At 43.5% G+C, this 54,614-nt stretch carries 74 protein-coding genes and 2 pseudogenes (1 of these 76 running past the window's edge); 66 read left to right on the top strand and 10 right to left on the bottom strand.

The genetic code is table 11. From position 1 onward, the window contains the following. The 3 genes from CWO27_RS18140 to CWO27_RS18130 all read left to right on the top strand — a co-directional run. Window positions 1-224: the end of an AAA family ATPase gene (locus CWO27_RS18140; RefSeq protein ID WP_107899325.1), read on the top strand. It extends 3,493 nt beyond the left edge of the window; 224 of the gene's 3,717 nt are visible here — the last part of the coding sequence; its start codon lies off the left edge, out of view; it ends in the stop codon at window positions 222-224. Window positions 225-482: 258 nt separating this feature from the next. Further along, window positions 483-617, top strand: a complete 135-nt coding sequence (locus tag CWO27_RS18135; protein WP_080967357.1) for a DUF2256 domain-containing protein — start codon at window positions 483-485, stop codon at window positions 615-617. 161 nt (window positions 618-778) lie between these two features. After that, window positions 779-1,663 carry a PA4780 family RIO1-like protein kinase gene (locus CWO27_RS18130; RefSeq protein ID WP_102479319.1) on the top strand — a complete coding sequence of 295 codons (885 nt, stop codon included), beginning with the start codon at window positions 779-781 and terminating at the stop codon, window positions 1,661-1,663. A 150-nt stretch (window positions 1,664-1,813) separates the two neighbouring features. On the opposite strand, the gene CWO27_RS18125 is transcribed toward CWO27_RS18130, so the two are convergent. The 4 genes from CWO27_RS18125 to CWO27_RS18110 all read right to left on the bottom strand — a co-directional run bounded on the left by CWO27_RS18125 (window position 1,814) and on the right by CWO27_RS18110 (window position 6,101). Further along, a complete protein-coding gene (locus CWO27_RS18125; protein ID WP_048658630.1) occupies window positions 1,814-2,554 on the bottom strand; it encodes an SDR family oxidoreductase in 741 nt (246 codons plus the stop codon). Continuing rightward, window positions 2,554-4,113: a cryptochrome/photolyase family protein gene (locus CWO27_RS18120; protein ID WP_107899324.1), complete on the bottom strand. Its 1,560-nt coding sequence runs from the start codon at window positions 4,111-4,113 to the stop codon at window positions 2,554-2,556. Before CWO27_RS18120 ends, CWO27_RS18125 begins: the two co-directional genes overlap by 1 nt. After that, window positions 4,110-5,486, bottom strand: a complete 1,377-nt coding sequence (locus CWO27_RS18115; RefSeq protein ID WP_107899336.1) for a DASH family cryptochrome — start codon at window positions 5,484-5,486, stop codon at window positions 4,110-4,112. Before CWO27_RS18115 ends, CWO27_RS18120 begins: the two co-directional genes overlap by 4 nt. 192 nt (window positions 5,487-5,678) lie before the next feature. Then, a complete protein-coding gene (locus CWO27_RS18110; RefSeq protein WP_017063967.1) occupies window positions 5,679-6,101 on the bottom strand; it encodes a universal stress protein in 423 nt (140 codons plus the stop codon). Window positions 6,102-6,336: 235 nt separating this feature from the next. On the opposite strand from CWO27_RS18110, the gene CWO27_RS18105 reads away from it, so the two are divergent. From CWO27_RS18105 to CWO27_RS18055, 11 genes are all read left to right on the top strand, one after another. Further along, window positions 6,337-7,467, top strand: coding sequence for a PcfJ domain-containing protein (locus tag CWO27_RS18105; protein ID WP_107899323.1), 1,131 nt, complete (start codon window positions 6,337-6,339; stop codon window positions 7,465-7,467). 223 nt (window positions 7,468-7,690) lie between these two features. Beyond that, entirely contained in the window at window positions 7,691-8,125 is a 435-nt protein-coding gene (locus tag CWO27_RS18100) for a GNAT family N-acetyltransferase (RefSeq protein WP_107899322.1), read from the top strand. A gap of 240 nt (window positions 8,126-8,365) precedes the next feature. After that, window positions 8,366-8,620: a DUF3297 family protein gene (locus CWO27_RS18095; protein WP_017059204.1), complete on the top strand. Its 255-nt coding sequence runs from the start codon at window positions 8,366-8,368 to the stop codon at window positions 8,618-8,620. 507 nt (window positions 8,621-9,127) lie between these two features. Then, a complete protein-coding gene (glpT, locus tag CWO27_RS18090) occupies window positions 9,128-10,501 on the top strand; it encodes a glycerol-3-phosphate transporter (RefSeq protein ID WP_102479660.1) in 1,374 nt (457 codons plus the stop codon). A 77-nt stretch (window positions 10,502-10,578) separates the two neighbouring features. Beyond that, window positions 10,579-11,634: a glycerophosphodiester phosphodiesterase gene (gene glpQ, locus CWO27_RS18085; RefSeq protein ID WP_107899321.1), complete on the top strand. Its 1,056-nt coding sequence runs from the start codon at window positions 10,579-10,581 to the stop codon at window positions 11,632-11,634. A gap of 243 nt (window positions 11,635-11,877) precedes the next feature. After that, a complete protein-coding gene (locus CWO27_RS18080) occupies window positions 11,878-12,342 on the top strand; it encodes an ASCH domain-containing protein (RefSeq protein WP_107899320.1) in 465 nt (154 codons plus the stop codon). Window positions 12,343-12,438: 96 nt separating this feature from the next. Continuing rightward, entirely contained in the window at window positions 12,439-13,383 is a 945-nt protein-coding gene (locus CWO27_RS18075; protein ID WP_107899319.1) for a D-2-hydroxyacid dehydrogenase family protein, read from the top strand. A 39-nt stretch (window positions 13,384-13,422) separates the two neighbouring features. Continuing rightward, window positions 13,423-13,923, top strand: a complete 501-nt coding sequence (locus CWO27_RS18070) for a GNAT family N-acetyltransferase (RefSeq protein ID WP_107899318.1) — start codon at window positions 13,423-13,425, stop codon at window positions 13,921-13,923. A gap of 43 nt (window positions 13,924-13,966) precedes the next feature. Next, complete coding sequence (locus tag CWO27_RS18065; RefSeq protein WP_107899317.1) at window positions 13,967-14,470, top strand: HAD family hydrolase; 504 nt, start codon at window positions 13,967-13,969, stop codon at window positions 14,468-14,470. Between the two features lie 112 nt (window positions 14,471-14,582). Then, window positions 14,583-14,963: an STAS/SEC14 domain-containing protein gene (locus CWO27_RS18060; RefSeq protein ID WP_017080563.1), complete on the top strand. Its 381-nt coding sequence runs from the start codon at window positions 14,583-14,585 to the stop codon at window positions 14,961-14,963. A 228-nt stretch (window positions 14,964-15,191) separates the two neighbouring features. Beyond that, a complete protein-coding gene (locus tag CWO27_RS18055; RefSeq protein ID WP_102478930.1) occupies window positions 15,192-15,593 on the top strand; it encodes an NUDIX hydrolase in 402 nt (133 codons plus the stop codon). A gap of 72 nt (window positions 15,594-15,665) precedes the next feature. Here CWO27_RS18055 and CWO27_RS18050 read toward each other — a convergent pair whose 3' ends face one another. Continuing rightward, window positions 15,666-16,067 carry a YkgJ family cysteine cluster protein gene (locus CWO27_RS18050; RefSeq protein WP_055318759.1) on the bottom strand — a complete coding sequence of 134 codons (402 nt, stop codon included), beginning with the start codon at window positions 16,065-16,067 and terminating at the stop codon, window positions 15,666-15,668. A gap of 209 nt (window positions 16,068-16,276) precedes the next feature. Here CWO27_RS18050 and CWO27_RS23625 point away from each other — a divergent pair, with 209 nt between their 5' ends. The 39 genes and pseudogenes from CWO27_RS23625 (at window position 16,277) to CWO27_RS23805 (ending at window position 38,729) form a co-directional block, all read left to right on the top strand. After that, on the top strand, window positions 16,277-16,438 hold the full coding sequence (locus CWO27_RS23625) for a hypothetical protein (RefSeq protein WP_048664948.1): 162 nt from the start codon (window positions 16,277-16,279) through the stop codon (window positions 16,436-16,438). After that, window positions 16,438-17,136: a pseudouridine synthase gene (locus CWO27_RS18045; protein WP_102478924.1), complete on the top strand. Its 699-nt coding sequence runs from the start codon at window positions 16,438-16,440 to the stop codon at window positions 17,134-17,136. Before CWO27_RS23625 ends, CWO27_RS18045 begins: the two co-directional genes overlap by 1 nt. Window positions 17,137-17,214: 78 nt before the next feature. Beyond that, complete coding sequence (locus tag CWO27_RS18040; protein WP_050634406.1) at window positions 17,215-17,589, top strand: VOC family protein; 375 nt, start codon at window positions 17,215-17,217, stop codon at window positions 17,587-17,589. Window positions 17,590-17,685: 96 nt separating this feature from the next. Beyond that, the gene (locus CWO27_RS18035) at window positions 17,686-18,294 is read left to right on the top strand and encodes a sugar O-acetyltransferase (protein WP_086969973.1); all 609 of its coding nucleotides are present in this window, start codon (window positions 17,686-17,688) and stop codon (window positions 18,292-18,294) included. 263 nt (window positions 18,295-18,557) lie between these two features. Beyond that, the gene (locus CWO27_RS23810; protein ID WP_102478925.1) at window positions 18,558-18,692 is read left to right on the top strand and encodes a hypothetical protein; all 135 of its coding nucleotides are present in this window, start codon (window positions 18,558-18,560) and stop codon (window positions 18,690-18,692) included. A gap of 76 nt (window positions 18,693-18,768) precedes the next feature. Beyond that, on the top strand, window positions 18,769-19,182 hold the full coding sequence (locus CWO27_RS18025; protein ID WP_102478926.1) for a GFA family protein: 414 nt from the start codon (window positions 18,769-18,771) through the stop codon (window positions 19,180-19,182). Window positions 19,183-19,184: 2 nt separating this feature from the next. Continuing rightward, on the top strand, window positions 19,185-19,817 hold the full coding sequence (locus CWO27_RS18020) for an RraA family protein (protein WP_102478927.1): 633 nt from the start codon (window positions 19,185-19,187) through the stop codon (window positions 19,815-19,817). A gap of 62 nt (window positions 19,818-19,879) precedes the next feature. Next, window positions 19,880-20,368, top strand: coding sequence for a GNAT family N-acetyltransferase (locus tag CWO27_RS18015; protein WP_102478928.1), 489 nt, complete (start codon window positions 19,880-19,882; stop codon window positions 20,366-20,368). A gap of 18 nt (window positions 20,369-20,386) precedes the next feature. Then, a complete protein-coding gene (locus CWO27_RS18010; protein ID WP_102529991.1) occupies window positions 20,387-21,232 on the top strand; it encodes an MBL fold metallo-hydrolase in 846 nt (281 codons plus the stop codon). A gap of 39 nt (window positions 21,233-21,271) precedes the next feature. After that, on the top strand, window positions 21,272-21,829 hold the full coding sequence (locus CWO27_RS18005; protein ID WP_102479160.1) for a nucleotidyltransferase family protein: 558 nt from the start codon (window positions 21,272-21,274) through the stop codon (window positions 21,827-21,829). A 138-nt stretch (window positions 21,830-21,967) separates the two neighbouring features. Beyond that, window positions 21,968-22,384, top strand: a complete 417-nt coding sequence (locus tag CWO27_RS18000; protein ID WP_102479159.1) for a nucleotide triphosphate diphosphatase NUDT15 — start codon at window positions 21,968-21,970, stop codon at window positions 22,382-22,384. A 45-nt stretch (window positions 22,385-22,429) separates the two neighbouring features. Then, window positions 22,430-22,768, top strand: a complete 339-nt coding sequence (locus tag CWO27_RS17995) for a GFA family protein (RefSeq protein WP_102479158.1) — start codon at window positions 22,430-22,432, stop codon at window positions 22,766-22,768. Between the two features lie 225 nt (window positions 22,769-22,993). Further along, on the top strand, window positions 22,994-23,749 hold the full coding sequence (locus tag CWO27_RS17990) for an isocitrate lyase/PEP mutase family protein (protein WP_102479157.1): 756 nt from the start codon (window positions 22,994-22,996) through the stop codon (window positions 23,747-23,749). Between the two features lie 192 nt (window positions 23,750-23,941). Continuing rightward, window positions 23,942-24,453, top strand: a pseudogene (locus CWO27_RS17985) (DinB family protein). A gap of 25 nt (window positions 24,454-24,478) precedes the next feature. Next, the gene (locus tag CWO27_RS17980) at window positions 24,479-24,940 is read left to right on the top strand and encodes a GNAT family N-acetyltransferase (RefSeq protein WP_102479156.1); all 462 of its coding nucleotides are present in this window, start codon (window positions 24,479-24,481) and stop codon (window positions 24,938-24,940) included. 616 nt (window positions 24,941-25,556) lie between these two features. Continuing rightward, window positions 25,557-26,042, top strand: coding sequence for a GNAT family N-acetyltransferase (locus CWO27_RS17970; RefSeq protein WP_102425897.1), 486 nt, complete (start codon window positions 25,557-25,559; stop codon window positions 26,040-26,042). A 70-nt stretch (window positions 26,043-26,112) separates the two neighbouring features. After that, entirely contained in the window at window positions 26,113-26,502 is a 390-nt protein-coding gene (locus tag CWO27_RS17965) for an HIT family protein (RefSeq protein ID WP_102479155.1), read from the top strand. Between the two features lie 47 nt (window positions 26,503-26,549). Continuing rightward, window positions 26,550-27,158, top strand: a complete 609-nt coding sequence (locus tag CWO27_RS17960; protein WP_102479162.1) for a pyridoxamine 5'-phosphate oxidase family protein — start codon at window positions 26,550-26,552, stop codon at window positions 27,156-27,158. A 5-nt stretch (window positions 27,159-27,163) separates the two neighbouring features. Beyond that, window positions 27,164-27,595: an NUDIX domain-containing protein gene (locus CWO27_RS17955; protein ID WP_102479154.1), complete on the top strand. Its 432-nt coding sequence runs from the start codon at window positions 27,164-27,166 to the stop codon at window positions 27,593-27,595. A 102-nt stretch (window positions 27,596-27,697) separates the two neighbouring features. After that, complete coding sequence (locus CWO27_RS17950; RefSeq protein ID WP_102479153.1) at window positions 27,698-28,453, top strand: riboflavin synthase subunit alpha; 756 nt, start codon at window positions 27,698-27,700, stop codon at window positions 28,451-28,453. Between the two features lies 1 nt (window position 28,454). After that, the gene (locus tag CWO27_RS17945) at window positions 28,455-28,991 is read left to right on the top strand and encodes a GNAT family N-acetyltransferase (protein WP_107899316.1); all 537 of its coding nucleotides are present in this window, start codon (window positions 28,455-28,457) and stop codon (window positions 28,989-28,991) included. Window positions 28,992-29,348: 357 nt separating this feature from the next. Beyond that, complete coding sequence (locus tag CWO27_RS23955; RefSeq protein ID WP_107899335.1) at window positions 29,349-29,576, top strand: putative quinol monooxygenase; 228 nt, start codon at window positions 29,349-29,351, stop codon at window positions 29,574-29,576. Between the two features lie 31 nt (window positions 29,577-29,607). Then, complete coding sequence (locus tag CWO27_RS17935) at window positions 29,608-30,024, top strand: GNAT family N-acetyltransferase (RefSeq protein WP_102442709.1); 417 nt, start codon at window positions 29,608-29,610, stop codon at window positions 30,022-30,024. Window positions 30,025-30,069: 45 nt separating this feature from the next. Continuing rightward, the gene (locus tag CWO27_RS17930) at window positions 30,070-30,504 is read left to right on the top strand and encodes a GNAT family N-acetyltransferase (RefSeq protein ID WP_102442708.1); all 435 of its coding nucleotides are present in this window, start codon (window positions 30,070-30,072) and stop codon (window positions 30,502-30,504) included. A 63-nt stretch (window positions 30,505-30,567) separates the two neighbouring features. Then, window positions 30,568-30,903: a 5-carboxymethyl-2-hydroxymuconate Delta-isomerase gene (locus CWO27_RS17925; RefSeq protein ID WP_102431836.1), complete on the top strand. Its 336-nt coding sequence runs from the start codon at window positions 30,568-30,570 to the stop codon at window positions 30,901-30,903. 71 nt (window positions 30,904-30,974) lie between these two features. Next, window positions 30,975-31,331 (top strand): hypothetical protein, encoded by a 357-nt coding sequence (locus CWO27_RS17920; RefSeq protein ID WP_102431837.1) that lies wholly within the window; start codon window positions 30,975-30,977, stop codon window positions 31,329-31,331. Window positions 31,332-31,453: 122 nt separating this feature from the next. Then, entirely contained in the window at window positions 31,454-31,993 is a 540-nt protein-coding gene (locus CWO27_RS17915; protein ID WP_107899315.1) for a GNAT family N-acetyltransferase, read from the top strand. A 27-nt stretch (window positions 31,994-32,020) separates the two neighbouring features. After that, on the top strand, window positions 32,021-32,413 hold the full coding sequence (locus tag CWO27_RS17910) for a VOC family protein (protein WP_102431839.1): 393 nt from the start codon (window positions 32,021-32,023) through the stop codon (window positions 32,411-32,413). A gap of 10 nt (window positions 32,414-32,423) precedes the next feature. After that, a complete protein-coding gene (locus tag CWO27_RS17905; protein WP_102479151.1) occupies window positions 32,424-32,897 on the top strand; it encodes a GNAT family N-acetyltransferase in 474 nt (157 codons plus the stop codon). A 46-nt stretch (window positions 32,898-32,943) separates the two neighbouring features. Continuing rightward, window positions 32,944-33,288, top strand: coding sequence for a VOC family protein (locus CWO27_RS17900; protein ID WP_102479150.1), 345 nt, complete (start codon window positions 32,944-32,946; stop codon window positions 33,286-33,288). 93 nt (window positions 33,289-33,381) lie between these two features. Next, window positions 33,382-33,798, top strand: coding sequence for a VOC family protein (locus CWO27_RS17895; RefSeq protein WP_102431842.1), 417 nt, complete (start codon window positions 33,382-33,384; stop codon window positions 33,796-33,798). 44 nt (window positions 33,799-33,842) lie between these two features. Continuing rightward, window positions 33,843-34,424, top strand: coding sequence for an HD domain-containing protein (locus CWO27_RS17890; protein ID WP_107899314.1), 582 nt, complete (start codon window positions 33,843-33,845; stop codon window positions 34,422-34,424). Window positions 34,425-34,592: 168 nt separating this feature from the next. Further along, window positions 34,593-34,991: pseudogene (locus CWO27_RS17885) on the top strand (GNAT family N-acetyltransferase). A 67-nt stretch (window positions 34,992-35,058) separates the two neighbouring features. Then, on the top strand, window positions 35,059-35,451 hold the full coding sequence (locus tag CWO27_RS17880) for a hypothetical protein (protein WP_107899313.1): 393 nt from the start codon (window positions 35,059-35,061) through the stop codon (window positions 35,449-35,451). Between the two features lie 162 nt (window positions 35,452-35,613). Next, window positions 35,614-35,871, top strand: a complete 258-nt coding sequence (locus tag CWO27_RS17875; protein WP_102529989.1) for a hypothetical protein — start codon at window positions 35,614-35,616, stop codon at window positions 35,869-35,871. Window positions 35,872-35,975: 104 nt separating this feature from the next. Beyond that, window positions 35,976-36,980, top strand: a complete 1,005-nt coding sequence (locus CWO27_RS17870; protein WP_107899312.1) for a S66 family peptidase — start codon at window positions 35,976-35,978, stop codon at window positions 36,978-36,980. 151 nt (window positions 36,981-37,131) lie between these two features. Then, complete coding sequence (locus tag CWO27_RS17865; protein ID WP_102529987.1) at window positions 37,132-37,596, top strand: DUF302 domain-containing protein; 465 nt, start codon at window positions 37,132-37,134, stop codon at window positions 37,594-37,596. 261 nt (window positions 37,597-37,857) lie between these two features. Continuing rightward, window positions 37,858-38,370 carry an adenylate kinase gene (locus tag CWO27_RS17860; protein ID WP_107899311.1) on the top strand — a complete coding sequence of 171 codons (513 nt, stop codon included), beginning with the start codon at window positions 37,858-37,860 and terminating at the stop codon, window positions 38,368-38,370. Window positions 38,371-38,504: 134 nt separating this feature from the next. After that, the gene (locus tag CWO27_RS23805; RefSeq protein ID WP_102529977.1) at window positions 38,505-38,729 is read left to right on the top strand and encodes a hypothetical protein; all 225 of its coding nucleotides are present in this window, start codon (window positions 38,505-38,507) and stop codon (window positions 38,727-38,729) included. 95 nt (window positions 38,730-38,824) lie between these two features. On the opposite strand, the gene CWO27_RS17850 is transcribed toward CWO27_RS23805, so the two are convergent. Then, window positions 38,825-39,157, bottom strand: a complete 333-nt coding sequence (locus CWO27_RS17850) for a PBPRA1643 family SWIM/SEC-C metal-binding motif protein (protein WP_102529978.1) — start codon at window positions 39,155-39,157, stop codon at window positions 38,825-38,827. 184 nt (window positions 39,158-39,341) lie between these two features. Between CWO27_RS17850 and CWO27_RS17845 the strand changes: the two genes are divergently transcribed. From CWO27_RS17845 to catB, 3 genes are all read left to right on the top strand, one after another. Next, window positions 39,342-39,734, top strand: a complete 393-nt coding sequence (locus tag CWO27_RS17845) for a nuclear transport factor 2 family protein (RefSeq protein ID WP_102529979.1) — start codon at window positions 39,342-39,344, stop codon at window positions 39,732-39,734. A gap of 89 nt (window positions 39,735-39,823) precedes the next feature. Further along, the gene (locus CWO27_RS17840; RefSeq protein ID WP_102529980.1) at window positions 39,824-40,555 is read left to right on the top strand and encodes an SDR family oxidoreductase; all 732 of its coding nucleotides are present in this window, start codon (window positions 39,824-39,826) and stop codon (window positions 40,553-40,555) included. Between the two features lie 105 nt (window positions 40,556-40,660). Further along, window positions 40,661-41,287 carry a type B chloramphenicol O-acetyltransferase gene (gene catB, locus CWO27_RS17835; RefSeq protein WP_102479143.1) on the top strand — a complete coding sequence of 209 codons (627 nt, stop codon included), beginning with the start codon at window positions 40,661-40,663 and terminating at the stop codon, window positions 41,285-41,287. A gap of 78 nt (window positions 41,288-41,365) precedes the next feature. On the opposite strand, the gene CWO27_RS17830 is transcribed toward catB, so the two are convergent. After that, window positions 41,366-41,731: a c-type cytochrome gene (locus CWO27_RS17830; RefSeq protein WP_102479142.1), complete on the bottom strand. Its 366-nt coding sequence runs from the start codon at window positions 41,729-41,731 to the stop codon at window positions 41,366-41,368. Between the two features lie 205 nt (window positions 41,732-41,936). Here CWO27_RS17830 and CWO27_RS17825 point away from each other — a divergent pair, with 205 nt between their 5' ends. Genes CWO27_RS17825 through CWO27_RS17815 form a run of 3 tightly spaced genes read left to right on the top strand, consistent with a single transcriptional unit; the run spans window position 41,937 to window position 42,940 of the window. Then, entirely contained in the window at window positions 41,937-42,188 is a 252-nt protein-coding gene (locus CWO27_RS17825; RefSeq protein WP_048658678.1) for a Rho-binding antiterminator, read from the top strand. 8 nt (window positions 42,189-42,196) lie between these two features. Then, window positions 42,197-42,430 carry a hypothetical protein gene (locus CWO27_RS17820; RefSeq protein ID WP_102266822.1) on the top strand — a complete coding sequence of 78 codons (234 nt, stop codon included), beginning with the start codon at window positions 42,197-42,199 and terminating at the stop codon, window positions 42,428-42,430. 60 nt (window positions 42,431-42,490) lie between these two features. After that, window positions 42,491-42,940, top strand: coding sequence for a GyrI-like domain-containing protein (locus tag CWO27_RS17815; protein ID WP_102529982.1), 450 nt, complete (start codon window positions 42,491-42,493; stop codon window positions 42,938-42,940). Between the two features lie 179 nt (window positions 42,941-43,119). On the opposite strand, the gene CWO27_RS17810 is transcribed toward CWO27_RS17815, so the two are convergent. Further along, window positions 43,120-43,782 (bottom strand): glutathione S-transferase, encoded by a 663-nt coding sequence (locus tag CWO27_RS17810; RefSeq protein WP_102431855.1) that lies wholly within the window; start codon window positions 43,780-43,782, stop codon window positions 43,120-43,122. A 104-nt stretch (window positions 43,783-43,886) separates the two neighbouring features. Here CWO27_RS17810 and CWO27_RS17805 point away from each other — a divergent pair, with 104 nt between their 5' ends. Beyond that, window positions 43,887-46,142 carry a peptidase U32 family protein gene (locus CWO27_RS17805; protein WP_017061818.1) on the top strand — a complete coding sequence of 752 codons (2,256 nt, stop codon included), beginning with the start codon at window positions 43,887-43,889 and terminating at the stop codon, window positions 46,140-46,142. Window positions 46,143-46,329: 187 nt separating this feature from the next. Here the strand turns inward: CWO27_RS17805 and CWO27_RS17800 are convergent, their stop codons facing one another. Together CWO27_RS17800 and CWO27_RS17795 are read right to left on the bottom strand one after the other, a co-directional pair. After that, a complete protein-coding gene (locus CWO27_RS17800) occupies window positions 46,330-46,794 on the bottom strand; it encodes an acyl-CoA thioesterase (protein ID WP_017061819.1) in 465 nt (154 codons plus the stop codon). Window positions 46,795-46,943: 149 nt separating this feature from the next. Further along, window positions 46,944-48,767, bottom strand: coding sequence for an ABC transporter ATP-binding protein/permease (locus CWO27_RS17795; protein ID WP_102479040.1), 1,824 nt, complete (start codon window positions 48,765-48,767; stop codon window positions 46,944-46,946). Window positions 48,768-49,322: 555 nt separating this feature from the next. Here CWO27_RS17795 and artP point away from each other — a divergent pair. The 6 genes from artP (at window position 49,323) to CWO27_RS17765 (ending at window position 54,556) form a co-directional block, all read left to right on the top strand. Continuing rightward, window positions 49,323-50,051: an arginine ABC transporter ATP-binding protein ArtP gene (gene artP / locus CWO27_RS17790; RefSeq protein WP_107899334.1), complete on the top strand. Its 729-nt coding sequence runs from the start codon at window positions 49,323-49,325 to the stop codon at window positions 50,049-50,051. A 120-nt stretch (window positions 50,052-50,171) separates the two neighbouring features. After that, window positions 50,172-50,903: a lysine/arginine/ornithine ABC transporter substrate-binding protein gene (locus CWO27_RS17785; RefSeq protein ID WP_107899310.1), complete on the top strand. Its 732-nt coding sequence runs from the start codon at window positions 50,172-50,174 to the stop codon at window positions 50,901-50,903. A 3-nt stretch (window positions 50,904-50,906) separates the two neighbouring features. Further along, on the top strand, window positions 50,907-51,593 hold the full coding sequence (artQ, locus tag CWO27_RS17780; protein WP_017083621.1) for an arginine ABC transporter permease ArtQ: 687 nt from the start codon (window positions 50,907-50,909) through the stop codon (window positions 51,591-51,593). Next, entirely contained in the window at window positions 51,590-52,258 is a 669-nt protein-coding gene (gene artM / locus CWO27_RS17775) for an arginine ABC transporter permease ArtM (RefSeq protein WP_061026092.1), read from the top strand. The genes artQ and artM overlap by 4 nt, the downstream gene beginning before the upstream one ends. Before the next feature lie 379 nt (window positions 52,259-52,637). After that, a complete protein-coding gene (locus CWO27_RS17770) occupies window positions 52,638-53,495 on the top strand; it encodes a tyrosine-type recombinase/integrase (protein WP_099166413.1) in 858 nt (285 codons plus the stop codon). After that, entirely contained in the window at window positions 53,492-54,556 is a 1,065-nt protein-coding gene (locus tag CWO27_RS17765) for an IS91 family transposase (protein ID WP_258185204.1), read from the top strand. Before CWO27_RS17770 ends, CWO27_RS17765 begins: the two co-directional genes overlap by 4 nt. The last annotated feature ends 58 nt before the right edge of the window (window positions 54,557-54,614 follow it).

Genomic DNA, 54,614 nt, shown 5'->3' with positions numbered 1-54,614 from the left:
GTATTGATTCATTGTTCTTGGATGAAGGTTTCGGCACCCTTGATAGTGACACATTGGACATTGCCCTAAACGCTCTCGATAACCTGAATGCGTCTGGAAAGATGATTGGTGTTATTAGCCACGTTGAAGCACTGAAGGAGCGAGTGCCCGTTCAGCTTAAAGTGACAAAACACTCTGGCTTAGGTGTGAGTGAGATGGAGAAGCAGTACAAGGTTGTCGCTTGATTGGATTAAGCGGGTTTAGTTGAATTTGAGCAGAGTCGGTTCAGATAAAGCCGAATCCGTTTAGATAAAGCAGATCCCCGACTCAGTCGTTCCTCCTTCTCGAGGATGACGGAGTCGGGCTGTTATCAATCACTCCGCCGCCACTCCTTAAAGTCAGGAGCGTTCAAAAAGTAGCCGTCACTCCCTAAAGTGAGAAACGAGCGTAATAGGGAATCCCCAGTAAACGCAGGAAGTGGACTCATCCAAAAGGAAACGACCATGCATAAGAAGCCTCATTTACCGACCAAGACATGTCCCGTTTGCCAAAAGCCTTTTGCATGGCGTAAAAAGTGGCAGCGTTGTTGGGACGGTGTTATTTACTGTTCAGAACGTTGTCGTCGCAACAAGTCTTAGTCTTCATACACTCGAATACATCAAACTATTCTCTATCAGCCAAGTCCGGTAAACCGATATTTCCTTCCTTTGTTATCATTTTGATGTTCCTTTAATCGTTTGGTCATTCATTTCTTAAGTTAATATTTCTATCTGTAAGATAAGTGATGTATAAAGGCGGCATGAAGATACCTAAAAGAATACAGCCTTTAGTTGACGATGGTTTGGTCGACGAGGTGACAAGCCAACTCATGAGTGGCAAAGAAGCATCGGTGTACATTGTGCGCTGCGGCGATACGATCCGTTGTGCCAAGGTATATAAGGAAATTAGCCAACGTAGTTTCAAAAAAGCGACTGCGTATCGTGAAGGCCGAAAAGTACGAAACAGCCGCCGTGCTAGAGCGATGGAAAAAGGTTCTGGTTTTGGCCGTGAGCAACAAGAAAAGGTTTGGCAAAGCGCTGAAGTGGATGCCTTGTATAAACTGGCAGAAGCGGGCGTTCGTGTACCTGTGCCTTATGGTTGCTTTGATGGCGTGCTGCTTATGGAGTTGGTCACTGATGACGAAGGCTATGTTGCCCCACGTTTGAACGATGTCGTTATGTCAGCAAAGCAAGCGATCGAAGACCATGCCGTGATGATGACTTATGTGGTTAAAATGCTGTGTGTTGGTTTGATCCATGGTGACTTGTCTGAGTTCAACGTATTGGTGGATGAATACGGCCCGGTAATTATCGATTTACCGCAAGCGGTTGATGCTTCGGCTAACAATAATGCCGAGTGGATGTTGGCTCGTGACATCAATAATATCCGTGATTATTACGCTCAGTTTGCTCCTGAATTGGCGAAAACCGAGTATGCTAAGGAAATGTGGGCGCTTTACGAGAAAGGCGACCTAAAGCCAGACAGCAAGCTAACAGGCGAGTTTACGGAAACGGACGATTTGGCCGATATTGAAGCCATTATGCAAGAGATAGACGCTGCGCGAGTTGAAGAACAACACCGACGCGAGCGAGCTAAAGAAGAGAAAGAAGGCGTCGACGACAGCAAGTTCAATTGGGCTGAGTAATCGTGATGATCGGCTTAGAGCTTTAGTTAAATAGCAGTCATAACGCCTGAAAAAATTTATGCGTTCTTTCTAAAAAATAACCCAATAGAGCAACACTCTGTTGGGTTTTCTTTTTTAGCACTTATCAAAGACGACGAGTGGTATTGGTTTCTACCAACTTAACTGTTCACCATCGTAAGCGTAGAAGTGCCCGCTTTTGTCTGGTGTGGCAGTGCGAATGATATCGACCAATTGATGGGCGACATAGCTCGACTCAAACAGCTTACCTTCAGGGACATTAGTCTGGAAAGGCTTCGACAGAGCTGTATCTGTTGTGCCTGGGTGTAGCGCCAACACCGTGCCTTTCTTAATGGTGCGTTGCCATTCAATCGACATGGTTTTGATAAACATATTGAGCGCCGCTTTCGACGAACGATAGCTATACCAGCCGCCTAATCGGTTATCTGAAATGCTCCCGACCTTTGCGGAAACCACGGCAAACTTTGGATTGTCGCTCGTTTTAAGAACAGGTGTGAAGTACTTTGCCAATAATAAGCTGGGCAGAGTATTCACTGAGATGTTTTTCAGGAAAAACTCAGGGTCAATGGACGCCAGGTTCTTTTCCGGACCAAGGTCTGGAGTGTGAAGCATACCCACGCAGTTTATCAACCAATCAAGTTGTTCAAACTCAGAACTCAAACGTTTGATATCAGCTTCTTTGGTGGCGTCAACTTTGTGCCAGTTCAAGCGACTGTTTTCAAGTTCCGGCTGTTGAGAGTGGAAAGTCGCGTCTACATGCACATCAAGAAAATCAAACCGAGACAGCTCAGATAATAGGTGTTTAACCACAGCAAAGCCGATACCGCCGCTTCCGCCAACCACCAATATGTGTAGTCTGAGTTGCTCAACCATTATAAATTCTCCAAGTTTGTTATTCGTTGTTCTGCAGTATCGAGTATTGCTTGTTGCTCTTGCTCGTCCATATTGTCCCAAGAGCGATATAGCATGCCCATGCGTGGGTTTCGGTTTAACTCATCGCGATGTTGGTTCATAAAGCGCCAATACAAACTATTGAAAGGGCAGGATTGCTCTCCACTGCGCTCTTTTATTTGGTAATGACAGCCTTTGCAGTAGTCACTCATGCGATTGATATAGGAACCGCTGGCAGAGTATGGTTTGGTTCCGACGATCCCGCCATCCGCAAACAGTGCCATACCTCGCGTATTTGGCATTTCAACCCATTCTATCGCATCGACGTATATGCCGAGGTACCAACTGTCGACTTGGTCAGGATCTATGCCTGTGATTAAGCAGAAGTTGCCAGTGATCATTAACCTTTGGATGTGGTGCGCGTAAGCAAATTCAAGGGATTGATCAATCGCATGCTTCATGCAGTTCATCTTGGTCTGTCCGTCCCAAAAGTAGTGAGGCAGGTTGTTGTTTGCTGAGTAATGGTTTTTGTTGGCGTAAGCAGGCATATTCGCCCAATAGACGGCGCGTATGTACTCTCGCCACCCCAATATTTGACGGATGAATCCTTCGACCTGTGCGATATCGATAGTGGTAGCGCCTTGCTTTGAAGAGGCGTGATAAGCTGAGAGTGCCGCATCAATGACTTCTCTAGGGTTGAGCATCTTGCTATTCAATGAGAACGAAATACGACTGTGATACAAGCTCCACCTAGAGTCGTGTTCTGTAGTCATCGCATCTTGAAAGTGCCCAAATAACGGTAAGCAGACTTGGCAGAAATGAGCGAGCAGAGATAAACTTTGTGCGCGGTTAACTGGCCATAATAATTGGTTGCCGACTTGACCAATGGTTTGTACGTGGTGGCGTTCTATTCGCTGCAAAATGTCGGTTATGTCATTGGTAAACATCAGAGGTTGAGGCAGTTTTTCAATGTCTTGCTTCCTGAGCTTCTTTCGATTGCTCGCGTCGTAATTCCATTTGCCACCAACGGGCTTTCCGTCTTCTAGCAAAATGTCGAAACGCTTTCTCATTCGGCGATAGAAGTGTTCCATCATGATGCGCTTATCTTTCGGAAACTGTTGTTCGATCTCTTCGAATGGAAAGAGGAAGTGTTCAGTATCACAACAGCCTTTGGCTGCATTGGTGAGTTTGAGCTTGTTCATCTGCTCTAAGAGGCGATATTCATCTGGCCTTTGATATTCAAACTTCTCTGCGCCGAATTCGTGTACATAGTGCTTAAGAAGTGTATCTAGGTTTTCAAATTGGGCTGTGTCATCTAAGGTCAAGTGAAGTACTTGATGGCCTTGTTGTCTCAGCTCGTCAGCGAAGTAACCCATCGCACAGAAAAATGCGGCCACTTTTTGAATATGAGATGCGACGTAATCCGTTTCTTGTTTTAGCTCAGCAATCATGTAAACAACGCCATCATCAACCTGTCGAAACCATGAATGCTCTATGTTTAGTTGGTCTCCTAATACAAGTCTTACCGTTTTAAATTTCATAATGCGTCCTGGTTTGTGAGGCTTGTTGAGACTGCGTTACTGCCTGTCCATTGATTAATGAAGGCATGGTCTGGGTCGTACATTTCAGTTTGCTTGGCTAAATCAAAATGGCGGGATTTAGGCTGTGTATGGTTGTTATTTTGATTGTTGTGGGCTGGTTTATTGAGAGCCCCTGCGATATACGCCCAATTTCCCCAGTTTGACGCCACGTCATAGTCGACAAGTTGGCTTTCGAAATAGGCTGCGCCATGTTGCCAGTCGACGCCCAACTCGTAAATCAAACAGCTTGCGGCTAACTGCCTTCCGCGATTCGACATGTAGCCCGTAGCATTAAGTTGGCGCATACATGCATCGACAATCGGATAGTTGGTGTTACCGCTCTTCCATTTGGCAAAATTAAGGCTTGCCGATTGAGTGATATTTTCTGCTGTAACGGGTTTTGTGTATGAGCCCGTAAATAGAGATGCCTTCAACGACATGCTCTTCCAATAAAAATACTCACGCCACAACAGCTCGAAATAGATCCAATAGGTTGAATCGTTGGGCCCATGATGCGACTCAAATCGCGTGAGGTGTCTGCATATTGTTTTAGGTGAGACACAACCTAATGCGAGCCACGGTGAAAACTTGGTCGAGTTTTCGATACCGTCCAGTGCATTTCTTGTCTGTTTATAGCAGCTCGCGTAATCCTGTGAGAAGTAGTGTTCGAGATGCAGTAATCCCGATGTTTCACCGCCTTTGAGGCTGTGGTTTCGTGCCACGTTGCCAATCTTGAAAAGGGTTTCTTTGGAGTTACAGTGTGACATTTTTGTTAGGTCTGGTGCCGGTGGTAAATCGGTTATGGTCAAACTTTGTGTATCTATAGCCAGAGGCTCAATGAGTTTTCTGAATTTGGTAAACGAACGGGGGAATTTTTCTAACGTGAAAGGGAAGTCATCGAGTTCAAACAGAGGCGAGTTATGAGATTGAATCGCAGTTAAGTTGGGGCAGTCAGTCAGCGTTGACTGCATTAGCTTTTGCTCGTCATAGCCACAGTGAGCATTCGCAAATAAGTGAGTCACGTTTAGTTCAGAGATCATTTCGATTAGCGAGTCTTTTACGTTATCGCTGTGGTCTCGGCCTTGTGTTAGGACGATAAGTGTTTGTTCTAACGTGCTGAGGTTAATTGCAAGGTCGCTTATCGACTGTGAAATGAAAGCCGCGCGGGGAGCGCCATATTGTTCTTCTTGAGCGAATTGTGAAGAATAGTGAGACAGAACTGGTTCGACAGCGACACAAACAAGCTCATCGACGATTTGGCTTGCTTGGTAAAGTAGCGCATTGTCGTTGATTCTTAAGTCGTTGGTAAAAAGATAGAGACCAATCTTTTTCATTACTTCCACTCGCGATTTGTTAATTATTAGACGCTTACGAGTTGATAGGCTGACAAGATCACAAATGACTACTCTAAGTTGGAAATAGCAGATTTCGGTCAGGATGAGTGCGTTGAAGAGGATATCAAGCCAACCAATAATACCGATAGAGGTTGGCAATGCAGGTTATTTTTAAGTGTCGAACTGCAGCTTCTATTCCATAGGAACAACGAGAATATCGATAGGGGAAGTATCGATGATCTGTTTAGAATGGGAGATGAGCTTATGCCAAAAATCATGGTGATGGCCACACAGCAATAGGTCAACGCCATTTGCTTCGATGGCATTTTTGAGCTTATCGTTCAAATCACCCGTTCCCACGAAAATGTGCTTGATTGGGTGCTTGGCGTACGCCTCAAACTCTTTCAAATGCTTTACGGCATCTTCATTGATCGGTAAATCACCATCATTTCCTTGTATATCAACGAGCTCTGGGTAAATTTCTCCATGCGTACCATCGATATAAACAAATGAAATGCCAGCCTCCAGTTTATCAGCGAAGAAGGTCGCTCTATCAATGAGAATCTTGGTGTCGTCAGACAGTTCAAGTGCGACCAGAATATGTCGGTAATCCATAATTAAAGCCTCTTGTTGTGAGTTATGTAACAAGCATAGTTTTTGTTAGAGCAAATGATATCGAAGAGATCTCATATTGCGTAAAATTATCATTCAATGTTCTTCTAAGCACTATCGTATTTATATCGCTTTGATTGATAAGAAATTTACAAAAGGTTGATATAGTGGTTGAAGCGTTAGCTTATGCTCTTAGATAGGCTTGATAGTTCAATGCGCCAATAACGAAGAGGCATCAATGACAGCACTACTAACCATTCCCACTCGAACATTAGGTTTCGACTACGATATTGAGATCCGAGATTGGTCTCAAAAACTCGTCGGCTTTCATGTGTTCGAAGATGGTAGACGACCACTTGATGGGGGCATTGGGCTTAGCCTAAACCTCGTTGAGCAGTTTGATGTGAATGGTCGCTGGTTAGAATCCTTGCCTGCTCGTTATCGTGAAATCACCGACGACTTTCCAGAGTATCAATACCAAATGTTGTGGTTAGCTGCGAACACATACGAAGCTGCACAGCTACTTGAACTAAGGCCTGTTATTCTGGCGTTGATCTGCATGAAATACAGCGTCGATAATCAGAAAGCATTGGCACTAAGTCGCTTAGGGCAAAAGAAGATCCTTGCTAAGTTGGGCTTAGACAGCAGTAAAGCGACACTCAAATTCATCGACAAGCTAGAATTGCATTACAATGTTGGTGATGAGCTTGACCACATTGTTCGTATTCTCGAACCGCTGCAAAGACGAGTTCTTAAGTTTAAGCATTACTCAAAAGTTGGATACACAGCCCTACGTTTGGACCAAGTTCATCCATTTCTAACCGGCAGTCGACTAGGGATTGCAATGGTGGAAGAGGGCAGACTTAATGCACCGTCTAAGATGGCAATGTTCCAAGATGCGATATTGCTAGGGCAAGACTTAGAGATGGATGATCCTCTGCGCGCTATTACTAGTCAGAACTCTTTTGCGATGTTTGAACAGCTTCATGACCGCTGGACGGAGCAACGTCAATTGCGTCGTTTGGAGGGTAATCGCTTAATGGATAAAGACATCCCTTATCCCGTTCCTTTGTTAGGTAATGACAATATTCATCCTCTCACGGATTATTACGACCTTGAACATGAAGGTATAGAGCAGAAGCACTGTATTGGTGTGTATCACAATCGAATCATGAGCGATCGTTATGTGGTGTTCCGCATGCTCAAACCTCAACGTTTAACCATAGGTTTACGCCGCGTTCCGAGCAAAGCATTTCCGTTTGAAATCGACCAAATCTGCGGAAAACGAAATGCACCGCCGTCGGAATCCGCTCGCCAAGTTATTCACGACTGGTTAGAAGCGAGTAAGCAACAGTATCCTAAGCAATAGCCATGAAGTAGAAGGAATACAGGATGTTTCAACAAGACGATCTTTGCCCGAATTGTGGTTTGATTATTGTGATGCCTACGGATCTACAAGGTGGTGCTTAGGATGCGGCGAAGAGATTAATCAAGACCCTGCAGACGACTATGACGAAGAAGAGTAGCTTTATCGACTCTGATATAAACCAAGGCTAGGATGGCCAAATCACCCTTTTCAAAGGACGGAAAAAATGCAGAAAGTGATCTTTAGAAATTGCGATGAAAGCTCTCCTTATTGGAGTGAATTAGAAGGCTTTTTTCAAAGCGAATGGTCGGGTTTCAAGTTTAAAGACACCTATGAAGAAAACGTAAATCTCCCTCCGGTAATCACAGTACTTCGCGATAATGTGGTCATTGGTGGTTTGGCGTATTCCTATTTTCAGGAACCTCATCAAGTTCGGGATGTGGTTTGGATTAATGCTGTTTATGTTGATGCTCAATGGCGTGGCCAAGGTATTGCAAGTGAATTGATTAAACGTGGTGTCAGACAAGTATCTTCTACAGTGCAAACTCAACTCTACGCTTACACCAATGTCATGGGACTTTATCAAGGGCTAGGTTGGTCAGTTGTTGACATCGAATCAGAGCCAAACCATAAAGTGATGAGTATTGAGCTTAATCGATAGGCTCACAATAAAAACCTATTGTGTGGTATCTGCTTTTCAAGTAATGAAGTGCTCGCTGTATCCACACCTCATAACTCTGTTAAATTTTCGTTTGAAATTATGCATATATCGCCTTTAAATCAAACAACTCGCTGTCGATTAAAACGATCACGACGATTTATTGCAGCAGTTGTTGAGCACAAAGCCTATATTGACTAGAATGACGCACTTTTTTTATTTACGTACATACAGGTAATGAACATGAGCGATACTAATTCAAGACCAGCTTTACCAGATCATCTTGCAGGTAACCCACGCAGCCCACACCACGTTGCTGAGTGTTTCGAATACCCAATCGGCATTCGTCTAAATGGTAAAGAGCGTACTGATGTTGAAGAATACTGCATCAGCGAAGGTTGGGTTAAGATCCCTTCTCCAAAAGCGCTAGATCGTTTTGGTCAGCCAATGCTTATTACTCTAAAAGGCACTGTAGAAGCTTTTTACATCGACGCATAATCATTTCGTGTGGTGAGCTAATACTTCGTGTAATTAGCTAACGTGTGTCTCATTAGCCAATACAAAACCACCAAGCGTTATTACCTAAAAGGGTCTAGAGAAATCTAGACCCTTTTTGTTTGCATTGATTTTGACGAACTTCTTTAATCGATAGCCCAAACCACCTTCATAACTCCACAGATTCAACCAAAATTGTTGTTATTCACTATGCATTTGCAGTAATAACAAAGTTGTTGTTGGTTGATTTATGTTCGCTCGCTCTTTTTGGATTTATTTACCCTCGAAAGTTCTGATGTTTAATTGAACAGATACCAACAAAAATATGAAGCGCAGTCTAATTAAATGAAACTAATATGCTGTATTTAAAGTTATTTTTTGTTAATAACTACCTCTATCACAGAAATTAATCCTGAAGCACATACAATCCCTCCTGTTTTCGAATGAGCGTAAATTTTTTTCGTTCGAGCATTTTTAATTCTTCCTTCGCCCAATAATTATGAGGTTCCTATGTTTGGAATATTCAAACCTATGGCGCATATCGATCGCTTGTCATCAGATAAGATCGATAGCACCTACACACGACTACGATGGCAGCTGTTTCTCGGCATCTTCGTTGGCTATGCGGGGTACTACTTAGTCCGTAAAAACTTCAGTTTGGCAATGCCTTACTTGATTGAACAGGGTTTCAGCCGTGGTGAGCTAGGGGTGGCATTAGCAGCCGTATCTATTGCTTACGGTTTATCTAAATTCTTAATGGGTAGCGTTTCTGACCGTTCAAACCCTCGTTATTTCCTCAGCGGCGGCTTGTTAATGTCGGCACTGGTGATGTTCTGCTTCGGCTTTATGCCATGGGCTACAGGCAGCATTACTGCGATGTTTATCCTGCTATTCTTAAATGGTTGGTTCCAAGGTATGGGTTGGCCAGCTTGTGGGCGAACCATGGTTCACTGGTGGTCACGTAAAGAACGTGGTGAGATCGTGTCGGTATGGAACGTTGCTCACAACGTGGGTGGCGGTTTGATTGGTCCAATGTTCTTGTTGGGGCTGTGGGCTTTTAACGACGATTGGCGAACCGCTTTTTATGTTCCTGCATTTTTTGCCACTCTCGTTGCTATCTTTGTTTGGTTTACCGTAAGAGATACGCCTCAATCTTGTGGGTTACCACCGATTGAAGAACACAAAGACGATTACCCAGACGACTACGATACGTCTCATGAGAAAGAAATGACGGCGAAAGAGATCTTCTTTAAGTACGTTTTCTCTAACAAGCTGTTGTGGTCAATCGCGATTGCTAACGCGTTTGTTTACCTTATCCGTTATGGCGTACTCGATTGGGCTCCGGTTTATTTAAAAGAAGCAAAAGACTTCTCAGTAGATAAATCATCATGGGCTTACTTCCTGTATGAGTGGGCTGGTATTCCTGGCACGTTATTATGTGGTTGGATTTCAGATAAGTTATTCAAAGGCCGACGCGCACCTGCAGGAATCTTGTTCATGGTTCTAGTGACACTCGCTGTGTTGGTATATTGGTTAAATCCAGCGGGTAACCCAACGATTGATATGTTGGCATTGGTTGCGATTGGTTTCCTTATCTATGGCCCTGTAATGCTGATCGGCTTGTATGCACTGGAACTTGCACCTAAGAAAGCAGCAGGTACAGCTGCTGGTTTAACTGGTTTGTTTGGTTACTTAGGTGGCGCGGTTGCTGCGAACGCAATACTCGGCTTTATGGTTGACCATTACGGTTGGGATGGCGGCTTCATTATTTTGGTCGGCGCTTGTGTGGCTTCAATCATCTGTCTGCTTTACGCCTTCTTAGGTGAGCGTGCGCACCATAAACAAAAAGATCTCGAACGAGAGAAAGAAGCGCTAGCTCAGTAGTGTATTTACTGAATCACATCTATAAATAACAACAGAGGCAGGTATATCCTGCTTCTGTTTTATCAAGGAAAACAATAATGAAAACAACGTCACTGTCTCTGACCTTATTAGCACTAAGCTTATCTGCAAATGTATTCGCCGATCCTTTAGTGATTGCGCATCGCGGTGCTTCTGGTTATTTGCCTGAACACACATTGCCCGCTAAAGCGCTCGCTTATGCGATGAAACCTGACTACATCGAACAAGATGTCGTGATGACCAAAGACGACCAATTGGTGGTTTTGCATGATCACTATCTAGACCGAGTCACCGATGTCGCGGATCGCTTTCCAACACGCGCTCGTGCAGATGGCCGTTACTACGCAATTGATTTTACGCTTGCTGAGATCAAATCCCTGAAAGTGACCGAAGGCTTTAACCTAGATGAACAAGGTAAAAGAGTAGCAGGGTACCCAACGCGCTTCCCAATGTGGCAGTCTGATTTCCGTGTCGCTACCTTTGCTGAAGAAATCGAGCTGATCCAAGGCTTGAATAAGACCCTTGGTTATAACGTGGGTATCTACCCAGAAATCAAAGCACCTTGGTTCCATCGCCACGAAGGCAAAGACATCTCTAAAGCTGTGCTTGCGACCTTGCATCAATATGGTTACCTATCGAAAGACGACAAAGTGTATTTGCAGTGTTTCGACGCCAATGAACTTCAACGCATTAACGATGAGCTCATGCCTGCGATGGAAATGGATCTTAAGCTCGTTCAGTTGATAGCCTATACAGATTGGAATGAAACCATGACGTACCAAGGTGACAAAGCAACGCCGTACAGTTACGACTGGATGTTTGAAGCTGATGGCATGGAAAAAGTGGCGACTTACGCGGAAGGAATAGGTCCTTGGAAGCCAATGTTGGTAGACGATGCATCGACCAAAGATAACATCATTATTAAACCGTTAATGAAGTCAGCAAAAGACGCGGGCTTAGATGTTCACCCGTACACGTTCCGTGCCGACCCGGGAAGAATCCCAGCTTATGCTGATAACTTTGATGGCATGTTGGAGGTCTTCTACAACCAAGTCAAAGTCGATGGTGTGTTTACCGACTTCCCAGACAAAGCGGTCGACTTCTTGAACCGTTAGTATCCTGCCAATTACGAGCGACTAGTAACGAGATATTCAGAGCTAAAAGCACAGCCTAAAGACGCTTTTAGCTCTTTCTGTATCAGCCTTAAAATCCAATCCATATTCTTCTTTCTCAGCCCACATTTTGATATTCACTCGGTTTACAGCGATAACCTGACTTGATAGGTTACTCCCAATGCAGCCAGATGCTTAATCTATAAGTGTTTATCAGCTCAACCTAATATTGAATTTGGAAAGATCATGGAAGAAAGAAGCAAAGCTTATCTTGATAGCTACCTCAACACATTGCCAGCAGACGTTGCTTCGCAATACACCTCTTTTAGTGCCGATTATTACTGTGCTGATGAATACAACGCCAATCTCTGCGCACAGTTAATCCTCAAGGGTGAAAAACAGGCGTCTTGCAGCCTTGAATATTGGTACAGCCATGAAGGAGAAGTGATGCCTGTCGTAGGGCATTTACAAGTCGTCACCGATTGGGATGGCAAACCGGTTTGCATTGTAGAGATCACTTCAGTCTCACAGTGCAAATACAACGAAGTTACTGCTGAGTTTGCTGCCGCTGAAGGCGAGGGTGATAAAACACTTGAATGGTGGCGAGAAGCGCACTGGAACTTCTTCTCTCGTGAATGTGAAGAGCTCAAGATCTCACCAAGTGAAGACATGTTACTTATGTTGGAGCGTTTCAAAGTGGTTTATCAATAGTGAAGTCCCCGTTCGTGATGTGTTGAATCGGAAGGCATGGCACTTTAGCCTTCATTTGACCAATACAAGATAACTAACAATCACAAGGAGAGTGATGTGAAAATAGCGGTATTGGATGACTACCAGAACGTCGTTAAAGACCTCGATTGCTTCAAAAAACTCGAACAACACGATGTCACGGTATTTACCGAGACATACTCAGAGCAAGATCTCGTCGCTAAGTTGGTCTCGTTTGAAGCCATTGTGCTCATTCGTGAAAGAACTGAGATCACCGAATCTTTGTTATCGCAGCTCCCAAACCTCAAGCTGATTAGCCAGACGGGCAAAGTGAGTAACCATATCGACCCGCAAATGTGCGAACGATTTGGTGTTACCGTGTTAGAAGGCCGAGGCTCGCCAGTCGCACCCTCTGAATTATGCTGGGCGTTGATTATGGCTGCATCGCGCCACATTCCCACTTACGCTTCAAACCTTAAGCAAAACCAGTGGCAAGATTCTGGCTCGCTAGGGTTAGGTCGAACTTTGAAGGGCTTAAAGCTAGGTATTTGGGGCTACGGAAAAATCGGCAAATGCATTGCACTATATGCCCAAGCATTTGGGATGTCTGTCGTAGTGTGGGGTAGCCAAGCTTCACGTGATCAAGCGCAAGCAGATGGTTTTGAAGCAGCAACAACCAAACAAGACTTCTTCCGAGAAGTTGATGTGCTTTCTTTGCATTTGCGTTTGAATGGTGTCACCAGAGGATGTGTTACAGCACACGACCTTAGCTTGATGAAGCCTGACTCACTGCTTGTGAACATCAGCCGCGCGGAGTTAGTCGAACCGATGGCTCTGTATCATGAACTACGCGAGGTACCGACCAAAACAGCGGCTATTGATGTGTTCGATTGTGAGCCAGTAACAACAGACTCCGAACCGCTACTGTCCCTACCAAACGTCACAGCGACTCCACATTTGGGCTATGTTGAACAAAATAGCTACCAACTCTACTTCGATATCGCCTTCGACAACATTCTGTCCTATCAAAAGGGTGGCATATAGCGATAGAATCCGCCCAAAGCAATAAAAAGGTAGGGAAGTATGAGCTTAACAATCAGAGAAGTCGCGGTAGAAGATGCACAAGGCATTATTGATGTATTGAATCCAATCATTATCGAAGCGCGTTATACGATCTTGGATCAGACTTTTACTGTTGATGAAGAAAAGGGATTCATTGAGTCGTTCCCAAAACGTGGTGTGTTTAGCGTTGCAGTCAACGAAACGACCAACCAGTTACTTGGTTTTCAGAATGTCGAACCATTTGCTACTTACACTAAGGCCTTTGACCACGTTGGTATTATTGGCACTTATGTTGATGCAAATAGCCGTGGGCAAGGCGTTGCAAAACAGTTGTTTGATTACACATTTAAAGCAGCCAAAGCGAAAGGTTACGAAAAGCTGTTCGCCTATGTAAGAGCAGACAACGAGCGCGCGTTAGCGGTATACCTTAAGCAAGGTTTTGAAATCGTCGGAATGGCTAAGAAACACGGTAAGATTGGGGACCAGTACTTTGACGAGATCCTTATCGAGAAGTTTTTATAGGCTCGCTTAAACACTAGAGAATTCATCGTATGCAGGAGGCAAGATGACAAAGCTAATCGAATTAACAGAAATAGTCTTATTCGACTGGGGCAATACGCTGATGGTCGATTTCCCAGACGCACAAGGGAAGATGTGCGACTGGGAAACCGTACAAGAAGTGAGTGGTGCTCGTGCATTACTGGCTGAACTCTCCAAAAATCATCAAGTCTACGTTGCCACCAATGCTGGTGATTCCAGTAAAGATGACATAATTCGTGCCTTTGAGCGTGTTGGCCTGTCTCAATATATATTGGGTTACTTTTGTAAGGCGAGCATTGGCTTTTCTAAGTTCGAGTCGGGGTTCTATCCTGCCATCATTTCTAAGCTCGGTGTTGCACCACAAGACATCACCATGGTAGGCGACACTCTAGAGAAAGACATTTACCCAGCACTTGAAGCGGGTTTGCAAGCGGTGTGGTTGAACACGGAAGGAGTTGAGGTTAAGTCACAGCATCCACGTATCGTGCAAGTTAAAAGCCTAAGCGAACTGTTGGAGAAGCGCGATTAATTCTCTGATATTAAGTTCAGATAAAGCGCTTGTCTGTTTTGACGCCAATCTCTCATCTCTTTGCTGTCTAATCCTCTAAGCTAAGTCTAGTTTCCACTATGAGGGCTAGGTTATGAGTATCGAACGTCACGGAATATCGGTTGGAATTGAACGTGTTAGCGGTGAAACCATTGTTGTGTTCAAAGCGAAAGGCAAACTCACACACGATGACTATCAAGCAATGATGCCAATTCTAAAAACCACGCTAGAAGAACTCGATTCATCTAAACTCAAGATGCTGGTCGATATCTCCACCTTAACGGGTTGGGAGTTACGTGCTGCTTGGGATGATTTCAAACTGGGATTAGAGCTCAATTCGAAGATAGACAAAATCGCGATTTATGGTGATAAAAGCTGGCAAGAATTCGCTTCAAAAGTAGGGAGCTGGTTTGTGTCTGGTGAGATTAAGTCATTCGAAGACCATGACTCTGCGCTTAAGTGGTTAGTCGATTGATTCTATCTACGAACAACTAGAAAGCAATCCGTAAACAACGCCAATGACAGTTGACGAGCATTGTCTCGAACGCTGTCATTTTTCGGTTTGGCAATGATATTTCCTCTTCGATTCAATAGAGTATATTCATTGCAGCGTGTAACATACCCAGGCTTTGTTTGGTCGCGACTAATGGTGTGGCTAGATTCAGTAATAACGAGAACTAAAACAGAAATAAGGTCTAACGACATGCATAAGGTAATTGATAAGCTGGCTTGGATATTCATCAAAGACGGCAAGCTGTTGATGGTGAGATCCAAAGGCAAAGAACTGTTCTACCTGCCGGGTGGTAAGCGTGAAGCTGGCGAAAGTGATGAGCAAGCATTGCTTCGCGAAATCAAAGAAGAGATCTCAGTCGATTTAGTGCCTGATTCCATCAAATACGTCGAGACGTTTACAGGTCAAGCTGATGGTAAAGCGGAAGGTGTATCGGTGCAATTGACTTGTTACCTTGCTGATTATACTGGCGAACTGTCTCCAGATGCTGAAATCGAAGAACTTAAGTTTGTTGATGGCAACGACAGAGCGGTATGTTCACTGGCAGCACTGGTTGCGCTTGATTGGTTAGAAGCGAACCAGTATTTGGCTTAAGGTTTTGGCTGATATTAGCTGTATTATTACATATTAGCTAATGCTGAAGATTGATCTTCAAAAGATCATCGCTTACGAATAGCTTGAAGGGCGGCTGTCTTTCATCAACAGGTCGAGTTTCCTTTGAGCTTTCTTCGTGTCTTGTAAATCCACCACCTCAATCATTTCACACTCATCTCGTACCATCTCATTAATCAGGCTTGGGTAGTGTCGGCAATCTTCCGGACGGTCTAAGTAAATACTACATGTGTACTTGGCCTGAGCCTTGGTGTCTTTCGTCGGAACCAGTTCCAGAAAAGGGCAGCGAGATAAACGTTCGCCAGATTCAGGGTCGAACCATATCTCGCTTCCTCGAACATATTCAAAGATGTCTGGGTTGAACAGCTCCCACAAATCGATCTCTTCTTGAGTCGCGGCAAGGTCGCCATCTCCGTATTTGATACAGCATTTTCCGCATTGATTACAATCTTTCATTATCGACTTCATAAGTTGGTGAGCTTTTATCATTTTACCACTGATAGGCGTGGCACGTTGACTTTGTTGTTCATGGTTAAGCCGTTACGGGGCGGGAGCTTGGAATTACGGCGCTTAAAGTCAATTTATCTATGTACCACCACTCCAATAAAAGCTGTAAAAAGTGATACAATTTGCGTCTCTCACGTAATTCAAGCAAAGGCATCAAAATGAGAACCGTATACACCACCGAAGGCAACATCAACGCAAAGAAACAGAAAGATGCTTATCCAAAGTTGGCGCTATGTGACAAGTGTGTTGGTGGCTATGTGGTTATCGAGCAAGGTGAACGAACTTACAAGCCTTGTGCTAAATGTGGTGCCGACGATTAATGCGCCTTGATAAATACCTATGTAAAAGCACTGACCTAACCAAGCCTGAAGCGATTGAACGCATCCATAATGGCGAAGTGAACGTAAACAGTGAAACAGTCACCGATGAATCGACTCAGGTTCATGAAAGCAACGCCATCTTGTTGAATGGCACACCGCTTAAGTTGCGTGAATTTCGATACCTTTTGATGCACAAGCCAGCGGGTACTATTTGCTCCAATATCGATGAAGTTTATCCTTCATTGTTCAACTACATCGAGATAGACAAAGCATCAGAACTGCACATCGCAGGCCGCTTAGATGCCGACACCACAGGCTTAGTTTTGATTACCGATGATGGGCGCTGGTCATTCAACATTACGCTGCCAACCAAGTCGTGTAAGAAGGCGTATCGCGTGACATTGTCACGAGATATCAGAGACGATGTCGCTGACAAGTTCAAAGCGGGCATTCAATTGCAGGGCGAGCAAAAACTGACGCGTCCGGCAGAGCTTGAAGTGATTAACAGTAAAGAAGTGCTGTTGACCATTACAGAAGGTAAGTTTCATCAAGTAAAACGAATGTTTGCTGCGGTAGGGAATCGAGTTGTTGGCCTACACCGTGAACAGATTGGTGATGTTCGTTTAGATGTTGAAGCAGGCCAGTGGCGTTATCTAACTAAAGCCGAAGTCGACTCATTTCAACAAGGCTCTGAATAAGAGCTCTGAATAAACGCCGTAACCACTTAAAGCGTTATGGGTGTCAGCACCGGAATATCAGTACTATAAGGATGTAGGATGGAAAACCTAAAAGTCTCAGAAATTAAGTCTTTCGTACCCGCGAAAGACTTCGATTTATCCAAGCGTTTTTACCAGTCAATCGGCTTCGAGCTGATGTCTGAATTTCACGATATCGCCTATCTGCGTCACGGCGGTTGTGCGTTTCTTCTGCAAAACTTTTATGAACCTGCGCACTGTCACAATTACATGATGCACTTGCTGGTTGAAGACGTAAAAAGTTGGTATCAACACATCCAAAACTCTAATGTAGTGTCGGAATTTGAAGTTACCATTTCCGAGGTTGTTGAACAGCCATGGGGAATGCTTGAGTTTTGTATCACTGACCCAAGTGGTGTGCTGTGGCGTGTGGCTGAAAACATTAGGCCGAGTTAATTCATCCAACTTGCATTAAGGCCAGTGAAAACTTCAAATTATCCATCTGTTTCTTTATTTATGCCGACATAAGGCAATGATCAAATAGGTTCAAACATGGATATAAAGGCCAAAATGCACAGCCAAGACGTTTACTACTGTGACGACGTTGATTTGGTTGCTGAGCAAACTCAATGCTTAGAAGTGCTATACGATTTCAACCACACTCGCCCGAGCGAAGGTGATAAACGACAACAGATCATGAAGCAGTTGTTCGCCGAAGTTGGTGAGGGCTGCTACATCGAACCACCATTACATGCGAACTGGGGGCGCCACACGCACCTAGGCAACAATGTATACGTGAACTTCAATCTAACTCTGGTTGACGACACAGACGTATTCATCGGCGACAACGTGATGATTGCGCCTAACGTGACCATTGCCACTGGCACACATCCCATCAGCCCAGAACTCAGGCTAAAAGCAGCGCAGTTCAATGTTCCCGTTCGTATTGGCAACAACGTATGGCTTGGCGCGCACACCGTCGTACTTCCCGGTGTCACCATTGGTGAAAACTCTGTAATAGGTGCAGGGAGCATCGTCACCAAAGACATCCCAGCCAATGTCGTCGCAGTCGGCAACCCATGCCGTGTGATACGCGAAATCAACGAACGCGACCGAGAGTATTACCACAAAGATCGCCGCATTCCTGATGAGCTAAAGTAAGCGATTTTTCACACGCCTGAAATTAGCTGTGACATAAGCCATTGTTATGCAATGGCTTAGTTGCATATTACTTGCCTATCTTAGAAACTAGACAGAATTATTCTGGTTTAAATGCGGAATTTTTGGTTTTAATAGCTGTAATGTCTCAGTGTTTATACAGGGTTAGGTAAAGAACGAGAACTCGGATTTATAGCCTGTGTAAGTTCGCAGGTTTTCTTAACAATTTGATAGATTTACACATCGATGTTTATGGAGGTTTTATAATGGGAACTGTAATCGGTTTGGTGATTCTAGTTGCGATAGATTGGTATCTTGTTCGTAAAACAGGGCTTCATATCCATAAGTGGATTTCTAAAAAGTATGCCGCGTATCTGTCGGATAAGGGAAACAAAAAATAGCCTCTCTTATTAAGTCAACGGTATAAACAGCTTTATCCGCTATTTATTTACACACATTGCAAAGATTGGAGGATCCATGAAAGGTAAAGGAAAGTGCCTATGTGGCTCGGTTGAGTTGGAAGTAGAATACGCCAGTAATGAATTGGGGGCTTGTCATTGTAGTATGTGTAGAAATTGGTCTGGCGGTCCGATGTTAGTCATTGATTGCGCTGACTCAGTTAAAATATCAGGTGAATCAAATGTAGTGAGATATAAGTCATCAGATTGGGCGGAAAGAGGATTCTGCGGTAAATGTGGTACGCACTTGTTTTACTTTTTGGTGCCAAATAATCAATATCATCTTCCTGTCGGTTTATTGATGCCTGGGGATGACTACAAGTTAACTCATCAGATATTCATCGATGAAAAGCCCGAATACTACGAATTTAAAAATGAAACACAAAATATGACTGGTGCAGAAGTATTTGCCCACTTTGAAAGTGGAGAGTAAATATGAAGTCAGATTTTTCTAAACTAGCGACAACCGATTACGGAAACATACTAAGTAACGAACACTTTATTAATTTTAGTATTGGTCCTCTTTGGCAGGGAATGCCGCGAATTTGTGGAGAAGCGTTTACTGTCCAGTTAACGTCTGGTGATAATTTAATGCTTCATTCAGCCATATACGAAGCACCAGAAGGTTCCATCATTGTAGTGGATGGAGCTGATAGCGAATATGCAGTAGCTGGTGGCAATGTCTGCGCAGTCGCTAAGAGTCGAGGTATCAAAGGCTTTATTATTGATGGTGTCATTCGAGATTTGAGTGAAATTTCAGATATTAAGTTTCCAGTTTTTGCGAAAGGTGTTCATCCAGTACCGGGAAAGAAAGAGGTCTATTCTGAATTGGGCGCTCCAATCACTTGCGGGGGAGCAAAGGTCTCTGCGGGAGATATCATTGTTGCTGATGCAGAAGGTATTGTCGTTATTCCTAAATCCAGAAAAGACGAAGTGTTTTTAATGGCTTCACAGAAAGCAAGTAAAGAGGCGTCATTAACACTCGCTGAGTGGGAAATAAACCATAGGGCCAAAATAGCCCAAGCAATAACGTCTGCGAAACAAAAAACTGAGAGCACTGTAAGCTGATTCGTAATGCGCGGCATATTTACCTATTAATAAGCGTTAGACAATAACGAATAAATTAACCCATGGAGAAGAGAGTGATCGTTCGGATTGCGACGAAAGAAGATTCAAGTATCTTGTTAGAGTTTATTGAACAAAAAGCTGACTTTGACCGAAGTATGAAAGGGTTTAGCGGTGAGATCTCGACAACTATAGAGAAAATCGAACGCACACTATTCGGTGATTACGCATTTGCCCATGCTTTAATATTGGAACGGAATAGTGAGCCTTTTGGCTTCGCACTGTATCACTATCGATATTCATCCTTCAGTGGAGAGCCATCAATCTGGCTTGACGACCTATTGGTTACAGGAAATCAAAGATCAAAAGGGTATGGCCGTGAACTTATGTTGGCTTTAAAGTCACAAGCGAAGTCATCGTCCGCCTCTCACATCTCATGGACGGCAAGTCCGCACAATAAGAAAGCGCATGATTTCTACAAAAGGTTGGGTGCAGAGGTTGAGCGAATGGATGGTCAAAGACCTTATTTCCGTTGGGCAATGTACAATTCGTGATCACATAAAAAGAGAACTATGAAAATAACGACGCTGGTTGATAACTCTCGACTGGATAATAGGAAAGATTTAGCCGTTGAGCGCGGACTATCACTGCATATTGAAACTGAATCGCTAAAGATCTTGTTCGATATGGGAAGTGGCGATACGTTTTGTCAAAACGCACCATTACTGGGTATTGATATCAAAGATGTAGACCTCGCCGTCATATCACACAGGCACCATGACCATTGTAATGGTGCTGCCGATTTTGTTGCTCATAACTCTAAAGCCAAAGTGTTTTTGAAACACAGTGATGAGCGTAGCTACTACTTCCGCGCTTATGGTTTTAAAAATAATGTCGGTATTAATCCGGATTTACTGAAAAATAGTAATGGTCGCTTGAAATTCGTGAATAAGACGACAGAGATTACGCGTAACGTATTTATCATTACTGATATTAGCGATAAATACGAAAAGCCAAAAGGGAATCGGTACCTTTATACAAAATCTCAGGACAAATGGAAGCAGGACTCATTCGATCATGAATTACTGTTAGTGATTAAAGAGCCGGACGGTTTAGTTATATTTACTGGTTGTGCGCATAGTGGCGTTCTCAATATGATTGATACAGCGGTTACTCTGTTCCCAGGAGAGAGAATAAAAGCGGTTGTCGGGGGCTTCCATCTAGTGGGCTTACCATTGTTCAATAGTATTGGTGGCAAAAAGCAAGACATTAGAGATCTTGGGTTGACGTTGTCTCAATACCCCATTGATAAACTGTATACAGGGCACTGCACAGGCAAGAAAGCCTTTGACTTGTTGAAAGAAGTATTAGGCGAGCGTCTGGAAGCAATGCCGACAGGTCGATGTATTCATGTGTAACGTTGGTAAAAAACTCAGCTTGATGTTAGTTAGGTCACGATGAATAAACAAAAACTAAAGAATCTCATTCAACAAGTTCCAGAGCTAATCGAGACAGCGAAAGCATGTCATGAAGTCGGCTTACCAAACTTTTATATTGCCGGCGGTGCTATCACTCAAATAATCTGGAATGATATTGAAAACAAACCGCTTCTAGAGCAAGTTAAAGACTTCGATGTTGTCTATTTCAATAATGCTTCAGCCCTCACTGAGGACGAATTCAAAAACCGCATTCGTTCGCGGTTAAGTCATTGTGTCGACGTGGACGTAAAGAACCAAGCGACCATTCATGAGCATTACGCTAAGAAGTTCGGTTGCTTCATTCAACCATACGATCGTGTTGAACAAGGTATCGAGTCTTGGCTTTCTGCATTTGCTATCGGGTTTACTTTGGATGATTCAGGCGGCATCAAGGTGTTTTCACCATACGGTGTAGAGGATGCGTTTGATATGCTGATTAAACCGAATAAGCGAGCAATGACTCAATCAAATTACAATAAAATGACCACTGGATATAAGGTTCGATGGCAGCAAGTAAACGTACTCCCTTGGGATTGAACGATAGAGTTTACGAGATGATTCTCAACATTTGGTATTTAACTCGGCTTGGCGTCAATGGTAAGTTTGAAAGCAATCTCAGCATTGTTAGTCATTTAGCTGTACGTTTGTCCCTTGGTAAGAATTAAGGAGTTTTAAGTGAGTCAGGAAGTAAGAGTAGGTGTCGCTGCGGTTATTCTCCGCGAAGGCCGAGTGTTACTTGGAGAGCGAATTGGTTCTCACGGGGCTCATACTTGGGCTACGCCGGGCGGACACCTTGAATGGGGTGAGAGCATTGAAGAGTGTGCCAAACGCGAAACGTTAGAAGAGACAGGCTTAGTTGTTAATGCATTTGAGAAGCTGACTTTTACCAATGATATTTTTGAGAAAGAGAACAAGCACTATATAACGCTGTTTGTTGTTGCTTCTGATGCTAGCGGCGAACCAGAGGTAACAGAACCTGATAAATGTAAGCAATGGAAATGGTTTAAGCTAGATGAGTTACCTGAGCCATTGTTTCTTCCTCTGACGAATCTGTTGAGCGATTCGGTCATCCTTGGGAAGCTGGCGCAGTAATACAAATTGTTAGTTCGTTGCTATGTGAATACAGGGAATAATCAAATGGAATTAAAGTGTCACTGTGGAAATGTGAGCTTAGAACTGAGCTCGCTTCCAGACGAAGTCGGGGAGTGTAATTGTTCTATCTGTCGTCGTTATGCTGCCGCTTGGGCGTATTTTTCTCCAGAGCAAGTTCTGATCAACTTGAGCGAGAAAACTGAGTTTTATTGTTGGGGTGATAAAGAAGTCGAATTTCATCGTTGTAAGTCATGTGGATGTTTGACGCACTATGTAACGACAGAGAAATGCTCCGCAGATATTTTGGCAGTAAATATGAAAATGGCTGAAAATGAAGTTATCTCGCGTATTCCTGTTCGTAAGATTAATGGTGCTTCCTACTAGTTACCCAATAACACAAGCCGACGAGGAATTATGGCTAAAATCTACTACGTGTGTGGTTTGGTTTAAGCAACCCACCTGATGGGCATGTTCGATGGCCTTATTGTTGTTCGGTATATAAAGAGTCTGGGGTAAATATTTACTATTCACTTCCGAAACTGGCGAGTTCTTTGTTTTGCCTGTTGCTAGCCTATGTCTGAAACCAAAACACTTTAAGGAGTATCAGACATGTTTAAGACAATGCATACCGCATCAAAACCACTCGTTATTTGTAATGTTTGGGATGTAGCAAGCGCCTTAATTGCAGAGCAAACCGGCTTTTTAGCGATTGGGACATCGAGTGCAGCGATTGCACGCAGTCACGGGCTTGATGACGGTGAAAATATCGAATTTGAAGAGATACTATCGGCGGTAAAAGCTATTGCACAGGCAACAGATCTACCTCTGAGCGTGGATATTGAATCAGGTTACGGAGATACGCCGCAGGCAATTTATGAAAATATTACTGAGTTGGTGAATGCTGGCGTGGTCGGAATCAATATAGAAGATAGCGCAGTCGATAATCGTGAGAGGCGACTTTGTGATTTGATGATGTTCTCGCAAACGTTGAGAAAAGTTAAAAGTATGCTCAACAAAGCCAACCTAAAAGTATTCATTAATGTCCGCATTGACACATTTTTAATGAATGTAAAAGCGCCTCTAAAGGAGAGCATCAAGAGAATCCAAGCCTATCAGCAAGCAGGTGCTGATGGAGTTTTTCTTCCATGTATCAAAGGAACCGATGATATCAAAGCCGTTGTAGATAGCACGTTGCTGCCCATAAATGTCATGTGTGTTCCTGAATTACCAAATTTTAAAGAGTTAGAGGCTCTTGGCGTGAAGCGCATCAGCATGGGTAATTTCTTGTATGAAGCGATGCTTTCCTCATTGCAAAAGAACCTGATAACCATAAAACGTGAGCAATCATTTAGAACATTGTTTTGATACCGCAACCCTGAATAGGGTGCAAGTGATCGGAACTTTAAACTATAGCACTTGACATCAAACCAAGTGTGGCCCCGTTCCCGTGCGCGGATAAGAGTTGGAACTTCAAAACTATATAGTTGATTCGACTGATTTCAAAGGGTAGGGAGCTCATAATGCACGGGAGTCAATCAAACAAAAAAGGATAAATAAATGCAGTTTGCTAAGGCATTTGAATACAAAAAATGGGCAAATAGTCAGTTACTAGATTTTGGAGCGAGACAATTCTCAAACTGCCGGAAAACGATGGCACATTTTTCGTTAGAATTTTAAATCATACGACCGTGGTAGATAGTCTATTCATAAGTCGAATTCTCGGCGAACCGGAAAAATATACTGCTGATAATACCGTTGAAACTCCTTCGTTTTCAGTGCTGCGTGAGAGAATGGCTCACAATGACACATGGTTAGTGCAGTATGCACTGTCAGCCTCAAAAGAAGAATTAGACAAGGTTATTCAGTTTAACTTCGTAGATGGTGATATAGGGACAATGTCTGTTGAAGAAGTCCTTCTCCACTTACTCACACACGGTAATAACCACAGAGGCATGGCTTCTAGAGTGTTAGCTGAAAACAATTTAGAACGCCCAAAGGACACATTTACCCGTTATCTTCATCTCGCGGAGCCGACACGCAGAGGTGGCGCGGTGTTGAAAGAAAAATAGCAATAAGTAAATTTGGGAATTCAATATGATGACTTTAAGAACTGCAGACACTCATGAGTTAGATGATATTTATCTTATGGGCTTTGATGTATGGGGAGGTTCCGCATCAGTCGATGAGTATCTAGCTTGTTGTAATAAAAATGATAAGTATCAGAAGGGAACTTGGTATGTGCTCATTGAACATCAAAAAATATTATCTTCCTTGATTGTTTATCAAGGAGTGTTTGGTCTTGTAGATGGCAGCTGCGGGCTTGGTTCCGTTGCTACACCTCCAGAGCTAAGAGGCAAAGGCTATGCTTCAAAGTTAATTAACATGATAAAGAATGAGTTACTCCAGAATCAAAATAATACGGTGTTGTTCTTACATAGTGATATCGACAAAACGTTTTATAGGCGGTTAGGGTTTACAGTGACTGGAGGTTCTGACTGCATGTACATTACGAGTGATGGTAGGGCGTTCAAAGAGACACTGCCTGGGTATTTTTAACCGCACATGTTATGTGAGCTCTTTCGCAAGAATAATGACTAGCACTTGAAACCTAAGGCTTGGCATTTAATTGAGGGAACGAATGAGAGTTTTGATATCAGGTACCAATGGGTACATCGGTCATCACATTTATAACGTGTTTGTAGAAAGTGGCTTGGAAGTATTTCGGTACTCTAGGGACAATAGTGTTCACCCTTCCAGTTAGCCCTTTATTCGAATCGTCAGAACTTATTAGCGATTTTCAGTGAGGAAGAGGTATCAAGATAATCTGCTGTTGGAACTTGTTAGTGGCCGGCTTACCTCAAACTGGCTCATAAAAACGTTTTATCAATAGCAGCTCTTTGTTAATAATGTGTATCACTACGCACTTCCGCATCTATCCGGGCTGGTGGCATATTTGCTATGGTAGTCAGTACGTTACGGAAATATATTAGCCAGTTAGCGCAGGTTTATAACTTCTTTTAACCACTCAGTTTTGGCCTTTTGCTGCTGTGATCTTTTTTCGTAACATACTAATTATTAACAGGGCGCCTCCGATAAATAAGTACCACATCAATGTGTCAACTTGGCGGTAGTAGAATCCGTGTTGCCATAAATTTGGTTTAGGAGGAAATTCATGATCAGGGAAATGTCTAAATCTGACTTTGAGTCATTTTGGCCTACTTTCTCGGCTGTGATTCAAGCACAAGAAACCTACGCATTCGATCCAGAAATGACGATGGAACAAGCCTTTTCGGTTTGGTGTGAACAGCCATCAAAAACTTATGTCTATACCGAGAATGACGTTGTTTTAGGCTCGTACTACATAAAGCCTAATGCAATGGGTCCAAGCGGTCATATTTGTAACTGTGGTTATATGGTTTCCGAAGAGGCCAGGGGGCAGGGAATCGCGCGGTCTTTGTGCGAACACTCTCAACAAGTTGCGATTGAATTAGGCTTTGAGGCGATGCAATTCAACAGTGTCGTGTCGACGAACAAAACGGCAATCAAGCTTTGGGAAAGGCTTGGCTTTAGTATTATCGGATCGATTCCCAAAGCCTATAAGCATCCGCAATTAGGGGCCGTGAGCAGCTATATCATGTACAAATCACTTAAAAAGTAATAGAGCTCGCTCTATGGCCTATAGCCCTTTAAGAAGGTTAATGCTCAACACTGAGACCTAGAGGTTTGAAATGACAATAGTCGAAAAAATTGTTAGCCGTGAAATAGAAGCCGTCATCGTTTATGAATCCGATGACGTGATTGCTTTTGCTGACCACGACCCGATCAACTTTGGGCATATTTTGATTTGTCCGACACATCCGTACGCCAACTATATCGATCTACCAGAAGGTGTTCTTACTGAAATTCATTCTGTCGCTAGGCAGGTGTATAGACGTATTGAAGAGGCGTTTAAACCTGATGGTATTTCATTCTTGCAAAATAACGGTGAGTTTAATGAGTTGTCTCATTACCACCTGCATATCTTTCCAAGATTTGAGGGTGATCAGTTCGGTTGGCAGAGTAGTGAACTCGGCATTCAAAGTATAGAGAAACTGCACGAGTCATTAAAACATTTGTAATTTATAGTAAAAATTAGATGCACAAAAGTGCACGAAAAGGCTTAACAATGAGTGAAATAAAAACATTAGAACAATTAAATGAACTTTATGCCGAGCCGAGTAAAAGGGCTAAAAATAAAGTACTTCCAGCACTGGATGCCCATGCGATTACTTTGATCAATCATTGTCACTTTGCGGTGTTGGGGACGACAGACTCGCAAGGCTTTGGGGATTTGTCTCCAAAAGGCGGCGAGCCCGGTTTTATTAAGGTTGTCGATAACTCTACGGTCCTGATACCTGATAGTTCGGGAAACAATCGAATTGATGGTTTAAAAAACATCATCAATAACCCAGAAGTTGGATTACTGCTGATGGTTAATGGGATTGATGAAGTGGTACGTCTTAAAGGTAAAGCTAGCATCCATACCGATCCAAATTTGCTTGCTGCTTGCCCTGACGGGAAGAAAGCCCCAAAAGTCGTGATTAAGATCGCTGTAGAGTCTATGTACTTTCATTGCGCTAAGGCGGTAATGAGAGGCAAGCTTTGGTCTGATACGTTTAAAGTGGAGCGTTCTATTCTGCCTTCACTGGCACAGATCATGAAAGATCAACAAAACCTAGAAGACCCTGCGATCAATCAAGACGATATGGTCAAATATTACCAATCGACACTGTGATACTCATGAAGAATGTAGTTCAAATTATCTTTATGTCGGGCTCTAAGTTTCTGCTCGGTTTTCGTCAAAACACAGAAGCGTTCGACCAATACTGGGGATTTCCTTCCGGAAGAATAGAGCAAGGGGAGTTGCCTCGGAGTGCAGCAGAACGAGAAGCGCGAGAAGAGGTTGCGGTTAACGCTGGGAACTTAACATTGTTCGCGATTGTCTCTGACCCGGAGCTACCCATTTGTCACTATTTCTACCTATGCCATGAATGGGCTGGCGATATACAGAATGCTGAGCCCCATTTATGCCAAGAGTTGCGTTGGTTTGACCGTGATGAGCTACCCGAAAATTGCACACCAATAACTTACTTAATCACTCAACAATTGAATGACACCGCGCTTACAAAAAACATAAAGCCTGAGATTAACCAACCCAAGCTTTGTGCGTAAGCCGTTCTGTGTTGAGTAACAGACTTTTCATTTAGACTAGTGGCGTTGGGTATTAGTCAAACGTCACTTTGTACCAAAACTAAACACAATAACAGGGAAGATATGTTTACAGGTATTGTACAAACCGTTGCTAACATTGCTGAAGTCAGCGATAACAACGGAATAAGAACGTTCGTCATAGAGTTTCCAACAGGCTTTTGTCACGATTTGGAAATTGGTGCCAGTATCGCAATTGATGGCGTGTGTTTGACCGTTACTGAGTTGCTGTCCGATGTTCGAGTAAAGTTTGACGTCATGTTGCAAAGCCTATTAATTACTACGTTAAGCAATTATGAAGTCGGTCAATCAGTGAATGCTGAGAGGGCGGCAAGAGACGGTGCTGAAATTGGCGGTCACCCACTTTCTGGTCACGTTGATTTTAATGTCGCGATTATCCAAATATCCGAAATTGAAGATAACTACTGCGTGCGCTTAGCTCTTCCTGATGAGTGGAAAAGATATGTATTCCCAAAAGGTTATATTGCAATCAATGGGGCAAGCTTAACCGTTTCTGACGTTAATAAAGTCGAAGGGTGGTTTGAGGTTTGGCTGATCCCAGAAACCCGTCGAATGACCGTCTTTTCCTCGAAATCAGTAGGTAACTCCGTCAATATCGAAATCGAACGTGGTACTCAAGTCGTCGTCGACACGGTGCGTGATACTTTAAATGAAAACTTAGGTCCATTATTGCCTTTATTTGAGAAGTTACTGTCAGAGCAAGGTGTCGATCTAGATGCATTGGGTTATGAGCCTAATATATTGGGTTGTTCAAACGAACAAACTAATGCGGATTGGCACTCTAAAAAGGTGATCTATTGAGATGTTAGAAACGGCACGTACTCAAATTGAAACAATGGGTAAGCAACACGCAGCATCGCTTTTACAATATCATCTAGAAAATCGCTGCCATTTAGCTCCTTGGTCTCCCATGCGCGACGAGCAGTTCTATACCTTGGAGTATTGGGAAGAATTTTGTCATGCCAGTGAAGCGTTATTCGAGGGCGGGAAAGAAATTAAATTTGTCGCAATCGACAAAGAAACGAGAGAAATTGTCGGTGTCTGCAGTTACACCGCCATTGCTCGAGGTGTTTTTCAGGCATGCTTTTTGGGCTATCACATGGCACAAAAATATGAAGGTAAAGGTTTTATGACTGAAATTCTTGAGGTCACACTTCGATACATGTTTGACGTTGTGGGTCTCAATAGAGTTATGGCGACCTATATGCCACGTAATAAAGTGAGTGAAAAAGTTTTGTTTAAGCTTGGTTTTGAAAAAGAAGGCTACGCCAGGAAATACCTGAAAATCGCAGGGAAATGGGAAGATCATATCCTCACCTCGAAGATTGGCGAAAATTAACAAATCACCATAATTGAAGGTGGCTCGGTTGAACAACAGCAGAGAACTAATTAAACCGAAAAAGCATATTTAGAATACCTAGGGGTCTGTTCGTTCGGTGATACTTAAGTCCTACGCGAATTTGCGAAGAAATCCAGTCTGTATAAATAGGTGGCCTTTACACCGAACAGTCTCAGGCTTTAGAACAATACATGGCTTTTTATGTGAAGTAGTCTGCGCCTTATAATTACAGGTTCATAACTCATATATACAACATTGCTCATATTACCCAGTTCAACTAAATACACACGGAGACCTCATGTCGGATAAACATCTTTTTGTCATGGCTAAAATCACACCAAAGCAAGAGTATTTTGAATCTGCGAAGACGGAATTACTTGGTATGCTAGAAGCGAATTAGGTTGTATCCAGTTTGAATTACATGCTTCGGAGTGTGGTAATTACCTTTATCTTTACGAAGAATGGAAAAACCAAGCAGACCTACATAAGCATCATCAAGAACCCTATACACAAGATGTCGCCAAAAAAATTGAAGGTTGGCTTGCTGCCCCGACAGAAGTTTCATTAATGAACAAGTTATTTTGATACAACTCGACAGACTAGGAATTATCAGCAAATGGAATACACATTAGATACCGAGCCATCAGATAGTGACATCAGCGAAGTTCGCGCAGGCCTAATCAAGCACAATACGCCATTTCTTGAAGGCATACCTAAATCTCAAGTCGGTTATTACGCCATGGAAGGGGATGTTAAGGTCGGTGGTGTTATTGCGGATTTTTGGGGGAACTGGCTATTGATCAAATTTCTTTGGGTCGATGATTCAATGCGAGGCAAGCAGGTCGGCAGCCAGTTACTGCAACGATTAGAAGAGTACGCACAGTCCCAAGGCTGTACGTCATCATTGGTCGACACGTTAAGTTTTCAGGCCAAACCTTTTTATGAGAAGCATGGCTACCAATGCCAAATGGTGCTTGAGAATTACCCTCTAGACTCATCATTAGCGTTCCTCACCAAGTCGCTAACAGAGTAATCATATAGGGCAAGGATGAACACAAACAGACGCAAGGAAAGTGAAGTGATTAATATTCGAGAGATGTACATCGCCGATTATGATTCTGTGATTAACCTATGGTGCGAAACCGAAGGTATGAGTATTCGCGATGCAGATTCAAAACAGAGCATTTCGACTTATCTCGAGCGCAACCCTGGCTTGAGCTTCGTTGCGGAGTCTAAACAAGGCGTGGTTGGTGCGGTGTTAGTAGGGACGGATGGCCGTCGTGGCTATTTGCAGCATCTAGCGGTAAGTACTGAATTTAGAGGACAAAATCTAGGTTGCCAACTAGTAACTGAAGCGGTTAACGCATTGGCTGGGGTAGGTGTCCCCAAGACACATTTATTCGTGTATAACGATAATATTAACGCTCAGAAATTCTATGAAAAGTTAGGCTGGTTTCGACGTGATGAAGTGCGGATGTACTCGTTTAATAGCTCGAGTAACAGTAACGCCTAACGGTTCTATTTTGTCAGCAAAAGCAGCACATAACTAAAATCAGGTTAACCAAAGGAGCAAGATTTGCCTCATTGTATTATCGAACACTCGTCGACGATTAATGCCGAGCAACTGAACAATAAAGTGTTTTTAGGAGCACTTAACTCAGAGTTATTCGAAGCCTATGGGCGAGACATAAAAGTCCGAAGTATCGCTTATGAGAGCTACCAAACGGGTACAGAAAAAGAAGATTTTATCCATGTGACTGTGCGTATATTGTCTGGTCGAAGTGACACAGACAAAGCAATGCTATCTGAGACAGTGATGACGCAATTGCTGTCTTTGTCCCTTAGTAGAGCATCGATCACCGTTGAGGTGGTTGATATGGACAGAAATAGTTATAGAAAGGTCGTTGTCTAACAGGCTGGACGTCGCATTTATACGGCTGATCTTTGTACGTTCACTCCAACTCGCTACAGGAATATTGGGAAATGTTATTTATCCATAAATCTCAACCTTTGGTTCATGGCCCAGAATTATGCTCTGAGCTGGCCGATTTTTTAGCTGACAATAAGAGTAAATTTGAGGAAAAACTGGTTCCAGACTTGTCGTACATTGATGATATGGCACATGTGGCCAACGGAATCAAAATAAAAAGCGTGCAACATGTGAATCATAACCAGTATCGTCTTGAATATGCGTTCGACTGGGAGCTATTCCTTGGATGTTCTGATAGAAATGAAACGGGCGTTGAAAATGGGCGTGTTCTGTTTATCTTGGAAGACGATAATAATCTTAATTTCGATTTTCCAGATAGGAGCTCTCGCGATACCTGTGACGAGTTTTAATTGACCAGTGAAGCACTGTCTTGAATTGATGTTGATTCTTTAGTTTTGGCATTAACGATATTCAATGAGTAACGCGATAAAATATTTCAGCCATTTAAGGCGAAGTTGGAATAGGAGTAGTAATGAAAATAGTAAAAGCAAAACACTCTGACTTAGAGAGTCTGTTCGTGTATCTGGATACACAGTTGTCAGAAATCGCATTAGAAGAAACACCGCTATTCCAACCAGTATCAAAGTCCGATTGTAAAATGTCGGAAGCACACAAGGCTCGCTTTTCTGATGGGTTTAAGTTTGAGTTTGGAGCGAACGGCTGGCGAAAAATTTGGTTAGCTAAAGATTCGAATGGTGCTATTTGTGGCCATATCGACTTGCGCTATCATAATGGCAATTACTGCTCTCACCGTGTGTTACTTGGTATGGGTGTCGACAGCAGCGTGAGAAAGCAAGGCTTAGGCTCCAAGCTAATGAATGTGGCGACTCAATACTGCCGAGAGAACGAAGCGATTGATTGGCTAGACCTCAACGTGTTGTCAAACAACCTTCCGGCTAAAAATCTTTATTTGAGAACAGGGTTTACGGTTGTCGGCGAAATGGAAGACTACTATCGAATTGATGGTCAGTCGGTGTCTGAACTAACAATGACGTTGGAGACGAAAGGGTAAAAGATCCAAGTCAATCAGGAGACTAACTTGAGCAGACCAATAGCAATTCTGATTTATGTCCCAAACGTAGAACAGGGGCTCAGTTGGTATCAAGCGGCCTTTCCTGAGTCTGTCGCGACCTATCATCCGTCTTCTGACTTTACAACTCTAGATATCAATGGTTTTTCTATTGAGATTGTACAAGCGGATGAGAAAGTTGGCTCTGGCAAAAAGGGAACAGTCCTTTATTGGTCTACAGAGGATTTTGACAAGTCACTTTTGCATTTTCAGTTAATTGGGGCTCAGTTATACAGAGGTCCAATGGAGATCGAGGGCGGATTAACGATGTGCCAAGTCGAGGACCCTTTTGGAAATCTGATTGGTTTACGAGGCATTCGTAAAAATATCGCTTGTAATGAGACACGACTAGATAGCGAATAAAGGAATAACAATGATCACTATCGAAAGGCTTAATGATGCTCATATTGAGAAAGTTAACGAAATTCAGCTCGCAGATGAGCAGGTTAAATTCGCAGGAACAGCAGCGGACTTTCTATTAGACGGCAGCGAGACCACGCATCTACATATTATCAAAGATGGCAGTGAGGTGGTGGGCTTCTTTAAGCTGGATGTTGCTTACCCAGCTGGCTACAAATTTTGCCCTGAAGGTAGTATCGGCTTAAGGGCGTTTGCGCTTGATAACAACCAACAAGGAAAGGGGCTAGGTACTGGCGCGGTGAAAGCTCTATTTCCGTATCTAGCAGCCAATTACGAAGGGTATGATTGGATTTACTTAACGGTTAATTGTAAAAATCCCGCAGCTTATAACTGTTATGTTAAAGGTGGTTTTGAAGATACCAATGAACAGTACTTAGGCGGTGCCGCTGGCCCACAGTTCATTATGCGCGGAGCCATTGACGCTTAACTTAAATCTGTTTATCAAAAGGCAACTGGGAATCAAAGGAAAGGCCATGAAAGTTCAATATCTTGAAATTGTTACCTCTGAAGTAGATACGGTTTGTGCAACTTACGCGCAGATCTACGATGTGAAGTTTAGTGATGTGGATGTGAACTTAGGTGGTGCTCGTACCGCTAAGCTCTCTAATGGTGGAGTGATTGGTGTGAGGGGACCACTCCGTGAAACTGAGGAGCCAGTCGTTCGCCATTACACGTTGGTGAAAGACATTGAAGCCGCAGTAAACGCAGCTGAAAAGTTGGGTGCTGAAGTTGCCGTTCCACCAATAGAGTTACCACGTCACGGAATGTGTGCCATTGTCATTCAAAGTGGTGTTGAGCTCGGTTTTTGGCAGCTGTAGCTGGCCTTTTTACCAAAAGGTAAAATATAAAGCGGCATTTGTTCTAAGGAGGGAACATGTCAATTACATCCTATCCCCTCAACAAGGTACGTTATGAAACAAAATATTGTCCATATTGCACTTGTCGTAAAAGACTACGATGAAGCCCTAGATTTCTACGTAAACAAACTCAAGTTTGAACTTATCGAAGATACCTACTTACCAGAAGAAGATAAGCGTTGGGTTGTTGTTGCTCCACCTAATTCACACGGTGTAAGCCTACTATTGGCGAGAGCATCCAAGCCCGAGCAACTGGATTTTATCGGTAATCAAGCTGGTGGACGTGTATTCCTATTCCTAAATACTGATGATTTTTGGCGTGACTATGAACGTATGGTGTCTCTTGGAATCAAATTCGTTCGAGAGCCGAAAGAGCAAGGCTACGGCACAGTAGCGGTATTCGAAGACCTTTATGGAAACCTATGGGATCTTCTGCAATTAAATCCAGATCACCCAATGGCGAATCGATAAGCCTGTGCATCACTAAAACATCAATTCAAGTTAAGGAGCGTATCGTGGAAGAAATCAAAGGCATTTTGGAATTCATGGCTGAAGTGGAAAAGTTGAAGGATGTTCATAGACAAACGAAGCCAGTTGGTCTGGATCGCTATGAAAACTCCGCTGAGCATAGCTGGCATGTCTGTTTGAGTGCTCTGATGTTGAAAGACTATGCGAATGAAGAGATCGATATAACCCGAGTGATGAAGATGTTGCTGATACACGATCTCGGTGAAATCGATGCAGGTGACACGATCATCTATGCCAGTGAAACAGAAGAAAACAAACTTAAAGAGAGAAACTGTGTCGAGCGTTTACTTGAGTCATTGCCGAGCCATCTAAGATCCGAATATTTGGAGTTATGGCTAGAATTTGAAGCGGGTGAGTCACCGGAAGCAAGGTTCGTTAAAGCGATCGATAGAGTACCCCCTTTACTTCATAACATCCATGGTGGCGGTCATAGCTGGAAGAAGCACAATATATCTAAAGATAAGGTACTGACATTTAACTGTGAACGTATTTCTAAAGGCAGCAAGGCACTGTGGAGCGAACTAGAAGTTCAACTTGAAGCGGCTGCCGACCGAGGATTATTGAAGTAAATTCAAATTTAGCTTGCCAAGGGTGATGGACAAGGAATGACATCACCCCCGCCTTTTGGGTTCCTATATGGCCTTTCGATTGTGACATTCTCATCAAAATACCGAGGTGCTGTTTATTTATACAGTTATCATGTGTATTCTCACTGCTCATCAAAAGGAGCAGTAAAAATGGCGTTCAAATACGAAGAAAAAGTCCCAAATCCAGCCGAGTTTTGTGAGATGCGGGTGAAAGCAAAATTATCACCGAAGTCACTGAAAGCAGCCACAATCGCTTTACCAAATAGTTTATACGGCATTTCTATTCGAGATGGTGATCAACTCATTGCGATGGGGCGTGTAATTTTGAAGTGGTTGATGTCGCCGTCGATCCAATTTATCAAGGGCAGGGCTTGGGCAGAAAAGTGATGGAATACATCGACAATTACCTACCTATCTTCTGTTGCACTGGAAGGGTCGTATGTTTCCATGATTGCTGATGAACCGGTGTTTTATGAGAAACTCGGTTATAAGCTTGTATCTCCTGCTAGCCAAGGCATGACAAAGAAGTTTCCACCCAAGCGTATGTAATAAAAACTTGTGGCTCTACCATGACGTTATGCAAAGAGCCTCAAGTTTAAAAGGAACACATAAATTAATGAAAAATAGAATCTTGGCGTTATCGCTGCTTGGTCTATCAAGCAGTGTATTCGCTGACAGTGAATTACCAAGCAGTAGTTATGAAATGACCGTTGCAGTGGAAGAGCAATCCCTAAAGCACGACTTTCCATCCGTTAAGTTTGATTACCTTGGCCAGACGCTTACCACGAGCGTTGATGAATGTTCGTATACTGGAACGCTCTCTGAAGATGACGACAACACGATTCTTCTATCGGCGACGATGTCATGCACTTATGAAAGTGGATCAAGCTACAATGAGATGCCAGACTTCGTGCTCAAGCATGAGGGGGGTGAAGCGAGTATGAACTTTGGTGATGGCGAGACTGATATGTGGACATACTCCGTCACAGTTAAGAAGCTCGATTTATAATTAACCTTCATTAGCAAGTTGACACGTTAGCCATGGCACTCTCGTCGCCTCTTGCTGCGTAACTACATGCCATGAGACATCGTTCAATATAATAAGTTAGCTAATCCAACGTTAGGTTGTTACTATGCAATCAACTTTATAAATGCGTATTGGTTTATATAAATGATTGATAGTAGGTACATTAAACACCCATACTACTGTGAAAACTGTAACTCAATGACTCCACACCTTGCTATGAGCAGCTCTGTTGAGGAGCAAAAGGAGCAAGCGGAATCAGAAGCAAGGCAGTGGAAAATAGGGATGTTGGTGGAGTATATCGTAAACCTGCTCTTTAAAGACGACAAAGACACGCCTAGCTTTTTCATAGACCAAGAATATCAATATCAGTGTGAGAAGTGCGGCACCAAGTCATGGCATTGATATTATTGGATTTGGTTTCATTCGGTACCTAATTTTTAGCCTCTAAAACTTCAGCTAAAAAGGCTCATTCTGCAGTTTCCTTTTTGTTATGGAGGACAAAGGAAGTGATTTACCCAAAGGCTTTAAACATCGGTGACAAAATTGGTTTTTTCTCACCGTCTTCCCCTGCGACAGTGTTCGCTCCCAATCGGTTTGCCCGCGCTAAAAACTACTTGGAATCGAAAGGTTTCACCTTGTTTGAAGGCTCATTGACTGGAAAGTCGGATGGCTACCGTTCTGGCTCTATTCAAGCAAGAGCCGAAGAGCTAAACCAACTGATTCGAGATCCTGAAGTACGCTGCATTATGTCGACCATTGGTGGTAACAACAGCAATTCACTGTTGCCATACATCGATTATGATGCCCTTAGAAACAACCCTAAGATCATCGTCGGCTATTCAGATGCCACAGCATTACTGTTAGGCATCTACGCTAAAACTGGATTGGTTACTTTCTATGGCCCGGCACTCGTCGCGTCATTTGGTGAGCTCCCGCCGTTAGTCGACGAAACCTTCCAATCATTTACTGGTATCTTATGTTCGAATTTAAGCCAACATCAGTACACGATGCCTGAGAGTTGGACGGACATTAAACACGACTGGGAAACTCAAAACTCTGCAAAGCCAGTTTACAATAACGAATGGCACTTCATGGGAAGAGGTCAAGTCAGCGGTCGCGTGATTGGTGGCAACTTGAGTACGATGGCGGGGATTTGGGGCAGTGAATACATGCCAGAAATTGAGTCTGGCGACATTCTTCTTATTGAAGATTCACTAAAAGGCATTGAAGCGGTCGAGCGTTCATTCGCACACTTATTGGCTTGCGGAGTGTTCGATAAAGTAGGCGCTATTGTCCTTGGCAAACATGAACTGTTTGATGACAAAGGGACAGGACGAACACCACTCGATGTACTTGTTGAAGTACTGAATGGTAATAATGTCCCGATCCTATATGGTTTCGACAGTTGCCACACTCATCCTATGCTAGTCACGCCACTAGGTGTGCAAGGTACTATTGATTTTGATGACCAAACATTCAAGCTTCAAAGCCAATGGTTAGCGTTGAGTTAGCTTAAACTGATGATAATAAGACGCATTAGAAAAGTGATCCTCTCTGCAAACTGAGAATGGAATCGCGTCTATACTGACATGGGTTACGTCGCTGATTTTAGAAGTGGCGCTATGAATGTAAGTTTGATTAGGTTAAATCTCAGAGGTGACGATGAAAAAATTACTACCACTATGCGCCATTTTACTCTCGGCATCATTTTCAGCTGCGGCTTCTGATGGTTTGATTAAATACCAAAGTAATTACTCAGTGAAAGAGACTGCTGACCGCTTTGAAGAAATCGCCAAGAGCAAAGGTTTGACCTTGTTTGCGAGAATCGACCATCAGAAAAACGCGAGTAAGGTCGATCTTGAATTGAGACCAACGGAAGTCATCATCTTTGGTAACCCGAAAGTAGGGACACCATTAATGCAATGTGCTCAAGAAGCCGCGATAGATTTACCGCAGAAGGTGTTAGTCACTGAAGATTCTAGTAAGAAAGTATGGTTATCTTACAACGATCCTAATTACTTGGTAGAACGTCACGCGATCAATGGCTGTGACGAGTTAGTTAAGAAAATATCGGGCGTATTAAGCATGCTATCGGAAGCGGCAGTGGCGAAAAAGAAAGCTAAATAACCAAGACCAATAAGCACTCATTAAGACTATTAGTGGGTGCGATATGACGATGATATCGCTCATTAGTCATTGTGTTGACAATTAAGCAACAATATATAAAAGTAGTTCTATGAAACTGAACTTAGCGCCATCTAACCAACGAATTATCATCATTCCATAGGAATGGTGGGATTGTTGATGCGCTTTGTTTATCGAACCCACCCGTAAGGTGGGTTTTTTGTATCTGTCTTATGGGTTTTATCTGAATAGAGAGGAAGTCATATGAAAAAGATCGCGGTTTTTGGCAAGCCTGGGAGTGGAAAGTCCACAATCAGCAAAGCGTTAGCACTAGCTACAGGCATAGAGCTTCACCAGTTGGATTCTATTGTTTATAAGGCAAGCGGAGAGTTTGTTGAGCGTGAAGTATTCGAGCAGGCTCATGAGAGTATACTTAAGTCAGAAAGCTGGATCATCGATGGATTTGGCCCATTAGGTTCATTCAATGCACGTTTAGGTGCAGCTGATACCTTGGTTTATATCGACCTTCCTTATCCCATTAGTTACTGGTTCGTCACAAAGCGAATGTTAAAAGGGATGTTCGTTAAACCTGAAGGCTGGCCTGATGGAAGTTCAGTTATAAAAGGCACGATACAAAGTTATAAGACACTAAAACTCTGCCCAAAATTTTGGAATGATGACTTTAGAGCGCGATTAGAATTTCACGCAAAAGAGAAAGAGGTTCACATAATCAGAAGCGTGAGTGAATTGAATAACTTTGTTCATCGACACGTGTAATGGCAATTAATGCCGCTCGTTGCTTTAAACGTTTTGGTTTGCTCATAACTTCATGAATATGTTTAGATTTAATTCAACGTGTGGCATATTTGCCATATGTGTGGTTTGTGCTTTGAGTTAAGGCGATAGATATTATGTATGGAAGTGAGAAGACGAGAGCGTTCTGCTGTAACTGTAAGGAACTGACACTCCACAAGTACACTATGTCCAGTAACCAAGCCGAAAAAGCGCCACAACATGAAAAGAAGCCAGGGTTGCTTGGAATGATTTTATCGTCGCTAGCTTCAAGTGGCGGAAACGGTGACTATAGATGTACAAAGTGTGGAACCAATTTGCGAACACCAGACAATCTAGATTGAGTTTGGCTTATACAAGTAAAAACGGGAAGACCTCAATGATCTTCCCGTTAGGTATTACTTAACTCATCGTGCATTGGCAGTTTGAGTAAGAAGCCTTATGCGCAACACTTCTTGTATTTCTTACCGCTGCCGCAAGAACATGGGTCGTTACGGTTAGGTGTCTTTTCAAACGTCATCGTTTTTGGCTTGTTTAGTAGAGTATCAAGCTCGATGGTGTTCTCTTCTTTGTCTGCGTCGACTGTAACAGTAACGAAGATAGAATTTTCAGCGGCTAGCGCTTCAACTTCTGCTTTGCGTGCGTCAGTTTGAACCATTACTGCAATTGGAGATTCTTCAGTACCCGCTTTCACATCGCGGTTTACGTTGTAGCCTGCAAGAACGTGGTTCTGTCTTGTTTCGATACGGCCTTTGAAAAATAGTTTCGACATTGGGTACTCATTAAAAATGTTGAAAGGCGCTATTTTTAATGGCGATAGCGCAATGGAGCGGGGATTATACGCATATATTGCAATTGATAAAGCAGTGATGTGAGTAAAAGCTGTTTGGTTTCTACTTAAGTATGATTGAGAGTATCGGCACTTATCTGATTTAAACAGACATTAGGGAATAGAGATGACATCAAAAGACGTGGTATTAGGTTTTTGGGACGCAATGCGCACCAACGACTTTGCCAAAGCGGCCGAATGGCTAGCGGAAGATTTTCAAGGGTATTGGCCTCAGTCGTCTGAATTGACGGTAGGGCGTGATAACTTCACAGCTATCAATTCTGAATATCCAGCGAATGGGGTTTGGAAGTTTGAGCTGAACTCGATTGTTTGCGAAGGTGATACCGTCGTGACCGATGTATCAGTGACGGACAGCGTACTAAACGATCGCGTGATTACCTTTCACACGATTGTTGATGGTTTAATCCAAAAGCAAACTGAGTTTTGGCCAGATGGCTTTGCTGCACAAGAGTGGCGTGCAAAGTGGGTTCAGATAGCGAGCCCTAAATCACTTAAGTAACAAGGCCAAATGCAAGAACACGAAGCTCACAATAGAGTATGTGCATAACAACAATCAGATAAATAAAAGTCAGCGAGTTAGGAGATTTCATGAACAAAACCGTAATCGTTACAGGCGGAAGCCGAGGCATTGGTGCCGCTACATCGAAGCTATTAGCAAAACAAGGCTATGCGGTGTGTGTCAATTTCATACACAATGAATCAAGAGCTGATGAACTGGTGAATGAGATACGCGATCAGGGCGGTACTGCTATCTGTGTGCGTGCCGATGTGTCGGTAGAATCTGACGTAAAGTCCCTGTTCGAAATTGCACGTCATAAGCTTGGGCCAATTACCCACTTGGTCAATAACGCTGGCATCTTATTTACCCAATCTGCACTAGAAGACATCGAGATTGATCGCTTTGAAAAGGTCATGAAATCGAATGTCTCAAGCTGTTTCTTATGCAGTAAAGCCTTTATCAAACAAGCCGATGGTGCTGGGTCGATTGTGAATGTATCGTCTGCCGCTTCTCGCACAGGCGCACCGTTTGAGTATGTGGATTACGCAGCATCGAAAGGTGCGATGGATTCATTGACCAAAGGGTTATCTCTTGAACTGGCTGCGCGTAATATTCGCGTTAACGGTGTTAGACCAGGCTGTATCTACACGGAGATGCACGCAGACGGCGGAGAGCCTGATCGCGTAGACAGACTAGCTTCGCAGCTACCGTTACAACGAGGTGGCACACCAGAAGAAGTCGCGAACTCTATCGCTTGGTTGTTATCAGATGAAGCTTCATATGTCACTGGCTCATTTATTGATATTGCGGGCGGTCGATAGGGCTTAGGGGCTCTAAAATTAAGAGAACGTAGGCTCTAAAAAACGCTTGTGAAGAACCAAGCAACAAAAGTACCTAACTAAAAGAACGAAACTAAGAGTACAAACATGAAAAACTATTTTGAAAGCCCGTTTGTCGGCAAGTCACTCAAAGAACAAGTGACCAATCCTAATATCATTGTGGGCGAGCACAGTTATTACTCGGGTTACTACCATAACCACAGCTTTGATGACTGTGCGCGTTACCTTTTACCGGATAGAAGCGACATCGATAAGTTAATCATCGGTAGCTATTGCTCGATTGGTTCTGGCGCCGTGTTCATGATGGCGGGCAACCAAGGCCATCAAAACCAGTGGGTGAGTACATTCCCGTTTTTCTATCAAGAGGATGAGAAGTTTGAAGGTGCGATAGACGGCTTTGAACGCTCAGGCGACACTGTGATTGGTAACGATGTGTGGATCGGTACAGAAGCGATGATTATGAGCGGTGTTAAGGTCGGTGATGGGGCTATCATTGCAAGTCGAGCGGTTGTGACTAAAGACGTTGCACCATACTCGATTGTCGGTTCGAACCCAGCACGCCACATTCGATACCGCTTTAGCGAAGCGGAAATTACACTGCTATTAGAAATGAAATGGTGGGAATGGAGCGAAGAGCAAATCAAAGGTGCAATGTCGCTGATGTGTTCTTCAGATATCGGTGGACTTTACCAATACTGGAAGGCGCTCAAGTAGTCGCCTTCCCGATATAGCTTCGCGTGAAAATATATTCCCACATGATGTTTATACAAGAATACTCAAACAAGTGAAAACTTACTGAATTGCTTCTACGTACGTCAGAATATCCAGAGCATCTTGCTTTGTGATTACACCTTGCCACGCTGGCCTGCCTTGCTCTACATCGCCTTCTAAAATGTCATCCGCCAAAGAACTTGGACTGGTAAAAAAGCCGCTCAATTTATTAGCGATGTTAGCGGGCTTGTGTGGCAATGAAGCGGCTGTAGGCCCGTCTCCGTGACCTTTGTCGCCATGACACACCTGACAAAGCTGTCGATATTTGGTTTTGCCATTGGCGAAGTGGCTCGCATCGACTTCTGAGGCAGCACTCGCACTAAACGCCATCATTGAAGCGACTAAACCCAAGAAAGCTAACACGCGTAACTGGTTGATGTATTTCATTGTTTTATTCTCGATTGTTATTTAACGGTGCAAGAATAAATAAGCGTGAGTAAAAGAAACGTGAATGACTACAGCGAGACTAAACTTAACTTAAATTCGCTTATGTGATTAAAGGTAAGCAATGTGATCTAAGTAAATGATTGATTATAAACAGTTTGCATAGTACAGCGTGCCGCATTAGCGTGATGGATGAATGGGAGGCATTATGATTAGTTGCAGTGATTACGATTATATTGAAATTGTGTGTATGCACCGGTACCCAATTAAGCTGACTTTGAATTCTGGTGAATGGGTTGAAGGTGTTGCTTTAGATACTAAGCGTAACCAAGACCGAGAAGAGTGCATCAAGCTAAGTGTTGAAGGTCGAGAACAACTTGTTGTGTTGACTGAAATTATCGAATTAGAAGTGTGTGTCGACAACCCTCATTTTAAGCAAATATCTTTCAAAACGTCATAGGGTGACATATGAATAATTCAATAGAACAAGGCTACTGCACATCTTGTCGTGAACGCACGCAACACGTTGTTGTTTTGGTTAGAAAGGAAAGTGCATTTGCAGGCAAGCCAAACCAAAAGCGACATGAATTTATCGCAGGCGTAATTAAAGGGTGGTTTTTGGGGCCTTTTATCGCCTCTATGGATGAGTTTTCTCGTCATGTTGTGTGTGAAAAGTGCGGACACAAAGAGATTCAAGATTAGAATTCGATTCAACGCGTACTGAACCTTCTGGTTTAAGAAAATGGCTTAGGAAATAGAAGAGTGAAAGAGCAAATATTAGAAGCGGTAAAAGCATATGGTTTCTCGGTAAGAACCAACAATACCTATGAGGTTGATCCGGCTAAGGCGCAAATTGGGCAATTGTGGCAGGGCTTTTTTGACCAAGCATTTCCAAAACTAACCCCGGATTCAAAAGTATATGGTGTCTACACCAACTACCAGTCTGACTTTACGGGCGAGTTTGATGTTATCGCGTGTACCAATGCGCTTACCGATAATAGTTTAGATAATCTAGTTGAAACCAATATCGAAGCAGGCAAGTACTTAACGTTTTCTGTTGAGGGTGAATTACCGCAAGCTGTGATCGACCTATGGGGTGAAGTGTGGGCGTATTTCAACGCAGCAGACTGCCCACATGTTCGAGCTTACACAACAGATTTCGAATTCTACAAAGGTGAAACTGAAGTCGAGATTTCGATTGCGATTAAGTGATTGGTTTAAAATGAACAAAAGGCTTAGCTTAGACTGTGGTCGCTAGTTAAGAGACAGTAGCTACCGGTAAAGAGACAACGGAAACCCAGTTAAGCCTTTGAATATCTGCTCATTACAAAGAAGATACAGTGTCACGTACTTATCTTGATTACTACGCTTTCTCTATCCTTGAATTACCATTATCCACCAAAAAGACAATCGTGCTTGGTTTCATTCCACAAAGGGTATTGCTTCATTACTTGGGTGTAGAGCTTACTTTCGAGATGCGCTCTTAACCAACGTCCTACGTTTTGATATTCCGATTTCACAAACCACTTCTTTTCGACTCGCACAAACTGGCTGACAAAAGGCATCACCGCAAAATCGGCCAAGCTTGGGGTTTCTCCAAAAAAGTAGGGCTGATCGGTGAGTCGCGCTTCCAGCTGACTAATGAAGGTTTCGCAGGCTTGTCGGCGTTGTTCAACATCGATGTTTCGGTAACGAACCGATGCACGATACTTTTCTAAATAGCTAATAAATTCTTCATCGTTGGTTTTAATGAGTTGTTGCACTTGTTCGCTAAGTATTGGCTCACTTGAACGCAGAAGATCTTGAGGATCGTTCTGTTGAAGTGCCCAGTTCATCACATCCAAGCTTTGTTCAATGACTTGTCCGTTGGGTAACACCAATACCGGTACTGTCCCTTTTGGCGAGCTGGCTAATAGTTCGCTAGGCTTGTCTTTGGTAATGATTTCTCGAAGTAACACTTTTTGCTGTGATAGTGCGATGCCCATTCGTCCGCGCATTGCATAAGGGCAACGGCGCAAAGAATAAAGGATAGGTAGATCGGATTCGTTCGGCATTATTGAGGTCATTTAGTTTGAAAAGTGTTGTACGGTGGTAAAGAGATCGTGATGTGGGTAGAATACGCGGCTTAAAAATTATAAGTAAGTGAGCGACTTCAAAAATGAGCAGAAAAATTGAGTTATTAGCCCCAGGTGGCGATGTAGAAGCGATAAAAGCCGCCATCGTAGCGGGTGCTAATGCAGTTTATTGTGGTTTAGACACATTCAACGCTCGTAACAGAGCCTCTAACCTATCGTTAGACGAATTGAATGGTGTGATTCGCCTTGCTCATGAATACGGCTGTGAAGTGTTCCTGACTCTTAACGTTGTGCTACTGGAGCACGAGACTAAGAGCATCACCAAACTGCTGAACCAGCTTGTGAACACCAAAGTCGATGGCATCATTGTTCAAGACTTGGGTTTATTCAACCTGGTTAAGAAGCATTTCCCATCGTTAGACGTTCACGCGTCGACTCAGTTAACTACGCACAACGAAGGCCAGATTAAGTTCTTGTCTAAGATTGGCGCGACGCGCGTTAACTTGTCTCGTGAGTTGAACCTGCCTGAAATCAAGATGCTGACGGAAGTGGCACACGATCACGATGTACTAACCGAAGTGTTCGTACACGGCGCTCTGTGTATCGCATTCTCTGGTCAATGTTACTCAAGCTCAGTAAGTGTGGGTAACTCAGGTAACCGTGGTCGTTGTAGCCAAGCGTGTCGTGATGAATACGAAATCACCAACGCGGGCAACAAGTTCCCACTCAACCTGAAAGATAACTCAGCATACTACGACCTACCTGAATTGGTTGACGCGAAAGTCGACTCACTGAAAGTAGAAGGCCGCATTAAAGGCGCACACTACGTTTACACCGTGGTAGACACATGGCGTAAACAGATTGATAGCTTTGTGGAAAGTGGTTTGTTGATAGAAGACGATTCGAACCTGCACAAAGTATTCAACCGTGATTTCACCAACTCTTTCCTAAAGGGCAACCTAACGAAAGACATGTTCATCGATAACCCGCGCGACAACAGCATGAACTACGCTGTTGAGAAAGCGACGGAGCAGAACAACGAAATCTCAGTAGTACAAATTCAAGAAGTGACCAACGAACTTCACCAAGCGAAAGACGTTCTTGGTAACGAAATGCGTGACAAGATCGAGTTCCTTGATATTCGCAAGACACCAGTAGCACTGTCGTTCAGCGTAAAAGTGGGTCAACCATTTACGGTGACTGTGAACACGCCAAAAGAGAACTTTACTCTTCAATCTAAATCGCTATTGAAAGCGGTTGAAGAGAAGGCGATTACTCAAGAGCTACTTGAGAAGCGATTCAAAAACGTGAAGAGTGCAGTTCACACGCTAGAAAGCCACGACTTCAGTGAAGTGGATGCAGGCTTGTTGATTCCTCTAAAAGAAGTTTCAGACCTAAAAGACGAGATCGACTTCATTCTGAACGGCTCTGTGGAAGTGATTAAGCACGTTGAAGTGCCAGCACTGCCTCAGCACCCTAAAGTGAACGAGAAGCCGACTATGTCGATGCTTATCGCCGATGTAGAAGACTTACACCTGTGTGACGTGACTGACGCGGATGTTTACTTCAAACTTCCAGAAAGCTTCAAGAAGCGTTGTAACAAGTACATCGACATCTTGGCAGCAAACCCACGTTTGATTCCTTGGTTCCCAGCGGTATTGATCGGTAAAGATTACGACGAAGCGGTTCGTATTCTTGAAGAGATCAAGCCAGCTCGCATCGTAACCAACAACACGGGTATTGCTTACAAAGCTTACGAGATGGGTATTGAGTGGGTTGCAGGCCCGTTCATGAACACGACCAACTCTCACGCACTGGTTACTCTGAAAGAAGAGCTGAACTGTGCAGGCGCATTCATTTCGAACGAGATCAACAAAGGTCAGATTCGTCATATTCGTCGCCCAGAGAACTTCAAACTGTTCTACAGCATTTACCACCCAATCTTGATGATGACCAGCCGTCAGTGTTTCTTCCAAAGAACCGTGGGTTGTAACAAGCCAAGCATCGAAGCAGGTTGTATGTTGAAGTGTGAGAAAGCGACCACGATTACCAACGTGAAAGGCATCTCTTTTGCGGTTGATAAACAGAAGGGTGGCTACCCAAGCATTTACAACCACGAGCAGTTCTTGAACCACGACGCAGTAACTGACTTCTCTGGTCTGTTCGACGAGTTCTTCATTGACCTAACCAACATCGGTGCAGGTTCTAAAGAAGTGAAAGACAAAGTTGAGCTTATCAAGCATTTCGAAGCGCTACTGAACGGCGTTGAAGGTTCACAACAGAACCTAGAGCAGATGGTTGAAGTTCGAACTAATGCTCAGTACGTGCAAGGTCTATAGCGTACAAGGTTTATAGGGTTCAATGTCTATGGGCTGTAAGGCTTATAGCTTCTAACGCAAAGAGCGTTCAAGGTTTATAACGCTCAACCGCTTATAAGCACTCTGAACCAATAAACAAAAGGCCACTCAATCGAGTGGCCTTTTTAATGTCTGAAACTTTCTGAATCTTTCTCAACCAACGAATACGTTATTCTGTCACGGCTTCTTGTTTGAAGCATGGGCTTTTCAACGTGTTCATCTTTTCGATTTCATTGGTTAAGCGCAGCGAGAGCAGGGCTTTCTGGTTCGAAGCAAAATCAAACATCACGATAGTCGCAGTGCCAACGGTCGTCAGTTTCTGTTGAGCCTTACTGACAATCGCGTATTCCATGGTGAATCGGTCATCTTGAATATCGGTAACACGTGAGCCGACCATCAAGGTATCTGGATACGTGACTGGGCGGAAATACTTACAGTAAGTGTCACCAAGAACAGGACCAACTTTGGTAATCGCCATCTCTTCCATCAGCTCGACGTGCTTGAAAAAATCTAAGCGAGCGGTTTCGAAATAGCGAAAATATACAGCGTTGTTAACGTGATTGAGTGCGTCCATTTCTCCCCAAGCGACAGGGATTTCTGTTACTACCGGGTAGTCAGATAATAGTGCTTCCATGCGAACTCTCTTATTGTTATGTAGGGATAAGTTGTTATTGGAATAAAAACCCTACCGCTAAATTAACAAAACTGCAACACGCGTGATTTAAGTTTTTGAAGCTTGAAACCACACAATGTCAGTGACTTAGTTGCACATCCACTCAATAGTTAGGCACTAAGGTGTTTGAATTGCAGCTCAACCAAGCGTTGGTACAATTCGCAGCTATTGATGAGAGACTGGTGGTCGCCGATGTCTACTAGTTGTCCTTTATCGAGCACCGCAATTTGGTCGGCGTGTTTAATTGTTGATAATCGATGGGCGATAATGATCGTCGTTCTGCCACGCATTAACTCTTCTAACGCTTGTTGTACGTGATGCTCACTTTCACTGTCTAGTGCGCTGGTTGCTTCATCCAACAATAGAATATTTGGATCTTTCAAGATGGCACGTGCGATAGCAATACGTTGTCTCTGCCCACCAGAAAGCCTTACACCACGTTCACCAAGAAAGCTGTTGTAGCCATCAGGTAGGTTTTGAATGAACTCGTGTGCGTGCGCTTTCTTCGCCGCTTCGATCACTTGCTCGTCTGTTGCCTGCGGGTTGCCGTAGCGAATGTTATGGAACACATCGTTACTGAACAGAGCAGGTTGTTGCGGTACCAATGCCATCTGCTTTCTTAGCTCGTTAGGATCAAACTGATTCAGTTCAACACCGCCTAAGGTGACCTTACCCACTTGTGGGTCGTAGAAACGTTGCAGCAGTTCGAACAGGGTAGTTTTACCTGCGCCAGACGGGCCAACCAGTGCCAACACTTTGCCTTCATGGGCAGTAAGCGTGAGGTTGCTTGTTGCGGGTTGGTCCGGTCTTGATGGATAACAGAAGGTCACATCATCAAATGCAACTTCTGGCGTTACGTTAGCAAGCGAAGTTGGATTCGCAACTGGCGCAACAATATGGCTTTCAACTTGTAGGATCTCGATTAATCGCTCGGTCGCACCTGCCGCGCGTTGCAGTTCACCCATCACTTCAGAAATCGTACCTAACGATGAAGCAACCATAATTGCGTAGAACACAAACGCCGCTAAGTCACCAGCCGACATAGTGCCGTTGATAACATCACTGCCGCCAACCCAAAGCATGCCTGCAATAGCACTAAATACAATCACGATAACGCCAGAAATAAGAATCGCGCGCTGTTTTACACGCTGGCGACCAATCTCATACGCCTTTTCCACTTCTACCGCGAATGATGCTTTCTCTTGCTCTTCTCGGCTGTAGCTTTGCACCGTTTTAATGTGCTCAATTGCCTCACCTGCGTAAGAACCCACATCAGACATGGAATCTTGGCTTTGGCGAGATAGGGCTCTTACACGGCGCCCGTACACAAGGATCGGAATCAAGATAAACGGTACCGAGGCCAATACAATCAACGTCAGCTTAATATTGGTCGCGAACAACATGATGATTGCACCTGCACACATCAACGCGCTGCGCATCGCCATAGAGAACGATGAACCTATGATGCTTTGAAGCAGAGTAGTATCCGTTGTGATGCGCGACATGATGTCTCCACTGCCATTGGTCTCGAAGTAACTCGGATGCAGCGTAACGACATGATTGAAAACCGACAAGCGAATGTCCGCACTCACGCGTTCCCCAACAGAAGAAACCAAATAGAAGCGGAAGAAAGTACCAATCGAGATCAATACGACCACGACCATGATGAATTGAATCGCGCTGCCTAAATCTGAGAGTGATTGTTGGCTGAAACCTTGGTCGATGAGAAGACGAATACCGTGTCCGACGGAAAGGGTTAAGCTTGCCGTGAAGATCAACGCGATCAACGCTGCAATAACACGACCTTTATAAGGCTTAATGAATTTACTGAGCTCAAACAAAATACTGAGGCTTTTTTTCTCAGGTTTGGCATCGGGATTCTTTTGAGTCTGTCGCTGGTTTGAGTCGAGCGTAGAAGAGACATCGTTTTGCATATGACTGCCTTAATGTGTTGTCGCTTTAAAAATAGATGGCTTATTACTTATTGCTTATGGTTTATGACTTATTGCCTGTACTGCGCGTTGTTCGCTGGGAAGTAATTGCTATTGAGAATAGAACCCATTAAAGCATTTATTGCGCTGTGACGCTCCCTAGGAAACTCAATTTCCAATATTTCCTCACCTCTAAATGAATAATTCGCAACGACCTGAAAGGAAAACTAAGCATTCTGATTCTGTCAGCTCGATACCAAAGCAGGGGATTTACCCCTAATTTTTATGCAAGTAAATTGGCGTTTATAGGAGAGTGCACTCATAAGTTACCAATCGAACGATGATTTATAAATTGATAGCGAAACGATTGCTTTTTGTCTCGATATTAACTTTATCAATGACTTGCAACTTTTGGTTGTAAGACCAGTTATAGCGACTGTCTTTTGTGCGATATTTGTTACAAAAATTCAACAAAGTAGTTTTTTATACATTTTTCTTGCATAAAACCGCGGATTGAATAGAATAACCAACAAATGACAATTAATGCAGTATTGTGGCATGAGTATTCAAGTAAAGAGCATCAACAAATCATACGGTGATACCCAAGTTCTTCATGACATCAGTTTCGACTGTGAGAGTGGCGAAACCTTGGTATTGCTTGGCCCAAGCGGCGCTGGCAAGAGTTCACTACTGCGTGTTTTGAACCTGCTAGAAATCGCGGACAACGGCGAATTAGATATTGCTAACGAGCAATTCGACTTTGCTGGTCAGATCCAAGAGAAGCAAGGGCTTAAACTTCGTCGTAAAGTCGGCATGGTGTTCCAGCAATATAACTTATGGCCACACATGACGGTGATGGAAAACTTGATTGAAGCACCGACGAAAGTTGCGGGTTTGAATAAGCAAGAAGCGATTAAGCAAGCGCAAGAAGTACTAAAGACACTTCAACTTGCAGACAAAGCCGACGCTTGGCCACTTCAACTGTCTGGCGGTCAACAACAGCGTGTTGCGATTGCACGTGCGCTGATGATGAAGCCGGATGTGTTGTTGTTTGATGAACCAACAGCGGCGCTTGATCCTGAGATCACCAACCAAGTCGTGAGCATTATTAAAGAATTGAGCGGAACGGGCATTACCCAAGTGGTCGTGACGCACGAAGTCGACTTCGCGAAGAAGGTTGCTAGCCACGTTCTGTACCTAGAGAAAGGGTACATCGTTGAACACGGCACCAGCGATTCATTCGTTAATCCGCAGACACCTGAGTTTGCTGAATATTTGACTCATTAAGTAAGTCACGTATTAAAAGAAAGTTGACTCACTAGATTTAGCTAAACACAACATCAATTAAAACAATCAAATTATAAGAATGGCCACAGGCCGCTATCAAACAGTATTCGGAGTAACAAAATGAAAAAGATTCTACTAGCTTCACTTATCGGCCTTGCTTCTTTCAACGCAGCGGCGCAAGAAGAAATCAAATTCGCAATGGAAGCAACATACGCACCATTCGAATACATGGATGAGAACAACCAAATTCAAGGTTTTGACGTAGACTTAGCAAACGCACTTTGTGAAGAGTTGAAAGCAACGTGTACTTTCCACAACCAAGCATTCGATAGCTTGATCCCTGCACTTAAATTCAAACGTTACGATGCAGCTATCTCGGCAATGGACATCACAGAAGCGCGTCTTAAACAAGTGAACTTCTCTAACGCATACTACGACAACTCTGCAGCATTCATCTCTTTCGAAGGCAAAGTAGCAGACCAAGCAGCACTAGAAGGTAAGCGTGTTGGTGTTCAAAACGGTTCGACTCACCAGAGCTTCCTACTTGAGCAAATGACTGGCGTTACAGCGGTACCTTACTCAAGTTACCAAGATGCATTCATCGACATGAAAAACGGTCGTATCGATTCTGTATTCGGTGACACAGCCGTTGTAGCAGAATGGTTCAAGAAAGAAGACAATCTAATGTATGTTGGCGACCAAGTAACAAACCAAGAGTACTTCGGTAACGGCTTTGGTATCGCAGTAAACAAGAGCAACCAAGAACTTGTAGACCAGCTTAACGTTGCACTTGCAGCAGTAAAAGCAAACGGCGAATACGACAAGATCTTCAACAAGTACTTCGGTAAGTAATTTATGGAATTAACGGGTTACTCTTTAGGGCTCGTCGAAGCAAGCTGGATGACTGTTCAGCTTGCATTCGTAAGTCTATTGGTTGGATTGGTTCTAGCAGTTTTGTTTGCAAGTGGTGAGATGTCTCGTCGTATTGCAATCAAATGGCCAACGACTGCATTTGTGACGATTGTTCGTGGTTTACCAGAAATTCTGGTCGTACTGTTTATCTACTTTGGTTCGACACAAGTTCTGTTTATGATCACTGGCGACTTCATAGAAGTGAGCCCGTTCTTATCTGGTGTTGTTGCACTGTCACTTATCTTTGCTTCTTACGCTTCACAAACCATCCGTGGTGCTTTGAAAGCAGTAAGCAAAGGGCAGAGAGAAGCAGCAAGCGCGCTTGGTATCTCTCAATCACGTTCATTCTTTCGTATAGTTTTACCTCAAGCGGTAAGACACGCGCTACCAGGGTTAACCAACCAATGGTTAGTGTTACTAAAAGACACTGCATTAGTCTCGCTGATTGGCGTAACGGATTTGCTGAAACAAGCACAACTAACATCAGCGGCAACGCACGAAGCATTTACTTGGTACGCGACAGCAGCAGCAATCTACTTGGTCATCACTTTAATCACACAAAGATTGGTAAAAGTGATTGATGGTAAGTTCTCTATTCAAGGTTTGGGTAACAAAGGGGCAATGGCATGAATCAACAATACCTCTCTCAAATGCTTGAGGGCTTAGCGACCAGCCTGCAACTCACAGGCGCTTCATTACTTGTTGGTTGTATCTTGTCACTGCTGATGACGGTAACGCTAATCCTAAGAATACCGGCGATTCACTGGTTAACACGTGGCATCATCACGCTGTTCACTGGCACACCATTATTGGTGCAAATCTTCTTGGTGTATTACGGCCCGGGTCAGTTCGATTGGATTCGTGAAAGCTTCCTATGGACTTGGTTAAGCCAACCTTGGTTCTGTGCAATGTTAGCATTAGCTTTGAACACCGCCGCATACAGCACGCTACTGTTCAGAGGCGCATTCAACGCCATTCCAGCAGGGCAGTGGGAAGCATGTCGCGCACTTGGCATGGACAAAATCGCAACGCTGAAAGTGTTACTGCCATACGCTCTACGCCGCGCCGTTCCAGCTTACTCGAACGAAGTGATTCTAGTCTTCAAAGGCACGTCACTGGCAAGCACCATCACCATCATGGATTTGATGGGCTACGCACAGCGTATCAACGGCCAAACCTACGACACGCTAACCGTGTTCGGCATTGCTGGCGCATTCTACTTAGCAGTAAACGGCATACTAACGCTGATCTTCCGTCAGGTAGAGAAGAAGGCCCTCGCATTCGAAGCCGCGTAAGCTAGCTACTCACAAGCTTAACTAACGTATAAAGCCTGCCATTTATGTTCTCATAAATGGCAGGCTTTTTTGTTTTTGGGGTACGTACACGAGTACTGTTTTTATATCCAGCCATTCGGGGTTTTTACGAAATTCATACTATATGGGAATATTCTGCATTTTGTCATTCAATGGGTTTATCTATGTTTTAAGTCACTGAAATGCTGTGATTAATCGTGATAGATTACCGTGCATATGAAACTAGATGGAAAAATTCTATATTTAAATGCAGAATTTTTCGGTCTAATAGCTGTTGAACTAAGCCGCTTCGCGGAGGACTTTCCTCTCACCTATCCGATAGACGAAACTTATGATGTATCCATAGATTAAGGAATACATCATGAGCCCATTAAGACAACAACTTATCGATGAAATGGCGGTTCGCCGTTTTTCTCCGAAAACTCATGCAAGCTATTTACGTTGGGTTAAAGATCTATCTACTACTTACGATCTGTCCCCTGATTTACTCACCGATCAACAGATTAGTGCTTATTTACGTACGCTCACCACAGAGCGGAGCTTAAGTAGTAGTACTTGTGCTCAAGCTTTGAATGCTATCTTGTTCTTTTATCGTGCCGTTTTGAATAGAGAATTTGAAGAGCGACTGGTTCCCCCGATTAAACGTGCCAGTAAAATACCGGAGCTGCTTAATCGCGAGGAAGTAAGAAGTATCATTAGTCATTGTCGAAGTCTTAAATATCAGACCGCACTTGAAATGTGTTACGGGTGTGGCCTACGTGTCAGTGAGGTCGTCGGCTTGTACGTGAAAGACATCGATGGTACGGCGAAACGACTGCACATTCATTGTGGTAAAGGTAAAAAAGATCGCTTTGTTCCACTGGGTGATAGCCAACTGAATCATCTTCGAAATTACTGGCGTCATTATCACCCAACCGTAGTGCTGTTTCCCAGCCTAGAGCCCGAAAAGCCATTGGGTATTAGCTCTTTGCAGAAGTGCTTCAAAGCAGCAAAAGTTGAGGCAAACGTCAGAAAATTAGGAGGAATACACGCCTTGAGGCACGCTTATGCGACTCATCAGCTCGAATCGGGCATGCCTTTGAATGTTCTGCAGCGTTACCTCGGACATTCGAATATCAAAACGACATTGAGGTACACCCATTGGATAGGTCATCACAACGAAAGCTCGGACGGAAGTAAGTTCGACTTAGTTGCTCAACTATGGGAGGAGAGCGAATGAACGCATTATCTCCTTACCAAGCCGTATTAACACAAGGTTTAGAAGAGCTTGATAAAAGCAAAGTCACACCGAGGCAGTGGCAAGTGCTTAACCATTTAAGAGACTGCCGAACGGAGCGTATGGGTAGTTACGACTGGCGTTGTCAGCAATGTGGTCATGAAACTCGTTGGAACTGCTCTTGTCGAGATCGTCATTGCCCCAATTGCCAAGAGCAGATGAGACAGCAATGGCTAACAAAGCGAAGCCAAGATATTTTACCTGTGGCCTACCATCATATGGTTTTTACCTTACCTCACGAGTTCAATGCTCTGGTTAAAGCGCATCCTAAGGTGGTTTATCAATGCTTGTTTCATTCAGTGTGGGCAACATTATGCGCGTTTGCTAATGAGCGGCATCACCTTGTCGGTCAACTTGGAGCATTAATGGTTCTTCACACTTGGGGAAGAAATCTGAGTCAACATACTCATATTCATTGCCTACTACCGAGTGGGGTGCTTACAAAAGATCGGCAATGGCAACCGACAAGAAAAGAGAGTTACCTGCTTCCGGTTAAAGCCTTATCCGTTCGTTTTAAGAAAGAGATGTTATGTCGAGTAAGCGAGTTGATAGCGACGCACAGTAATTTATTAGAGGAAGCCGCTAGTAAGAGATGGGTTGTGTACAGTAAACCTGTACTCCACGAGCCCACAGCGGTAGTGGGTTATCTATCTCGGTATTGCAATCGTATTGGGTTAAATCCAAACCAATTAAGTTATAACGTGGATGGCCGTATCACGATGAGTTACAAAGATTATCGAACCAACGGGACTCAAAGAATGTGTTGTAATGCGGGCGAGTTGCTTCGACGCTTACTTTTACATGTGTTGCCTAAAGGGCTAATGCGAATACGCTACTATGGCTTTTTAGCTAATGCTGTACGGGTAAAAGCGATAGCGGAAATTAGGCATAGCTTACGAGAGCGACCCGCAGAGAAATCGGAAGTGCTGAAAGAGAAACCGTGTTGTCCGAACTGCCATAGCAACAGCATGGTACTCGTGTGCATAATATTAGACCTAGGATAGTCGTTTCAGAGTACCAACTGACCTAGTTGTCTGATTATAATGAATAAAATTATCGTTG

Origin of the sequence: Vibrio sp. 10N.286.51.C3, assembly GCF_003050065.1 — a bacterium.
Taxonomy (GTDB): Bacteria; Pseudomonadota; Gammaproteobacteria; order Enterobacterales; family Vibrionaceae; genus Vibrio; species Vibrio crassostreae.
Note: the sequence above shows the minus strand (reverse complement) of the source record. Positions and strands in the feature narration are given on the sequence as shown.

Coding starts and splice junctions, on each gene's coding strand:
- CWO27_RS18070 (WP_107899318.1), top strand. CDS start 13,423: ATGAGCTTAACAATCAGAGAAGTCGCGGTAGAAGATGCACAAGGCATT.
- CWO27_RS17935 (WP_102442709.1), top strand. CDS start 29,608: ATGGAATACACATTAGATACCGAGCCATCAGATAGTGACATCAGCGAA.
- CWO27_RS17875 (WP_102529989.1), top strand. CDS start 35,614: ATGATTGATAGTAGGTACATTAAACACCCATACTACTGTGAAAACTGT.
- CWO27_RS17965 (WP_102479155.1), top strand. CDS start 26,113: ATGACAATAGTCGAAAAAATTGTTAGCCGTGAAATAGAAGCCGTCATC.
- CWO27_RS17950 (WP_102479153.1), top strand. CDS start 27,698: ATGTTTACAGGTATTGTACAAACCGTTGCTAACATTGCTGAAGTCAGC.
- CWO27_RS23810 (WP_102478925.1), top strand. CDS start 18,558: ATGGGAACTGTAATCGGTTTGGTGATTCTAGTTGCGATAGATTGGTAT.
- artM (WP_061026092.1), top strand. CDS start 51,590: ATGAATCAACAATACCTCTCTCAAATGCTTGAGGGCTTAGCGACCAGC.
- CWO27_RS17980 (WP_102479156.1), top strand. CDS start 24,479: ATGATGACTTTAAGAACTGCAGACACTCATGAGTTAGATGATATTTAT.
- CWO27_RS23805 (WP_102529977.1), top strand. CDS start 38,505: ATGTATGGAAGTGAGAAGACGAGAGCGTTCTGCTGTAACTGTAAGGAA.
- CWO27_RS18125 (WP_048658630.1), bottom strand. CDS start 2,554: ATGGTTGAGCAACTCAGACTACACATATTGGTGGTTGGCGGAAGCGGC.
- CWO27_RS17770 (WP_099166413.1), top strand. CDS start 52,638: ATGAGCCCATTAAGACAACAACTTATCGATGAAATGGCGGTTCGCCGT.
- CWO27_RS18040 (WP_050634406.1), top strand. CDS start 17,215: ATGGAAAACCTAAAAGTCTCAGAAATTAAGTCTTTCGTACCCGCGAAA.
- CWO27_RS18015 (WP_102478928.1), top strand. CDS start 19,880: ATGGAGAAGAGAGTGATCGTTCGGATTGCGACGAAAGAAGATTCAAGT.
- CWO27_RS18020 (WP_102478927.1), top strand. CDS start 19,185: ATGAAGTCAGATTTTTCTAAACTAGCGACAACCGATTACGGAAACATA.
- CWO27_RS17960 (WP_102479162.1), top strand. CDS start 26,550: ATGAGTGAAATAAAAACATTAGAACAATTAAATGAACTTTATGCCGAG.
- CWO27_RS17900 (WP_102479150.1), top strand. CDS start 32,944: ATGAAAGTTCAATATCTTGAAATTGTTACCTCTGAAGTAGATACGGTT.
- catB (WP_102479143.1), top strand. CDS start 40,661: ATGAAAAACTATTTTGAAAGCCCGTTTGTCGGCAAGTCACTCAAAGAA.
- CWO27_RS17955 (WP_102479154.1), top strand. CDS start 27,164: ATGAAGAATGTAGTTCAAATTATCTTTATGTCGGGCTCTAAGTTTCTG.
- CWO27_RS17895 (WP_102431842.1), top strand. CDS start 33,382: ATGAAACAAAATATTGTCCATATTGCACTTGTCGTAAAAGACTACGAT.
- CWO27_RS18130 (WP_102479319.1), top strand. CDS start 779: ATGAAGATACCTAAAAGAATACAGCCTTTAGTTGACGATGGTTTGGTC.
- CWO27_RS18135 (WP_080967357.1), top strand. CDS start 483: ATGCATAAGAAGCCTCATTTACCGACCAAGACATGTCCCGTTTGCCAA.
- CWO27_RS17765 (WP_258185204.1), top strand. CDS start 53,492: ATGAACGCATTATCTCCTTACCAAGCCGTATTAACACAAGGTTTAGAA.
- CWO27_RS17785 (WP_107899310.1), top strand. CDS start 50,172: ATGAAAAAGATTCTACTAGCTTCACTTATCGGCCTTGCTTCTTTCAAC.
- CWO27_RS18105 (WP_107899323.1), top strand. CDS start 6,337: ATGACAGCACTACTAACCATTCCCACTCGAACATTAGGTTTCGACTAC.
- CWO27_RS18065 (WP_107899317.1), top strand. CDS start 13,967: ATGACAAAGCTAATCGAATTAACAGAAATAGTCTTATTCGACTGGGGC.
- CWO27_RS17920 (WP_102431837.1), top strand. CDS start 30,975: ATGTTATTTATCCATAAATCTCAACCTTTGGTTCATGGCCCAGAATTA.
- CWO27_RS17995 (WP_102479158.1), top strand. CDS start 22,430: ATGGAATTAAAGTGTCACTGTGGAAATGTGAGCTTAGAACTGAGCTCG.
- CWO27_RS17850 (WP_102529978.1), bottom strand. CDS start 39,157: ATGTCGAAACTATTTTTCAAAGGCCGTATCGAAACAAGACAGAACCAC.
- CWO27_RS18120 (WP_107899324.1), bottom strand. CDS start 4,113: ATGAAATTTAAAACGGTAAGACTTGTATTAGGAGACCAACTAAACATA.
- artP (WP_107899334.1), top strand. CDS start 49,323: ATGAGTATTCAAGTAAAGAGCATCAACAAATCATACGGTGATACCCAA.
- CWO27_RS17800 (WP_017061819.1), bottom strand. CDS start 46,794: ATGGAAGCACTATTATCTGACTACCCGGTAGTAACAGAAATCCCTGTC.
- CWO27_RS18050 (WP_055318759.1), bottom strand. CDS start 16,067: ATGAAAGATTGTAATCAATGCGGAAAATGCTGTATCAAATACGGAGAT.
- CWO27_RS17845 (WP_102529979.1), top strand. CDS start 39,342: ATGACATCAAAAGACGTGGTATTAGGTTTTTGGGACGCAATGCGCACC.
- CWO27_RS17865 (WP_102529987.1), top strand. CDS start 37,132: ATGAAAAAATTACTACCACTATGCGCCATTTTACTCTCGGCATCATTT.
- CWO27_RS17915 (WP_107899315.1), top strand. CDS start 31,454: ATGAAAATAGTAAAAGCAAAACACTCTGACTTAGAGAGTCTGTTCGTG.
- artQ (WP_017083621.1), top strand. CDS start 50,907: ATGGAATTAACGGGTTACTCTTTAGGGCTCGTCGAAGCAAGCTGGATG.
- CWO27_RS18025 (WP_102478926.1), top strand. CDS start 18,769: ATGAAAGGTAAAGGAAAGTGCCTATGTGGCTCGGTTGAGTTGGAAGTA.
- CWO27_RS18005 (WP_102479160.1), top strand. CDS start 21,272: ATGAATAAACAAAAACTAAAGAATCTCATTCAACAAGTTCCAGAGCTA.
- CWO27_RS17860 (WP_107899311.1), top strand. CDS start 37,858: ATGAAAAAGATCGCGGTTTTTGGCAAGCCTGGGAGTGGAAAGTCCACA.
- glpQ (WP_107899321.1), top strand. CDS start 10,579: ATGAAAACAACGTCACTGTCTCTGACCTTATTAGCACTAAGCTTATCT.
- CWO27_RS23625 (WP_048664948.1), top strand. CDS start 16,277: ATGAGAACCGTATACACCACCGAAGGCAACATCAACGCAAAGAAACAG.
- CWO27_RS17805 (WP_017061818.1), top strand. CDS start 43,887: ATGAGCAGAAAAATTGAGTTATTAGCCCCAGGTGGCGATGTAGAAGCG.
- CWO27_RS17970 (WP_102425897.1), top strand. CDS start 25,557: ATGATCAGGGAAATGTCTAAATCTGACTTTGAGTCATTTTGGCCTACT.
- CWO27_RS17880 (WP_107899313.1), top strand. CDS start 35,059: ATGAAAAATAGAATCTTGGCGTTATCGCTGCTTGGTCTATCAAGCAGT.
- CWO27_RS18095 (WP_017059204.1), top strand. CDS start 8,366: ATGAGCGATACTAATTCAAGACCAGCTTTACCAGATCATCTTGCAGGT.
- CWO27_RS18045 (WP_102478924.1), top strand. CDS start 16,438: ATGCGCCTTGATAAATACCTATGTAAAAGCACTGACCTAACCAAGCCT.
- CWO27_RS17945 (WP_107899316.1), top strand. CDS start 28,455: ATGTTAGAAACGGCACGTACTCAAATTGAAACAATGGGTAAGCAACAC.
- CWO27_RS17820 (WP_102266822.1), top strand. CDS start 42,197: ATGAATAATTCAATAGAACAAGGCTACTGCACATCTTGTCGTGAACGC.
- CWO27_RS18100 (WP_107899322.1), top strand. CDS start 7,691: ATGCAGAAAGTGATCTTTAGAAATTGCGATGAAAGCTCTCCTTATTGG.
- CWO27_RS17795 (WP_102479040.1), bottom strand. CDS start 48,767: ATGCAAAACGATGTCTCTTCTACGCTCGACTCAAACCAGCGACAGACT.
- CWO27_RS18035 (WP_086969973.1), top strand. CDS start 17,686: ATGGATATAAAGGCCAAAATGCACAGCCAAGACGTTTACTACTGTGAC.
- CWO27_RS18115 (WP_107899336.1), bottom strand. CDS start 5,486: ATGAAAAAGATTGGTCTCTATCTTTTTACCAACGACTTAAGAATCAAC.
- CWO27_RS17810 (WP_102431855.1), bottom strand. CDS start 43,782: ATGCCGAACGAATCCGATCTACCTATCCTTTATTCTTTGCGCCGTTGC.
- CWO27_RS17990 (WP_102479157.1), top strand. CDS start 22,994: ATGTTTAAGACAATGCATACCGCATCAAAACCACTCGTTATTTGTAAT.
- CWO27_RS17825 (WP_048658678.1), top strand. CDS start 41,937: ATGATTAGTTGCAGTGATTACGATTATATTGAAATTGTGTGTATGCAC.
- CWO27_RS17840 (WP_102529980.1), top strand. CDS start 39,824: ATGAACAAAACCGTAATCGTTACAGGCGGAAGCCGAGGCATTGGTGCC.
- CWO27_RS17830 (WP_102479142.1), bottom strand. CDS start 41,731: ATGAAATACATCAACCAGTTACGCGTGTTAGCTTTCTTGGGTTTAGTC.
- CWO27_RS18110 (WP_017063967.1), bottom strand. CDS start 6,101: ATGGATTACCGACATATTCTGGTCGCACTTGAACTGTCTGACGACACC.
- CWO27_RS17905 (WP_102479151.1), top strand. CDS start 32,424: ATGATCACTATCGAAAGGCTTAATGATGCTCATATTGAGAAAGTTAAC.
- CWO27_RS18060 (WP_017080563.1), top strand. CDS start 14,583: ATGAGTATCGAACGTCACGGAATATCGGTTGGAATTGAACGTGTTAGC.
- CWO27_RS18010 (WP_102529991.1), top strand. CDS start 20,387: ATGAAAATAACGACGCTGGTTGATAACTCTCGACTGGATAATAGGAAA.
- CWO27_RS18055 (WP_102478930.1), top strand. CDS start 15,192: ATGCATAAGGTAATTGATAAGCTGGCTTGGATATTCATCAAAGACGGC.
- CWO27_RS18080 (WP_107899320.1), top strand. CDS start 11,878: ATGGAAGAAAGAAGCAAAGCTTATCTTGATAGCTACCTCAACACATTG.
- glpT (WP_102479660.1), top strand. CDS start 9,128: ATGTTTGGAATATTCAAACCTATGGCGCATATCGATCGCTTGTCATCA.